Genomic DNA, 55,244 nt, shown 5'->3' on the forward strand with positions numbered 1-55,244 from the left:
TCGAGCTGGTCCGGGGTGAAGCCGAGCTGGCCGCCGACCATCTTCGCGATCTCGATGTCGAAGCCCTCGGGGACATCGGACCCGGCCTTGACGTTGCCGAGGCCCGGCTGGTCGAACTTGACGCCGACCTTGAGCTTGCCGGCGTCCTTCGCCGCCTGCCAGGTCTTCGAGTCCTTGACGTCGGCGCTGTCATTGACCGGGTACTCCGGGGCCGCCGCCTGGGACCCGCCGCCTTCGGCGGGAGCATCGGGGGTGCCGCCCTGGCCGCAGCCGGAGAGGGCGAGCAGCCCGACCGCGACGGCGGCGATTGAGACTCTGAGCTTCTTCATGGTTTCTCCTTGTGAGTGTCGTGCAGAACCAGGTGGTCGGATCAGTTGGTGAGGATCTTCGAGAGGAAGTCCTTGGCGCGGGAGCTCTGCGGGTTGGTGAAGAACTCGTCAGGATCGGCGACCTCGACGATCTCCCCGTCGGCCATGAAGACGACGCGGTTGCCGGCTTTGCGGGCGAAGCCCATCTCGTGGGTGACGACGACCATCGTCATCCCCTCCTTCGCGAGTTCGACCATGACGTCGAGGACTTCGTTGATCATCTCCGGGTCGAGCGCCGAGGTGGGTTCGTCGAAGAGCATGACCTTCGGCTTCATCGCCAGGGCCCGGGCGATCGCGACACGCTGCTGCTGACCGCCGGAGAGCTGGGCGGGGTACTTGTCGGCCTGGTGGGCGACGCCGACGCGTTCGAGCAGAGCCATCGCCTGCTTGTCCGCGTCGGACTTCTTCAGCTTGCGCACCTTGATCGGACCGAGCGTCACGTTCTCGAGGATCGTCTTGTGGGCGAAGAGGTTGAACGACTGGAAGACCATGCCGACGTCGGAACGCAGCTGCGCGAGCGCAGCGCCTTCGGCCGGCAGCTCCTTGCCGTCGATCGTGATCGAGCCCGAGGTGATCGTCTCGAGCCGATTGATCGTCCGGCACAGGGTCGATTTGCCCGAACCGGAGGGACCGATGACGACGACGACCTCACCCTCGTGGATGTCGAGGTTGATGTGCTTCAGCGCATGGAAGTCGCCGTAGTGCTTCTCGACGTCCGTCATCGAGACCAACGGCTGTGATTCAGCTCTCATGTGCACTGATCTTAATGAATGACCAGCTCACATGAGAAACCCTGGGTGTTCACAGGAGAACTGAGATGAACTTGTGACCTAGCTCGCGCTGACGATCCGTTCGCCCTCCTCGCGGAGTTCGACCTTGCGGATCTTGCCGGAGACGGTCATCGGGAACGACTCGCGGACCTCGACGTAGCGGGGGATCTTGAAGTGGGCGAGACGTCCCGCGGCGAACTCCTTCACCTCGGCGGCGGTGAGTGTGTCGAATCCGTCCTTGAGGATGACCCAGGCCATGAGCTCCTCACCGTACTTCTCGTCCGGGACGCCGATGACCTGGACGTCGCTGATCGCCGGATGCTGGTAGAGGAACTCCTCGATCTCACGCGGGTAGACGTTCTCCCCGCCGCGGATGACCATGTCCTTGATGCGACCGGAGATGTCGACGTAGCCGTCCTCGTCCATGATCGCCAGATCACCGGTGTGCATCCACCGGGCCGCGTCGATCGCCTCGGCGGTCTTGTCCGGCTCCTCCCAGTACCCGAGCATGACGGAGTACCCCCGGGTGCACAGTTCGCCTTTCTGCCCCCGCGGCATGGTGAGCCCTGTGACAGGGTCGACGATCTTCACCTCGACGTGCGGCATGACCCGCCCCACGGTCTGAGTGCGGGCCTCGAGCGAGTCGTCGACACGGGTCATCGTCGACACCGGTGAGGTCTCGGTCATCCCGTAGCAGATGGCGACCTCGGACATGTTCATGTCGTCGATGACCCGGCGCATGACCTCGACCGGGCACGGGGATCCGGCCATCACCCCGGTGCGCAGGGTGGAGAGGTCGTAGGCGGAGAAGTCCGGGAGTCCGAGTTCGGCGATGAACATCGTCGGCACGCCGTAGAGGGAGGTCGCCTGCTCCGCGGCGACGGCCTCGAGGCTCGCGGCCGGATCGAAGCCGGGTGAGGGCAGGATGACCGAGGCACCGTGGCTGAGCGCTGCGAGATTGCCGATGACCATGCCGAAGCAGTGGTAGTAGGGCACGGGCAGGACGACGGCGTCGGCGGGGCTGTAGCCGAGGAGTTCGCCGATGAAGAACCCGTTGTTGAGGATGTTGTGGTGGGAGAGCGTCACCCCTTTGGGGAAGCCGGTCGTCCCCGAGGTGTACTGGATGTTGATCGGTTCGTCCGCGGAGAGTTCGGCGGCGGCCTGCTCGAGGCGGACGGCGTACTTCGCTCCGTCGTCGTCGAGCAGCGCCCGCCCCTGGGCGAGGAGGCCGGAGAAGGTTTCGCGCTCCCCCAGCGCGACGTCGCCGACGAGTGCCTCGGGCACCGTGTCGAGGAAGATGAGTTGGAGACCGGGCACCGCGGCGGCGACCTCGGTGGCCAGGGCGTGGAAGTCCGAGTGGGGTGGGGCGAGGATCTGGGAGATGAGCAGGGTCATACCGGACTGCTTGACGACGTATTCGAGTTCGTGGGCGCGGTAGGCGGGATTGACGTTGACGAGGATCGCGCCGATCTTCGCCGTCGCGTACTGGACGAGGGCCCATTCCCCGACGTTCTGGGCCCAGATGCCCACCCGGTCGCCTTTGCGCACGCCGCGGTCGAGGAAGGCAGCGGCCAGCGCGTCGGTGTCGTCGTCGAACTCTCCGTACGTCCACCGCCGATCCGAGCCCCGGTCGACGAGCGCGATGTGCTCGCGGTGTTCGGCGGCGTTGCGGCGGATGTTCGCTGCGATCGTCTCCCCGCGCAGCGGTGCCTGCGAGGGTCCGGAGGAATAGGAGAGTTCGGCCACGTCGGTGTGCTCCTTCGAATCGGGGGCGATCAGCCCTGCTGTGATCTACTGCACAGTATGCCGTGGGCGTCCGTCTCGCAAAAGCTGCGGAGGAAATCCTCGGCCCCATCCGCCTCGGCGGGTGGGATCTCCGCGACGGGCGCGGTGAGGACAGCAGATCCTGCGTCGATGAGGACGAGCGTGTCGGCCAGCGCGGTGACGTCCGCGGGATCGTGCGTGATGAGGATCGCGCTGCGATCGGCCAGCACTTCGGCGAGCACCCGGCGGGTGCCGACCCTGACGTCGACGTCGAGGGCGGCGAGGGGTTCGTCGAGGAGGAGCAGCGTGGGGTCGACGACGAGAGCCCTGGCCAGGGCGATCCGGGCGGCCTGGCCCCCGGAGACGGCGTCGGGGCGACGGTGCGCGCACTCCCCCACGCCGAGGCGGTCGAGCATTGCCGCGGCCTGTGCGCGGGCGCTCTCGCGCGGGAGTCCGCGGGCGCGCAGACCGAAGGCGACGTTGTCGAGGACACTCAGGTGAGGGAAGAGGAGGGGGTGCTGACTGAGGTGGACGATGCCGCGGGCGTGGACGGGCGGCCACAGTCCCGCAGCGACGTCGAAGACGGTCCGGTCCCCGATGCGCAGGGTTCCGGACTCGGCCGGCAGCGCCCCGGTGAGGATCTCGAACATGCTCGACTTCCCGGCGCCGTTGCGGCCGATGACCGCTGTCGTCGTGCCGACCGGGATGTCGAGGTCGAGGGCGATGCCGCGTGCGGATTCGGTCGCCTGCAGGCTGATCGTGTCGGTGGCGTTTCGACCGATCGCGCTGGCGTTCGCACCCCTGTCGTGGACACGGTCGAGGACGCGTGTGGGCCCGAAACCATCGGCAGCGTCTCCGTCGTCAGTGTCTCCGGCGGCAGGGGCGACGGACCCGTCGACGGCCTCAGCGCTCCCGCGAACTGCGCGCAGCCTCGGCGCATGGGGTGAGCGGTAGGCGAGGACGATGATGAGGAGGGCGACGACGATGAGGAGGAGGGACAGCGCGATCGCCGACTGCGGGTCGGATTCGCGGACGAGGTAGATCTGCAGCGGCATCGTCCGGGTCACTCCGGACAGGGAGCCGGCGAAGGTCAGGGTCGCCCCGAACTCGCCGAGGGAGCGGGCGAAGCAGAGCACGGTGCCGGTCATGATGCCGGGGACGAGCATGGGCACGGTGACGGTGAAGAACACTCTCGTCGGGGTCGCTCCGAGCTCGGCGGCGGCAAGCTCCCAGCGCTGTCCGCGGGCGGCGACCGCGGTCTCGATCGACATGACCATGAAGGGCAGTGAGACGAAGATCTGGGCGACGACGACGGCGGCGGTCGTGTACGCGAGCCCGAGCCCCGCCTCGGTGAGCAGGCGGCCGAGGTAGGCCGAGCGCCCCCACGTGTAGAGCAGGGCGAGACCGCTGACGACCGGGGGCAGGACGAGCGGCAGGAGAATGAGGGTGCGCACGAGGCGCTGACCGCGGAAGCGGGTGGTCGCGAGCAGGTATCCCAGCGGGAAGCCGATGATGAGGCTGATGAGCGCAGCGATCGTCGCGGTGAGCAGGGACAGTCCCATCGCCAGCAGGGATTCGGGGGCGGTGATGACCTCGCCGAGGCGGCCCGGATCGATCCGCAAGAGGATCCCGATTATCGGCACGAGGAGGAACGCGGCGCCGAGCGCCGCAGGGATCCACAGCCAGGCCGGAGCCCCGGTCGGGCGGCGCAGGGGTCCTGGCATCAGCGGCTCCGGGCTGCGGCGCAGGGGTCGGCAGAGATCATCCACCCATTATGACCCGCAGATGCGGAGTTGCATGACTCCTGCATCAGCATCTGAGATGTCGTGTGCTATCCCTCGTCGACGGTGTCGATCCACACCATCGTCGCTTTGACGCCCGCGGTCGCGAGGCTGCCGGGTTCGAGTTCGAGTTGCCGGCACGCCTCGGCGGACATCAGAGAGACGACGCGGAACGGTCCGCACTGGAGGCTGACCTGGGCCATGACGCCGTCGACGACGACCTCGGTGACGAGTCCGGTGAAGCGGTTGCGGGCAGAGCTGCGCACATGTGTGGGATCGTCGAGGGCGCCTGCGCTGTCCTGGGCGAGGGCTGCGAGTTCCGCGCCGTCGACGACGGAGCGGTTCGAGGCGTCCTTGCGCTGGGTGAGCCGGCCGTCGGCGATCCACCTGCGGATCGTGTCATCGCTGACGCCCAGGTACCGGGCGGCGTCGCTGATGCGCAGCTGCGTCATTCGAGCGCCCCCACCCATTCGTCCTCGCCGTCGGAGAAGTACTGGTGCTTCCAGATCGCGACCTTGTCCTTGACCTCGTCGACGAGTGCGGCGCACGCGGCGAACGCCTCCCGCCGGTGTGCGGAGGCGACGACGGCGGCCAGGGCGACGTCGCCGATGCTCAGCTTCCCCACCCGGTGGACGACGGAGAGCCTCACCTCGGGGTGGGCTGCGGCGACGGCGGCGGCCACCTCGGCGATCTGGGTCTCGGCGAGCGGATGGGACTCGTAGACGAGGCGTTCGACGCCCCGGCCGGAGTCGTGGTCGCGGATGATGCCGGAGAACGTCACTGCTGCCCCGTGCTCAGGGGCGACGACGGCGGGTTCGAGGTCGTCGGTGCTGATCGGGGTCTCGACGATGCCGGTGCGGATGACGCTCATGGCCTGCGGGTCCAATCACCGCTGCGGCCTCCGGACTTCGCGAGGACCTTGATGTCGCCGATGACGGCCTGGTTGTCGACGGCCTTGATCATGTCGAAGATCGTCAGCGCCGCCACGGTGGCAGCGGTGAGCGCCTCCATCTCGACCCCGGTCTTCGACACGGTCTTCACGGCCGCCTCGATTCGCACGGCGGCGTCCTCGAGGGTGAAGTCGACGTCGACGCCGGTCAGCGGCAGGGGGTGGCAGAGCGGGATGAGGTCGCTCGTGCGTTTCGCGCCCATGACGGCGGCGATCCGCGCGACCGGCAGCGCGTCGCCCTTGGGCAGTCCCGCCTCGGCGATGAGGGCGATGACCTCGGGGCGCGTCGTGATGCGCGCGCTCGCCACGGCTCGTCGCTTCGTCACGTCCTTGTCGCCGACGTCGACCATGTGCGCGGCCCCGGACTCATCGATGTGCGTCAGTTGATTCTCCACGTCTTCAGCCTATCTCCCGCCCCGGGTCCGGGCCGATTCGAGTCAGTCGAATCAGCCGGGTCGGCCTGGCCGCTCGGCGGGATGAAGACGAGGTGGGTGCTCTCGGCATAGCTGTGGAGCAGATGGGACCGGGACCCGCCGACGAGATCGATGCCGTTGTGCCCGATGCGGGCCCGTCGGACCTGGAGCTTGCCCGACGGCGGGGCCTCGTCGAGATCGGTCCCGAGCCGGTGGTCGACGGCGTCCCGGGCGTCGTCCTCGGGGTCGAGGCCGAGGAGGGCCGGCCGGAGAAACATCTCGTAGCTGATCAGCGCGCTCACCGGGTTGCCGGGCAGGGCCACCCAGGGACGCCCGGCGAGGCGACCGCAGCCCTGCGGACCGCCCGGCTGCATCGCGATCGCCTCGAAGACCATGTCCGAGTCCGGGTCCGCTGCGGCGGCGAGCTTGACGACCTCGCGGGCGCCCTTCGAGATGCCGCCGGTCGAGACGACGAGGTCGATGTCGGTCGCGGCGACGGTCTCGAGGAGGATCCGGGGGTCGTCGGGCACGGTCAGGGTCGTCACCTCGGCGCCGAGGCGCAGCAGCCCGGCCGTGAGCGTGACCCCGTTCGCGTCGTGGATGCCGGCGTCGGCCTGCGAGGCGACCTCGTCGCCTGTGGAGAGGACGAGGACGCGGGGCAGGGTGGTCACGGTCAGCGCGGTGACTCCGCAGGCGGCGGCCACGCCGAGGCGGGCGGGGGTGAGCATGACGCCGGCCCGGAGCACGGTGGTTCCCGCACCGACGTCGCTGCCGCGGGGACGGACATAGGCTCCGGGTGCGAGGTCGTCGACGGTGATCGTCACCGCCTCGGCGCCGAAACGACCGGGAGTCGTCGCTTCGATGGGGACGACGGTATCGGTGCCTGCCGGCAGCGGGGCACCGGTCATGATCTCGACGAGGGAGTCGGCCGGCACCGGTGCCCCCTGCGCGCCGGCGGCGACCTGGCCGACGACCGGCAGCGGACCCACCGACCCGTCGGCGTTGCGGGCCGTGCGCAGGGTCTCATGAGCGAGCGCGTAGCCGTCCATGCTCGAGTTGTCGAAGCCGGGAACGTCGACGGCGGTGACGACGTCGGCGGCCAGTCGCCGTTCGACGGCGAGGAGCTCGGCGAGCGGGGTCGACCTGGTCCCAAGCAGCGGAGAGATCGTCTCACTCACGCGACGACGATGCATGATGGCGCTGGTCATGGGACGATGATAGCGAAAGGGACCACAAGGAGGACGACGGAATGCGGAAGACCAGTCTGCCGACCCCGGTGCTGCGGACTCCGACGCTCGATCCGGGGACGGCCTTCACCGGGCACAGCGAGGATTCGCTGCTCGACACCTTCGGTCGCCGTGCCCGCGACCTGCGCATCTCCCTGACGGACTTCTGCAATCTCCGCTGCAGCTACTGCATGCCCGCCGAGGGCGTCGAGTTCATGCCCCGGGATGCCGCGATGAGCGCCGAGGAGATCGTCCGCTTCGCCCGCATCGGAGTCGAGCGCTTCGGCGTCGACCAGATCCGCTTCACCGGCGGCGAACCGCTCACCCGCCATGACATCACCGACATCATCGCAGGCGTCGCGGCACTGCGCCCGCGTCCGAACATCGCCCTGACGACGAACGCGATCGGCCTCGACAACCGTGCCGCCAAGCTCGCGGCCGCCGGTCTCGACCGGATCAACGTCTCCCTCGACACGGTCGACCCCGACACCTTCGCCGAGATCACCCGGCGACCCTTCCTTGAGCGTGTCCTCTCGGGCATCGAGGGGGCGAAGGCCGCCGGTCTCGACCCGGTGAAGATCAATGCCGTCCTCCTGCCCGGGGTCAACGACCATCAGGCGCCCGACCTGCTGCAGTGGTGCCTGGACAACGACCTGTCCCTGCGCTTCATCGAACAGATGCCCCTCGACGCCGGTCATTCGTGGGACCGGGGGACGATGGTCACCGCCGCCGACGTCTTCGCCCTCCTCGAACCCCGGTTCGTCCTCACCCCCGATGAGGCACCCCGTGGTGGGGCACCGGCCGAGAAGTTCCGTGTCGCCTCCCGTGAGGACCCCGAGACGATCCTCGGCGACGTCGGCATCATCGCCTCGGTGACCCGCCCGTTCTGCGCCGACTGCACCCGCACCCGGCTCACCGCGGAGGGGCGGGTGCGCACGTGCCTGTTCTCCCGCACCGAGGTCGACCTGCTCGCCGCGATGCGGGCCGGGGCGAGTGACGAGGAGATCGCGAACCTGTGGAAGGGTGCGCACTGGGCGAAGCTCGCCGGCCACGGCATGGACTCGGACGACTTCACCCAGCCGCAGCGCCCGATGAGCGCCATCGGAGGATGAGTACACCAGTGACCGCAGTGACCGTCCGCTTCTTCGCGGCCGCCCGAGAGGCCTTCGGAACCCGGCAGACCACCGTGAGCGCGGCGAACCTCGACGATCTCGTCGCCGTGCTCTCAACCGATGCCTCCGCCGAGGCGGTGACCGTGCTGTCCCGGTCGTCCTTCCTCGTCAACGCTCTCGCCCGCACCGACCGCGGCGAAGCCTTCGCTGAGGGCGACACCGTCGATGTGCTGCCGCCCTTCGCCGGGGGTTAGACCGCCCGGGAGAGGTATGCGAGGTAGCCGCCGGAGACGGAGACCGCTTCGATCCCCTCACTGCGCAGCGCCGTGACCGCGCGAGCCGAACGCACTCCTGACCGGCAGTAGAGCGCGATACGCCCCTGCACCGGTATGCCCGATGCGCCGTCGTCCCGGTCGGTGAGCCGTCTCGGGTCGCCGAGCAGCTCCTCCATGGGGATGTGAAGGGCACCGGCGACGGCACCGGCGGCCACCTCGGCGTCCTCCCGGATGTCGACGAGGAGGTCACCGTCGTCGATATCGTCCCACGCGATGACGGGAACGGATGCGGCGACGCGTGCCGGATCGTCGCCGGAAGCGGTCGGGACCGCGGCGCCCTGGGTAGCGGTGGCCGTGGCGTCTGTGGCCGGGGTGTCCTCCCGGTGGGCGGCCAGACTCGTCACCGGGGCGCGCTTGGGGTCACGGCCCACGGGGATCGTCTCCCAACTGCCGTCGAGGCTGCTGTGGATCGACACGGCGTTGAGCAGCGGGGTGCCGATGCCGGTGAGGACCTTGATCGTCTCCATCGCCATGGCCGAGCCGATGCTCCCGCACAGCGCGCCGATGACCCCAGCGGTCGCGCAGTCGGGCACGGACCCGGGTTCGGGCACCACCGGGTAGAGGTCGCGCAGCGTCGCCCCACGGTGGGCGTCGAAGACGGCGATCTGGCCGTCGAAGCCGAGGATCGTCCCCCACACAAGCGGGATGCCGAGGATCTCGCAGGCGTCGTTGGCGAGGTAGCGGGTCGCGAAGTTGTCGCTGCCGTCGACGACGATGTCGGCACCGGCCAGCAGCTCCTCGGCGTTGTCGGCGGTGAGGAGGACCGGGTGGGTGACGATCTCGATCGCGGAGTTGAGTCCGCGAAGCCGCTCGGCCGCCGAATCGACCTTCCGTGAACCGACGGCGTCCTCGGAGTGGATGAACTGGCGGTGGAGGTTGCTCAGTTCGACGATGTCGGGGTCGATGATGTCGAGACGTCCGACTCCGGCCGCGGAGAGGTACGTGAGCACGGGGGCACCGAGACCCCCGGCGCCGATGACGACGGCCCGGGAGGACAGCAGCCGATCCTGCGCGTCGGGGCCGAATCCGCGGAGGCGGATCTGCCGGGTGTAGCGGGAGACGTCCATGCCCATCAGTCTAGATCTCGCCGCTCAGGCGAGGATCTCGGGCCCGGTCGGGAGGATGTCGACGATGTCACCGTCGGCGATGACGGCCGGTGCGCCCGGGACCCTGAGGATCGCATCCGCGGCGGCGAAGTCGCGAAGTCGCGCACGGGCGGCGGGGACGACGCAGCCGTCGGCGGCGACTGTCACCGGCACCAGCGACATGCCGCGACGGTGGCCTGCCAGTTCGGGTCCGGTGTAGACGGCGCGCTGCCAGCGCTCGCCCAGCGGAATGCCGGAGAGGAGGGAGCGGACGAAGAGATGGAAGGAGAGGTACGCACCCGAGGGTGTGCCGGGCAGGTGGAGCAGCGGGATGCCCGCACGCTGCCCGTACCCCTGTGGCCCGCCGGGACGCTGGTTGACGCGGAGGAACTGCGAGCTCTCCCCTTCGAGAGCGGCCCGCACGACCTCATAGGCACCGGCGCTGATTCCGCCGGTGGTGATGACGAGATCGACGTCCGGGACGATCCGGTCGAGGACGGTGAGGAACTCGGCGGGATCGTCACCGCTCGTCGCCGGCACGGCGATGTCGCCGTGGGCGGTGATCGCCGCAGCGAGCATGGGCAGGTTGGAGTTCGGGATCGTCGGCCCCGTGGCCTGTGGACCGCGGAGTTCGTCACCGGTGACGATGAGTCCGATCCTCGGCCGGCGCAGCACCTCGACATCGGTGATGCCGAACATCGCGAGCGTGCCCACGCCTGCGGCGTTGAGACGCTGTCCGCCGATCGCGACGACGTCGCCGAGCGCGGTGTCCTCCCCCACGTCCCTGATGTTCCAGCCCGAACGCAGTCCTTCAGGCAGTCCGGTGACGACGACGTCAACCGGGACGGCCCCCGTGCGGGCGGCATCGGTGAGTTCGACGGGGACGACCGCCTCGGCGGTGCCGGGAACCTGCGCACCCGTCATCACCCGCACCGCACAGCCTGCGGGGATCTCGACGGGAGGATGACCGGCGGGGATGTCCCCGGCCACGGGGATCGGCTGTCCGGTGCGGGCCAGGCTCAGTGCCTGCGCATCGAAGGCATAGCCGTCCATCGCCGAGGTGGCGAACCCGGGGATCGGGGCATCGGCGGGAACGTCGCGGGCGAGGATGCGGCCGACCGCCTCGGCGAGGGGAACGGTCTCGACGCCCACGGGCAGGTCTCGGGCGATGAGCCGGGAGTAGTCCTCGGGTTCCACACACTTCCTTTCGTCTCCGTCGATCCTAATGGGCCGGGAGCCTGCGCCGCGGGATGCCCGGGTCCCGAGTCGATCTGTCCTACAGTGGAGGACGTGGAGGCTGAGACCGAGGAGCAGAGGTGGAGCGTCGTCTCCTGGCCGGGCCTCTCCGCCGTCCTCATCGCCGTCTCCGCCGTCATCCTCTTCGGGATCGGAACGGACCTGCCCGAGGTCAAGGCATGGGGGTATGTGCCCATGCTCGCGGGCGTCGGACTCGCATGGACGACGACGGTGCGCTTCGCCAGGGATCTCAGCGTCATCGCCGGGGCGCTCGCCCTCATCTCCGCGATCTCGGTGGAGGCCGACATCTCGTGGGGCAACATCCTGCGCATGGGGATCGTGCTCAGCACCGTCGTCATCGTCCCCTTCCTCATCACCCGGTACTGGTTCAAGGAGAAGACGATCGTCTATCCGCGCCGGTACGGGGTGCCGTGGACGAAGCTCGAGTGGGCGTGGCTGGTCTTCGTCATCGTCGTCGCCTGGGCGGTCCTCCCCCAGTACTTCATCCGCACCGGCGTCTACCTCAACTGGCCCGCGGTGACCCAGTGGCACGAGATCCTGCGGCTCTTCATCGGCGTCAACGCCGTCGGACTGTGGGATGAGCTGTTCTTCATCTGCACGGTCTTCGCACTGCTGCGCCGCCACTTCGACTTCTGGACGGCGAACGTGCTCATGAGCATCATCTTCGTCTCGTTCCTGTGGGAGCTCGGCTACCGGTCGATCGGTCCCGTCCTGACGATCCCGTTCGCGCTCGTCCAGGCGGTGATCTTCACCCGGACGAAGTCTCTGCCGTACACCGTGACCGTCCATCTCCTCTTCGATGCGATCGTCTTCCTCACGATCGTCGCAGCCCACCACCCGGACGCGCTGCCGATCTTCCCCGGGGTGTGAGGGACGGCCGGTTTCGGGGGCTTGCGCCGTTGTGCGCCCACTTGCGGGTGAAGATCCGGTTGTGAGCACCCGGGAGGGTCCGCGCATTCGCCCCAAGGATTCCGCATATTCATCGTGCGCCACCCGACGGCACGCCACTCCGCAGCCGGGCCATCCGCGACAGACTGAAGCCGCCCTGCCCGGGGAACCGGGAGGGCGGCTTCACTGTCGTTGCAGTACGGAGTCCGCGCCGCAACCGGAAGTATCAGCGCACTTCCGCATCAGCGCTCAGCGGATCAGCGCACGCCTTTGAGCATCTTGAGCATCGGCTTCGTCAGCGTCAGGGCCAGCAGGCCGAGGACGACCGAGGTGCCGCCGATCGACGTCCAGTACGGAGTCTGGTTCGCCGGGTCGAAGTAGCCGCCGAGCACACCCGAGAGCGCGGTGCCCACACCGGAGGCGAGGAAGAACACCGCGATCATCTGCGACTGGAACACCTTCGGGGCGACCTTCGTCGAGAACGACAGGCCCACCGGAGAGATGAGCAGCTCACCGAAGACGAAGACGGCGAGGATGAGGCAGACCCAGAGCAGCGGCGTCGAGTTCGCCGGAGCGGTCGCATACGGCAGGAACATGAGGAAGCCGAGGCCGATGAAGATGAGGGCGAGCCCCGCCTTGACCGGCGTGGAGGGCTGCCTGTCTCCGAGCTTCATCCACAGAGTCGCGAACAGCGGCGCGAAGATGATGACGAAGGCCGCCGGAATGAGCTGGATCCAGTTGATCGGCATCTCCCAGCCGAAGATCGAGCGGTTGAGGTTCCCGTCGGAGTAGACGGTGAGCACACCGAAGATCTGCTGGTACATCGCCCAGAAGACGACGCTCGTGAGGAAGAACGGGATGAATGCCAGCACGCGGGAGCGCTCGGTGGAGTTCGTCTGCGGCGAGGTGCACATGACGATGAAGTAGCACGCTGCCGCTGCGGCGGAGATGCCGGCGATCCACCAGTCGAGGTTCTCCGGGTTGACGAGGCCGGTCATCCACAGCACGGTGGCGAGGATGACGACAGCGACGACCGCGACGATGAAGAGGTAGAGCTTCGACTTCGGCAGTGGGTTGACCGGCGTGCGTGCCTCGGCGGGAACGTTCTTACGCCCGGACGCGTAGATGATGAGTCCCAGCCCCATGCCGATGGCGGCGGCACCGAAACCGTAGTGGAAGCCGAGGTTCTGCTGGAGCAGGCCGGTGATGAGTGGTCCGAGGAGCGCGCCGATGTTGACGCCCATGTAGAAGATCGTGAAGCCCGCGTCCCGGCGGGGATCCTTCTCCTCGTAGAGATCGCCGACGAGCGCGGAGGCGTTGGCCTTGAGGCCGCCCGAGCCGAGCGCGACGAGGATGAGGCCCACGGCGACACCGCCGAAGCCCGGGATGAGTGCCAGCGCGATGTGGCCGAGCATGATGATGATCGCCGAGTAGAAGAGGACCTTCTCCGCGCCGACGATCCGGTCGGCCACCCAGGCGCCGAGGATGGTGGCGAGGAAGACGGCGCCGCCGTAGGCGCCGACGATGCCGACCGCTGTGGCCTGCGGCAGGCCGAGTCCGCCGTCGGTGACCTGGAAGTACAGGTAGAGGGCGAGGATTCCGTTCATCCCGTAGTAGGAGAAGCGCTCCCACAGTTCGAGGCTGAAGAGCTGCATGAGCGGAAGCGGGTGTCCGAAGAACCGCGTATCGCTCTTGACGACCTCGGTCGTCGAGGTGCTAGAAGACATATCGTGCTTTCCGTTGTGTCGTGCCATCACGCGGATTGAGGCGTGATTCACTCTGAACAAGTCGTGATCCTACTCCCACGACATGGCTCAGAGCACACTTTCACCCGACTGGGACGACTCGTCCCACAACGCGGAATTCGAGTGTGAACCAGGTCTCTGATCAGGTGTGAACCACGTCTCGTTTCCGCCTCCGCAGGCGCACGATGAGGTTGAGCAGACCGGCGACGAGGACGACGAGGGCGGCAGCCACGGGCACGGCGATCGCGGTGGAGGTGCCGGCCTCCTCGGCGAGGAATCCGCCGAGCGCCGAGGCGAGCGACTGGCCGACGATGATCGCCGACCCCGCCATCGACATCACGGTCGCCGACCGACCGCGCTGACTGCGTTCGGCGGCGAGGCTGAAGAGGGTGACAAGCGTGGGGCCGATGGCCGTGCCCATGAGCAGGAGGCCGATGACGACGGCGGCCATGGAGTCGGAGAGCGCGAGGACGATCGTGCCGATGAGCAGCAGCGGGGCGAAGCTCAGCCACCGGGCCCACAGGGAGAAGCGCGGGGAGAAGAGCGCGACGGAGATCGCGAGGATCGCCGATCCGATGCCGAGGACACCATAGATGAGGCCGGCCTGCTCGGGATGGCCGAGGTCGTTCATCAGCGAGGTGAGCGAGGTCAGTGTCGACCCGAAGACGAGGCCGATGCCGAAGACGCCGGCGATGACGACGAAGATGCCGAACGTGAACAGCTCACGGACCGGACCTCTGGCAGCGGACTGGCCCGCCCCCTCGGCAGCGAGACGCCCGCTGGGGTGCAGCGCGAAGCCGGAGACGAAGATCAGCGTCATGACCACGGCGCCGATGATCGGGGCGACGGGGGACAGCCACGTCGCCAGCAGGCCGACGATGAAGGGGCCGAAGACGAAGACCACCTCGTCGGCGGCGGACTCGTAGGCCATGGTGCCGTTGAGGACCTTCGACTGCCTCGATCCGGGCAGGGCGCGGAGGATGATGTCGACGAGTCGGGAGCGCGACATCGGCGAGACCTGCGGGGCGGTCGCACCGATGGCGAACGAGGCGATGAGGACGACGGCGTCGGGCAGCGGGGAGAAGACGACCCAGGTGAGGAAGATCAGGGCCGCGCTGTTGAGGGTGCCGACGATGAGGAGGACCGGACGTTGGCCCCACCGGTCGGCGGCGGCACCGATGAAGGAGCCGAAGATCGCCGTGCCGAGTCCGACCATGGCCGAGTTGAGGCCGCCGAGGCTGAGCGACTCCCGACCGGCGACGACGAGGGTGAGGACGCCGACGACGACCATCGCATAGGGCAGCCGGGCGAGGAAGGCGATGGGAAAGTAGCTCAGGCCCACGGCCGCGAGGAGCGTCTGCTTCTCAACGGGCTCCTCGGCGGGCTGCGGATCGGCACCGCCGTGGAGGTCGGAGCTGCGCGGGACGGAGTCCTGGGGCTCGGTGTTCTGCGATTCCGTGTGCTGGGGTTCGTGCGGCATGGCGATCATCATTTCTGCCTCGCCCGTCGGCGAGGATCGGTGCCGCCGTGGTGGACTGCTGCACAGCACTCGGTAGTGTCCTGCGCCTTAAATTCGGTCTGTAAGTTGTAGGATTGGAGTATGGCGCGAACTGGACGACCCAAGGCCGAACTGATCCTGACGGATGAGGAGCGGGAGCAGCTTGAGCGCTGGACTCGGCGTCGTAAGTCGTCTCAGGCGCTCGCGTTGCGCTCGCGGATCGTGTTGGCGTGTGGGGATGGCATGTCGAACAAGGACGTGGCCGCGTTGGTGGGTTGCTCGGATCCCACGGTGACGAAGTGGCGCTCTCGGTTCGTGGAGGCCCGTCTGGACGGTCTCGTTGATGATCCTCGCCCGGGGCGCCCGGCGACGATCACTGCGGAGCAGGTCGAGGATGTCGTGGTCGCGACGCTGGAGTCGACGCCCGCGAACGCGACGCATTGGTCGCGGGCGAAGATGGCCGAGCGCACCGGACTGTCGAAGTCCACGATCGGACGGGTATGGAAGGCGTTCGGTTTGAGACCTCACCAGGCGGACGGATTCAAGCTCTCTAACGACCCGCTGTTCGTGGAGAAGGTCTACGACATCGTCGGCCTCTACCTCGACCCGCCCGAATCCGCCGTCGTTCTTTCGGTGGATGAAAAATCTCAAGTGCAGGCGCTGTCGCGGTCACAGCCCGCGTTCCCGATGATGCCGGGCATGCCCGAAAAGCGCACGCACGACTACTTCCGACACGGCACGACGAGCCTGTTCGCGGCGATGAATGTCGCTGACGGCACGGTGATCGCGTCCACCCATCGCCGACACCGTGCGGTGGAGTTCAAGAAGTTTCTGCAGAAAATCGATCAGAACGTGCCCGAGCATCTGGATGTGCATGTTGTCTGCGACAACTACGGCACACACAAGCACCCGGCCGTGACAGCGTGGGTCGAAAAGCACCCCCGGTTCCACATGCACTTCACGCCGACGTACTCATCGTGGATCAATCAAGTCGAGCGGCTCTTCGCCGAAGTCACCCGCGAACTCCTCCAACGCTCAGATCACCGCAGCGTGCAAGCACTGGAGAAAGACCTCCGCGGCTGGATCAAAGCATGGAACGAGAACCCGAAACCCTTCATCTGGACCAAGACCGCCGACGAGATTCTCACCTCCATCGGACGACTTCTACAACGAATCAACGGCGCGGGACAGTAGATGCACTTCGACAAAGTGGACGTCTGCTCCCAGCCTACCCGGAGGCGGCATCCTGCGGGCCTTGATCTCGGTCACGATCGCCCCCGCGGACACCTGTTTCCCACGCCCGACTCAGAAAGGACGCAGATGGGTCTGGGAGGATACCAGCATGAGCTTCCTTCTCCGAGTCGGCATCAATGCGTTCGCGATCTGGGTTGCCGCATGGATCCTTCCCGGCGTCGCCATCGAAGGCAACAGCGTCGTCGCGGAGCAGACCGGACCGATTCCCGCGACGATCATCTCCTACCTCGTCATCGGCCTGATCTTCGGCCTCGCGAACGCCTTCATCAAGCCGATCCTCGCCTTCCTCTCCGCACCGATCACGTGCCTGACGCTGGGTCTGTTCTCCATCGTCATCAACGCCGCGATGCTCGCCCTGACCGCGTGGCTGAGCGGATTCACCCCGTTCGTGTTCACGATCGACTCGTTCTTCTTCCAGGCGATCTTCGCCGCCGTCATCGTCTCCATCGTCTCCGCGCTGCTCGGCTGGCTGGTCCCCGACCGCAGCTACGAACGGGACTGAGGCCCCCGCGGTTCGCCGCGACTACGCGCGGCAATCGCGGGTGACCGGCCGTCTGCGAATGCCCCGTCAGGTTCTCTACAGCATGTAGACTGAGGGTCGATCGACCGTCACCCGTCCCACCGCTCGGAGGAGAACATGTCCAACACTGTCGCGCAGAGAAGTCAGAGCAAGGCGAACTTCGCCGACGTCGTCGTCTTCATCATCGCCTTCGCGCTCTTCATCTTCTCCATCTACCTCTTCGGCGCGGCGTTCTCCACCCCCGAGGGCACGCAGTTCTGGGTCTTCTGGGCCGGCCTGCTCACCGCGACGTTCGCGTTCATCCTGCCGATGCTCTACCACTGGATCGTCGATCGCCGGTCCTGAACCGGCGCTCGGTGCCCGACCGGCAATCGGTGCTGAACCGACACTGACCGACGCGTCCTGACCGCGCCGTGGCTCGTCCGCGGCGCGGTCAGTCGCGTTCGGCGGAGAAATCCTCGATCGCCGAGGCGGCCGCATCGGGCCGTTCGTAATGGACCAGGTGCCCCACCCCGGAGAGTTCGACGAAGCGCACGTCGGCGAGCCCGTCGACGACGGAGCGGGTGACCTCGATCGGGGCGATCGCATCCCGGTCCCCGGCGATGACGAGCAGCGGCATCGTCAGGGAACCGGCCACCTCGGTGACGGTGTGGGCGACGGAGACGTCGAAGGCCTGCGCAAGGGAGCGACGGTCGCTGAACGTCGAGAAGTACTTGGCGTGCTGGTCGTGGATGTACCGGCGCAGCCCACGATCATGCGTCGTCGCCATCACCTCGCTCATCAGTCTGACGATGAGCGGATGGCCGAGCAGGGAGCGGCCGGCCTTCTCCGGCAGACGCGCGCCGAGGGCGTAGTAGACCCTCGTCAGGCCGGTGAGCACCTTCGCGGAGCCCTCGAGGGCCGGAGAGGTGATCGGGTTGATGAGCCCGAGCTCGGGCATCGCCGCCGGATTCCTCGCCGCGAGGTGGGAGACGAGGATCGAGCCGAAGGAATGCCCGACGAGGATCGGGCGGGCACCCCACGTGCGGTCCACCTCGGCGATGAGGGCCTCGAGGTGATCGAGGTAGCCCTCAAGACTGAGACCACCGGCCAGCGGCGGGTTCTCCCCGAACCCCGGCAGGTCGGGGACGAGCACCTCGCGGTCGCGCATCGCGTGGGCGATCCGGTCGAGCCCGTGATGGTCGCCGCGGAACCCGTGGATGAGGAGGACCGGCCGACCCTCACTGCGTCCGGGATGGACCCAGACGGGTGTGGGATGGCCGGCGACGTCGAGGTCGACCCGGTGAACGGCCTCCACCCTCAGTTCTGCTCGGTCGACTGCTCGGTCGAGGGTTCGACCGACTCAGCTGACGGCTGGGTCGCGCTGCTGTAGGGGCGGCGCGGGATGACGACGACAGGAACCGGCAGGACGCGCAGCAGTCGACGGGCTCGGGCGCCGATGAAGACGCGGCCGTGGCCGAGGCGGCTCGAGCCGATGAAGGCGAGTTCGCCGGAGATCCATTCGACGTTCTCGGCGGCCTCTTCGATGTCGGCGCCGGCCTCCGCAACGACGGTGGCGCGGCCTGAGGCGAAGAGGTCAGCGGCACGGTTCGCGAGCACGGCGCCGCCGTACTGCTCGGCGAACTCGGTCACCTCCGCGACTTCGTCCTCGGCCATGCCGTCGTTCTCGATGAGGGCGACAAGGCGCAGGTCGACATCGAAGGCCGTGGCCGCTTCGATCGCGGAACCGATGAGCGCGGCAGCACCGGGACGGGCGCCGAAGAGTGTGGTGATCCGGGAGACCGGACCGATGTCGGAGCGGCCGGCCGGGGCGAGGACGACCGGCACCTCGGAGGAGTGGAGCAGCGAGGTGGCGACGGTGCCGATCCGGAACTGGCGCATGAGCGTCGTCGCCCTGGCGCCGATGACGATGGCCACAGCGTCCTCGTCCGAGGCGACCTCCATGAGGCCCTTCGACTCGTTCGAAGCGGTGTGGATGACTCCGCGGGCGGAGATGTCGTCGGGGATGAGCGCCAGCGCCTCCTCGAGCCAGTCGTCGAGCTGCTGGGCGACGATGCCCGAGCCGTCCTTGGGGATCGATCCGGCCGCGTGGAACGTCGACGTCTCGGGCCGGATGATCGTGACGACGAGTTCGACCTCGACGGAGCGGGCGATGGAGATCGCGAGCGAGATGGCGTCCCGACCGCGGTCGGTGGCGATGTATCCGACGACCAGGCGCGGAACGGATGCAGCTGTCTCTGTCATGGACTTCTCCCGGATCGTAGCGACTTCACTTGCGATTCTACGTGGTCGGAGCGCGCGTGTGCCGGGACCGGGCGTGGGACTGCCCACAGTCGCGCATGCCCGTGGTGCGCGATGCTCGGATGCCGGCGTCGCACGGTGCTTGAGCGTCGGCACCGCTCGGCGCTCGGACACAGGCGGTGGAGAGCGACCGTGAGCAGGCTCCGGAAATCGATGGTGGGCAGGGCGGCGAATGAGCGGTCTGCGCAACGCAAAAGCCCGAACCGGAGAATAAAGTTCAGAAATTCTGAACGAAAGTCACACAGGAGTTACAGAGTGTGATAACTTCGTGAGTGCAATTACGGATTCGCACCCACACACAATTGCACAGTTCCCACATGAGCACTGACGCCGCTCATTGTCGATCCACGACCACGAAAGGAGTGCAGCCGAGATGAATATCTTCGACATCGCCTTCCCGGAGCGCTGCTCCGGAGCAATCGCATTCGCTGCCTGCTCGGTCGGCGGACTGGGACTCGCAGGCTGACTTCAGCCGCCTGACGCGTCGTCTTCCGTCGGCACCCTGATCGCCGGCAACTCCACTGCACCGCCTCGCTCATACGCGCCGTTCTCGTGAGAATGCGCGCGACAGCGTGAACGAACGCGCGCGACAGCGTGAGCCCGGTGACGCAGCGGTAATCGGCTCAGCGAGCACATTCATCATCACCGCGATGCATTGACGCATCCGACGGTCGATGATTTCACTTCACTCTTCTTTGGGGATTTCCCCTGCCCGAAAACAATGAGGAACATATCGTGTCCACTACTTTTGCATTCACATTTCCCAGACGTATCGCACTCTCCGCTGGTCTGCGTCTCGTCCGCTGGGCTCGGCGGCCCGAGTCGGCAGCATCAGCTCAGGCTCGCACCGCGCTCAACCGTCGGGTCGCCGAGGTGAGAAGGCTGGCTCGCCGCGAAGAGTTCGCTGATCGCCGAGAACGGGATGTCGACCGCTTCCTGTCCCAGGTGCGGCCGATCCTGTGAGCGCGTCCGGGGAGCCGGTCGGCGGCGAACCCCGGACGCGCTGCCGACCGTCTCCCCGGGCTCGCCGAAGATCGTCTCCCCAGACTGGTTGCCGACCGTCTCCCCCACCACGGCACCCTCACCTGCGCCGCCGTCGACCACTGTGCCGAGCGTCACTCCACACGGATTTGGCGCGACGGGCTTGTCTGAGTAATATTGATCAGGCAAGCGGGGGTATGGCGCAGTTGGTAGCGCGTCTCCATGGCATGGAGAAGGTCAGGGGTTCGAATCCCCTTACCTCCACCGCAGGGCGAAGGCCCCGGACTTCACGGTCCGGGGCCTTCGTCGTTCCCCCGCCCGTCGGCAGCCTGGAACCTTTGCGCCGTTCGTCCGGGCACATTCCGCCGGTCGCACCGGGCCAATTCCTTGGGTCGCCCAGGTCGCTACGCGCCGTCCGCCCGGACCGATTTCGCCTTGCGCGGCGCTCGAGCTCACCTCAGTCTCCAGAGCACAGTTCGCGAACTGAGCTCTCGAGACTCAGGTGAGCCCAAGTCCGGGCAGAGCCTGATCCCAGATGGCGCGGGGTGGGGCTGGTGCCTGAACCCAACCAGCGAGTGCACCCGGTCGGTGCCTGCACCCGGCCAGCGCTTGCTCTCGGCCGATCCCCGCTTCCGGTGGGCGCCTGCTCCGGGTCCCGTTGCGCCGGCACCCTCGAAGCCGGAGGCTCAGGCGCCGGTGCCCTCGAGGTCGAGGAGGGTGCGCTTGCGGTCCTCACCCCACGCGTACCCGGTCAGGGAGCCATTGGCCCCGATGACCCGATGGCAGGGAACGATGATGCTGATCGGGTTCTTCCCGTTCGCCGCCCCCACGGCCCGCGCGGCCGAGGGACGGTCGATCCACTCGGCGAGTTCGCCGTAGCCGGCGGTGGCACCGAAGGGAATCGTCGTCAGCGCCTCCCACACCTGCAGTTGGAAGTCCGTGCCCGAGGGGGCGAGCGGCAGATCGAAGGTCCTCCGCTCCCCCGCGAAGTACTCCGCGAGCTGTGTGCGGGCGCGAGCGAGCACCTCGAGGTCGGGGTCCTCGACCGCTTCGGCACCCGTGCGCAGAGACAGCCTTTCGAGCACGGCGTCGAAGCCGTCGAGGTAGGCTCCGGTGAGATGCTCGCCGTCAGCGGTGAGGAGGATCTCCCCGACGGGCGAGTCGATGATCGCATAGACGAGGACATTCGGGTTCGCTTTTGTGAAGTGCATGGTCGGTCCTTTCGTGGTCATGGCTGAGGGTGGTTCTAACTGGAAGCGGTCACGGCTGAGAGTGGTCATGGCTGAGACTGGTCATGACTGAGGTGGGTTCAAGTGCGCTGCCCTGGCGTGGGCTGCCCACAGCAGGTGCGTCAGGTATGACCGCCACGGTCGGGCCGCCTCGAGCTGAGCGTTTGTGATCGTACTGCCTGAGTCGGTGAGAGCGTCGAGGGCCTTCTTCACGCCGAGGTCGGAGGCGAGGAGGACGTCCGGATCACCGAGTGCTCTCATCCGGATGTAGCCCACACTCCACGGGCCGACCCCGGGAAGCTCGAGCAGCCGAGCGGCCGATTCGTCCCGATCGCATCCAGGCCCGAGGTCGATCTCTGAGGTGGCGAGGGCAACGGCCAGCGCGCGGAGAGTCTCGATCCGGCGCCGAGGCAGTGCCCAGGAACCGTCGGGCCGTTCCGCGATCGCCTCGGCCGTGGGAAAGAGCCGATCGACGCCGCCGCCGGCCATGTCCTCGGGCAGCGGTTCACCGGCATCGTCGACGAGGCGGGTGAGATGGGTCCGGGCGGCGCCGATCGAGATCTGCTGGCCGAGGACGGTGCGGATGGAGAGCTCGACGGGATCGCTGTGGCCCGGGGAACGGATTCCTGGGACGAGGGCGACGAGATCACCGAAACCGGCGCCGGTGAGCGTCGCGTGAACGGCAGTCGGATCGGCGTCGAGGTCGAGGATCCGCCTGGCGCGCGCGACGGCCGCGCCGATGTCGCGGGTGTCGGCGAGCCGGAGCCGGCAGGTGACGAAGTTGCCGCGTCCGGCCGTCAGGGAGATGACGCCCGGCCCGTGCGCGAGACGCAGCGACCGGGTGTACCTGCCGTCGCCGACGTCTTCGATCCCGGGTACGGCCCGGTACCGGAGATAGTTCAGCTGATGGTCGAAGTCGAAGGGAGGGCGGAACGCAAGACGCACGGCGATGTCCTCGGACTGCACACTCGCCGATCCGGTGCGCAGCTGCCCCGGGGCCACCCCGTACGTGTCCTTGAAGGTCTCGTTGAACTGGCGGATGCTCGCAAAGCCCGAGGCGAAGGCGATCTCGCTCATCGTCATCGCCGTCGATTCGACGAGGGTGCGGGCCGTGCGCACGCGTTCGCTGCGGGCCAGCGCCAGAGGTCCTGCCCCGAGTTCGGCGTGGAGGACGCGGCCGAGCTGCCGGGTGCTGTAGCCGAGCGCTGCGGCGAGACCGTCGACTCCCGACCGGTCGACGAGTCCATCGCGGATGAGGCGCATCGCACGGGCGCTGACGTCGGCGCGGACATCCCAGTCGGGTGAGCCGGGACTGACATCGGGGCGGCACCGCTTGCATGCCCGGTACCCTGCTTCGACGGCGGCAGCCGCGGTCGGATAGAAGTCGACGTTCGTCCGCTTCGGGGTGCGCGCCGGGCACGATGGGCGGCAGAAGATCCGGGTCGTCGACACGGCGGTGAAGAACATGCCGTCGAAGCGCGTGTCGCGTCCGGTGACCGCCTGATAGCACTGATCCGAGGTGAGCATGTCTCCATTCTGCTCCGCCCGCAGCTGTGCGGCTAGCGGTTTTCGGACATCGCAGTGTCGGGGACCAGGCGGGGCACGATCCGGACGAGGGCGACCATGACGAGCAGCTCGACGAGCGTCTGGGTGACGACGGCGGCCGACCCGAGGCCGTCGCCGTCGACGGCCCAGACGAGGGGCAGCATGACGAGCGAATTGCGGGTCACGCCGGTGAAGATGAGCGCTCGCCGCTCCCCCACCTCGGCGAGGGACCAGGCACCGAGACCCCAGCCGAGGATCGTCATGACGACGGCGAAGAGGACGCAGACGACGGCGACGATGCCGAGAGCGGGCAGGTGGGGGACGACGGATCGGACCTCGGCGGCCGCGACGGCGAAGAGGGTGAGGAGCATGAGCGGCATCATCGCCGTCGATGCCGCACCCCGGACACCGCGGACGATGCGTGAGCGTGCGGACCCGAGCTGGACGAGGAGGGCGGCGGCGAGCGGCAGGACGATGAAGAGCGTGAGCGCGGTGAGGAACGGACCCGGGGTGACGAGCATGGAAGCGGAGTCTCCGGCGATGACACCGAGCCACACCGGCAGGAGGAGGATCTGGACGATCATGAGCACCGGGGTCAGCGCCAAGAGCTTCCCGCTCGCACCGCCGGCCAACCCGGTGAAGACGATGACGTAGTCGATGCACGGGGTGAGGAGGACGATGAGGACGGGGACGGCGACCGTGGCGGGCAGCGACACGATCGTGTGGAGAGCCCAGACGAGCAGCGGGACGATGAGGAAGTTCGCCATGAGGACGACCGCGGCGAATCGGAGGTTCGCCGTTGCCGGCCCGAGGGTGCGCAGCGGAATGTCGATGAAGGTCGTGAACAGCAGGAGCACGAGGAGCGGGGTGACAAGGCTCGAGGCGACCAAGGCGGCCGATGGAAGGAGTGCCCCCGCCAGCACACCGAGGGCGACCGCGCCGAGGCAGGCCGCCGTCTGGTGCGCGGTGAGCCGGTCGATTGTGCGAAGGAGGCCCTGCCCTCTGCTCATGCGACGATCCGGGTCCGGTCCCCGGGCAGCGGTTCGGGCATCCGCTGAGCGTCCTCCCATGCGGCCGCGAGACGCGGGGCGACCTGGGCCAGATCCGCCTCGGCGACGGTGTAGGGCACGCGCACCCAGCGGTCGAGTCCCCCGACCGGGGCGAAGTTCGGACCCGAGGCGAGCGTGAGGCCGTGCGCGAGGGCGGCGGTGACGAGTGCCCCGGAGCGCTCCTCGGGCAGGCGCACCCACAGCGCCATGCCTCCGGCAGGGACGGTGATGTGCCAGCTCGGCAGGGCCTGCCGGATATCGCGCACGAGGCGATCGCGGGCGGCGGTCAGACGTGTGCGCATCTGGTCGAGGATCGCGTCCTGGTCGTCCATCAGTTCGATCGCCACGAGCTGTTCGAGCACGGGTGCGCCGAGGTCGAGGGTGAGTCTGACCCCGGCCGCCTCGTCCATCCGGCGCCCGGGCACGCGCATCCAGCCGATGCGCAGTCCGCCCCAGAAGATCTTGCTCGTGCTGCCGACCGTGATCGCATCGGGGACGAACGCGCCGAGCGGAGTCTGCGGCTCGGTGCCGTCGAGTCCGAGTTCGACGAGGGATTCGTCGATGACGGGCACGACCTGGGACCGGGCGAGCTCTTCGGCGAGTTCGGCCCGCTGCGCATCGGGCATGAGTGCGCCCGTGGGGTTGTGGAAGTCGGGGATGAGGTAGGCCGCGCGCACTCGTCCGTCGCGCATCGACTGGCCCATCGCCGGAACATCCCAGTGGTGCCCGGCTTCGGTGACTTCGAGCGGGTAGGGGACGATGCGGGCGCCTGCGGCGGCGATCGTCGCGATCGCGTTGGGGTAGCTCGGGCTCTCGACGAGGACTCCCCCGGAGCCGCCGAGCAGAGCCCGGATGCCGATGGCCGCACCGCCCAGGGCACCCGAGGTGATGAGGATCTCGTCCGGATGCGTGCGCAGTCCGCGGCGGGTGTACCTCTCGGCGATGATCTCGCGCAGCTGCGGGATCCCCGACGGGTAGTAGCCGGTGCCGGGCAGATACGCGTGGAGCTTCGACAGGGCCCGGTCGTAGGCGTCGAGCACGCCGAACGGGGCGAGCGTCGCCGTGCACGTGAGGTCGATGCCGCCGGGCTGCGGTCCGGCCGGTGCGAGGAGGTGGTCGATCCGGCCCCCGGGGACCTGCGGGAGTTCGACGAGGCTGCCGGAGCCGCGTCGGGTGCGCACATAGCCGAGCTCCCGGAGCCGGGAGTAGGCGCGCGTCGAGGTGGTGCGGGAGAGGCCGAGCGCTGCGGCGAGTTCACGCTCGCTCGGCAGTCGGACGCCGACGGGGATGCGGCCGTCGGTGATCGCCCGGGCGATCGTCGCGGCCAGCGACTCGTAGGCAGGCGGCTGCCACGGTCCGGTGCCGATGAGGGCGGCGAGCCGCCTCGCACTCATCGCAGTCGTCATGGGGCCCCTTTCGTCATGGAACCACTTTCCTGCAATTGGCTCTTTTCCGCAATGCCAATCTGCGCGACGATGGGGTGGACAGCCCGACCACGATGCCCAAGGACCACTCGATGTCATCCTCGCCCGCGCCTCGGCGCGAACTCGCCAACGTCGGCCCGCTCCAGCAGCTCGCCGGCGGCCGTCTCGTCAGGCGCCTCGCCCAGCTCATGCTCGGCCTCTACCTCTACGGCGCCTCGATGGCCCTCGTCGTCGTCTCCGGGCTCGGGATGATCCCGTGGGATGTCCTCCACTCGGGCATTCTCCGCCACGTCCCGCTGACCTTCGGCACGATCATCACGATCACCTCGGTGCTCGTCCTCCTCGCCTGGATCCCGCTCAAGCAGCAGCCGGGACTCGGCACCCTGCTCAACGCCCTGACGATCGGCCCGGCGCTCGACCTCACCCTGCTCTTCCTCCCCCGCACCGAGGTGCTCGCCTGGAACATCGTGTTCCTCGTCGCAGGCGTCGTGCTCAACGGCGTCGCCTCGGCGATGTACATCGGCTCCCAGTTCGGACCTGGGCCCAGGGACGGCCTCATGACCGGGCTCTCCCGTGTCACCGGACGGTCGATCCGACTCGTGCGCACCCTCATCGAGGTCACCGTCGTAGCCATGGGCTGGGCGCTCGGCGGGGTCGTCGGCATCGGCACCGCCCTCTACGCGGTGAGCATCGGACCGATCACACAGGCCCTCCTGCCGTTCTTCACCGTCGAGCTGCGGCCACGGGAGCAGGGCGAGCAGGACGGATGAATGCCGCCCGACCGGCTGTCCGCAAAGGACAGCCGGTCGGGCGGCGTCGTCACAGGACGAGGGAGTGTCACTCCATGGTGAGGGAGTGTCACTCCATGGTGTCGAGGATGTCGATGAGATCCTCGTACGTCGTCAGTGGGTTGACGATCGCGAAGCGGGCGTTCGGCTGACCCTTGTGCGAGCTGGGGACGACGAAGGCGCGCTGCTCTTCGAGGAGCTTGTCCGACCACGCATCGTAGTCCTCCCGGCTCCAGCCGACACGTTCGAAGACGACGACGGAGAGCTCGGGGTCGCGGACGAGACGGAGATTCGGACGCTTCTTGATCTCCGTGCCGATCTGACGCGCGAGGTCGATCGAGTGGCTGATCGCGGCCCGGTAGGTCTCGGCGCCGTAGCTGGCCAGGGAGAACCACAGGGGAAGCCCGCGGGGGCGACGGGTGAGCTGGATCGCGTAGTCCGAGGGGCTCCACTCATCGGATTCGGTGAGCGTGTCGAGGTACTCTGCGTGCTGGGTGTGGGCGCGGCGCCCGTTGCGCGGGTCCCGGTAGATGAGCGCGCAGGCGTCGAACGGGGCGAACAGCCACTTGTGCGGGTCGACGATGACGGAGTCGGCGTCCTCGACGCCTGTGAACTTGTGCTTGGCCAGCGGGGAGAGCATGGCCGCGAGCCCGTAGGCGCCGTCGATGTGGAGCCAGAAGTCGAACTCCTTCTTCAGCTTCGCGATCCCGGCGATGTCGTCGATCGTGCCGAAGTTCGTCGTCCCCGAGGTGGCGACGACGGCGATGACGGCGTCGCCGTGCTCCTCGAGGGCCTCGCGCACGCCTTCGGGGCGGAGGATGCCGTCCTCGCCGGTGGCCACGGGGGCGACGTCGACGTCCATGACGGCCGCGGCCGAGGCGACGGAGGAATGCGCCTCGGCGCTGCAGACGATGACCCACCGGCCCGGCCGCTTGTCGCCGAGTTTCGCCTTCTGCGCCTCACGCGCGGCGACGAGGGCGGAGAGGTTGCCGATCGTTCCGCCCTGGACGAAGACGCCGCCGGCGGTCTTCGGCAGCCCGAACTCGGAGGCCAGCCAGCTGAGGACCTCGTTCTCCGCGTGGACGACACCGGCGCCTTCGAGCCACGACCCGCCGTAGAGGGCACTCGCGGAGACGACGAGGTCGAAGGCGACCGCGGCCTTCGTCGGGGCGCTGGGGATGAAGGAGAGGTACTTCGGGTGGTCGGTGGTGATGCAGGCGGGGGCGAAGATGTGCTCGAAGATCGCCAGCGCCCGGGACGATCCGACGCCTTCCTCGCTGATCGTCGGCCCGGCGAGGCGGGTGAGCTCGGAGTCCTTCATCGGATGGTCGAGCGGGGTGTCGACGGACAGGGTCCGACGGCGGGAGTAGTCGAGCACGAGGTTGACGAGGTTGCGGGTCTCATCGGAGACGACGTGCATGCGGGAATGGAGTTCGGGGTTCATGGGTGCCTCCGAGGGCGAGTGCGTGGTGTTCATCCGTTCGAGGATATCCGCTGCGCGCCCGAAACCCGACCCGAGCACGGGCAGCTTCTCAACCGCACGGCGAATCTCCGCCGCCGAAATCGCAAGTTCTGACTTATCATCACAAATGCTTGCGATAGTCGCAGGCGCTGGGGTAGGTTCGGGGCATGGCCACCACGATCGCCGCACGGGCGCGGGAATCCGTCGCCGGCAGCGGCCTGTCGCAGCGCCGCCTGGCTGAGGCCATCGGCATCGACGAGACGAAGCTGTCGAAGTCCCTCTCAGGCCGGCGCAAGTTCACCGCCGAGGAGCTCCTCGGCCTCGCGACCGCGACCGGAGTGACCGTGCGGTGGCTGCTCGGCGATGAGTCGACCGTCTCCGCCGTGCCCACCGGGCTGCGGTCCCCCGGGCCGGTCACTGACGCCGACGAAAGCTCTCCGCGCAGGCTCATCGTCGAGACCGCTTGGGACCTCTTCGCCCGTCGCGGGTACGACGCCGTGCGCATCGCCGACATCGCCGAGGCGGCCGGAGTCTCGAGTGCCGCCGTGCACTATCACTTCGCCGGGAAGTCCGAGCTCTTCGACGCGACTCTGGAGTTCTCCGTCAAACTCGCCTTCGACCGGCAGGTCGCGTGGCTCGACGAGATCGTCTCCCCGCGCAGACGGCTCGAACGCCTCCTCGAACTCCAGTCCCCCATCGGCCCCCGTGCCCGCGCGGAATGGTCGATCTGGATCCAGACGTGGAGCCGCCTCGCCCTCGAGGACCCGGGCGAGTCGGCCTATCCGGCAGGCTACGACCGCTGGTCGCGGACGGTGCGGGCGACGATCGTCGACGGGCAGGACCGCGGGGTCTTCCGCCTCGGCGATCCTGAGCTCATCACCGACGAGCTCACCTCTGTCCTCGACGGCCTCGGCATCAAGGTCGTCACCGGGATCATGGACGTGCCCACCTTCCGGGACCGCCTCGATGCCTATCTGCACCGTGCCGTCTTCACCGCCGACGGACCGCCTGCCAACCAACCGACAACAGCCCACCCATCGACTGACGAGGAGTCATCATGAATCGCAAGGTCATTCTCACGTGCGCCGTCACCGGCGCCGGCGACACGACGAGCAAGAGCGAGCACGTGCCCGTCACCCCCGAGGAGATCGCTGCCGACGCGATCGCCGCCGCCCGGGCCGGGGCCTCGGTCGTCCACATCCACGTCCGCGATCTCGAGACGAAGCAGGGTTCACGCGAGGTCGCCTACTATCGGGAGGTCGTCCGACTCATCCGCGCCTCCGACGTCGACCCGGTCATCAACCTCACCGCCGGCATGGGCGGGGACCTCGTCATCGACCCGCAGGACCCGACGACGCACATGCCCGGCACCGACCTCGTCAATGCCCTCGAACGCCTCCCCCACGTCGAGGAGCTGCTGCCGGAGATCTGCACCCTCGACTGCGGATCGCTCAACTTCGGCGAGGGATCGAACATCTACGTCTCGACCCCGGACATGCTCCGGGAGGGGTCGAAGAAGATCCAGACGCTGGGGGTGCGTCCCGAGCTCGAGATCTTCGACACCGGCAACCTCTGGTTCGCCAACGTCCTCGTCGAGGAGGGGCTCATCGATCCCCCTCCGCTCTACCAGCTGTGCATGGGCATCCCCTACGGCGCGCCCGTCGATGCGGGCCTCCTCCAGGCGATGGTCCATCTGCTGCCGAAGGGTGCGCAGTTCACGTCGTTCGCGATCGGCCGTGACCAGCTGCCGTGGGTGGCTCAGTCCGTGCTCGCCGGGGGTCACGCCCGCGTCGGACTCGAGGACAACCTCTACCTGTCCAAGGGCGTCAAGGCGACGAATGCCGCCCTGACCGACCGCGCCGTTTCGATCATCGAGGACCTCGGCGCCGAGGTCGCCACCCCCGCCGAGGCGCGCGAGATCCTCGATCTGCGCGTGCAGACCCCGACCGCGATGGGAGCCGATCTGTGACCGACTTCCCTTCCTTCCCCGCTCCCGAATCCGTCCGGACGATCACGTGCATCGGGGCGGGCACGATCGGCGGCGGCTGGGTCGCGTACTTCCTCGCCCGCGGCTTCACCGTCAAAGTGTGGGATCCCGATCCCAACGCCGGGGACAAGCTCTCCCGCCTCATCGACGCCGCATGGCCTGCCCTGGCCGCCCTCGACATGGTCGACGGTGCCGATCGGACCGCGTGGACGATCCACACCGACCTCGCCGAGGCGCTCGCGGGCACCGAGTTCGTCCAGGAGTCGGCGCCGGAGAACCTCGACCTCAAACGGCAGCTCTTCGCCGACATCGACGCCCTCACCCCCGCCTCGGTGATCATCGGATCATCGACCTCGGGGTACGGAATGACGGAGATGGCCACCGAGGTGGCGCGTCCCGAGCGCTTCGTCGTCGGGCACCCGTTCAACCCGCCCTATCTCATCCCCCTCGTCGAGGTCGTCGGCGGTGAGGGCACGTCTGCCGAAGCCGTCGACTGGGCGGCGGAGTTCTACGACCTCATCGGCAAGTCGGTCATCCGCATGGACCGCGAGGTTCCCGGCTTCATCGCCAACCGCCTCCAGGAGGCGCAGTGGCGCGAGGCGTTGCACATGGTCGCAGCCGGTGAGGCGACGGTCGAGCAGATCGACCGGTCGATCACGGACGGACCCGGCTTGCGCTGGCCCTTCCAGGGGCCGATGCTCACCTTCCACCTCGCCGGTGGTCCGGGCGGGATGGGGCACATGCTCGACCAATTCGGGCCCTCGCTGAAGTCCCCGTGGACGAGGCTCGAAGCCCCCGAGCTGACGACCAGGCTGCGCGATGACGTCGTCGCCGGGTGCGAGGACGAGAGTGGGACGCGTTCGATCGCCGACCTCGTCGCCGAACGCGATGCCGGGATCGTCGCACTGCGGAAGCTCATCGCCGGCGGGTCGACCCCCGCCGCACCAGATGCTCCGGCGGCTCCGGAGTCGGCCGCCGCCTCGGCGACGGCGAATGCTCAGGGCCGCGAGCTCGCCGACTATTCGACACCGGTGCGTGAGGAGTGGATCGACTACAACGGGCACCTGTCCGAGGCGTTCTACGTCCTCGTCTTCGGGTTCGCGACCGATCAGGTCATGGACGAGCTCGGGCTCGATGCCGCCTACCGTGAGGCGAGCGGCTGCTCCCTCTACACCGTCGAATCGCATGTCCGCTACCTCGACGAGGTGTCCCTCGGATCGACGTTGGTCGTCCGTCCGCGGCTCGTATCGGCCGGGGCGAAGAAGCTCCATCTCGCCTATGAGATGCTCGTCGAGGATCGGGTCGTCGCGACCGAGGAGATCCTCGCCTTCCACGTCGACCAGAAGGCGGATCGGGCCGTCGAGTTTCCGCCCGCGATCGCTGCCCGTATCGCCGAGGTGGCGACGTCCACCCCGGAATGGAGCGGTCGCAGCGTAGGCTGAGCGTGGCCGGACCGACCGAACAGGACCCTGACCGACGGCAACGGATCCGGATCGGACCCGCTTCATCGCGGCGTCAGCGGATCGTCGTCCACCCGGCCGCCCCGGCCCGGAAGTCGGTGGGGCTGAGGGTTCCACAGTGATCGGGCAGCGCACCGATGAGCGGACCGAGTTCGCCGAGGCGACGACGGTTGTCGATGTCGACCGGGCTCGGGTGTCTCGGCCAGGTGCCGAGGACGATGCCGCTCACCGACAGCCCCCGACGGTGCAGCGCCTCGCAGGTGAGCGCCGTATGGTTGAGGGTGCCGAGACCGGGTCGGGCGACGACGATGACCTCGACCTCGACGCCGGGGTCGACGGCGAGGGTGGTTGCGGCGATGTCAGCGATCGTCGCTCCATGACCGAAGTCGACGAGGAGTCCACCGGCGCCCTCGACCAGGATGATCGTGTCGCCTGCGGCGTCCTCATCATCGGGCGCCGGGGTGAGCAGACCGAGGATCGCCTCGGCGTGTTCCCGGGGAGACGGCAGCTCGGTGCCTGACGCGGACGCCGCGGCGGTCGGCGTCATCGGCAGAGTGAGGCACACACCGGTCGAGTACTCCACTCCGGCCAGGTTCCCGGCGATCTGCGCATCACTTCGGGTGACGACGTCGGAATAGGCGGATTCGAGAGCCGGACGGCGCGGATCGTCGGCATCGATGCATCCGGTCTGGACGGGTTTGCGGATGTGCACCCGATTTCCGCGGCCGCGCAGGCGGGCCGCAAGCGCCGCCGTGACCATGGTCTTGCCCACCCCGGTGTCGGTGCCGGTGACGACGATGACGCGACTGCTCATCGGCTCATTCCGGTGGTCTCACCGATGGCGGCGGCCGCTTCGAGGACCTCTTCCGTGCTCAGGTCGCCGCGGCATGTGACGCGCAGTCGGGACACCCCATCGGGAACGGAGGGCGGACGGAAGCAGCCGACGGTGAACCCGTTCACTGCGAGGGTGTCGCGGGCGGTGACGGCCGCCTCCGCCGAGGGCATGGGCACTGAGACCACGGCGCCTGCCGGTTCGGCGATGCCGAGCGCGTCCGTGAGACTGCGCCGGTTGTCTGCGATCCGACTCACCGGCGCCTCCCCGGCGGCGATGAGGTCGACCGACGCGTTGGCCGCCGCAGCCGCGGCCGGGGCCAGACCCGTGTCGAAGATGAACGTGCGGGCAGTGTTGACGAGCGCCTCACGCACGGCGGGCGAACCGAGCACTGCGCCGCCCTGGGAGCCGAGCGCCTTCGACAGCGTCGCGGTGACGACCACACGGTCGGAATGCTCGGTGAGGGCGGCCGCGGCTCCGCGTCCGTGGCCGACGACGCCGAGACCGTGGGCTTCGTCGATGATGAGCAGGGCGTCGTAGGCGACGCACAGGTCGAGCAGTGCCGGGAGGTCCGCGGCGTCGCCGAGCACGGAGTAGACGGATTCGACGAGGACGATCGCCTCGGCGTGGGAGCTGCCCGCCAGTGCCTGCTCGATCGCCTCCAGGCTGAGGTGAGGTGTGCGGTGGACGGCGGCCCGGGAGAGTCGGCACGCATCGATGAGGGAGGCATGGTTGTGGGCGTCGGAGACGATGAGGCAGTCGGGCCCGGAGAGTGCGGTGACGGCGGCGAGGTTCGCCGTGTAGCCCGAGGAGAACACCAGACCCGACTCTCGCCCGGTCAGGTGGGCCAACGCGGCTTCGACGTCACGGTGGGCGGGAGTCGTTCCGGTGACGAGCCGCGACGCCCGTGCCGAGGTGCCGTAGCGCTCGATCGCCTGCACTGCAGCCGCGCGCACCCGGGGATGTCCGGCCAGGCCCAGATAGTCGTTCGAGGCGAGGTCGAGACCGCGGGCGCCGGCGTCGGTACGGCGAAGTCCGTCGGTGAGTCGCTGTGCCGCCTGCTCGCCGAGGCGGTCGAGGATCCGATTGCGGGTCGACACGTGAGTGGTCATGGCTGTCCTCCGGCCGCTGCGGCCATGGCGGTGGCGATGCGCTCGATGTCGTCGTCGGCGGCGATGTAGGGCGGCATCGTGTAGATATTGGTGCCGAACGGGCGCAGCCACACCCCGTGCTGGGCCGCTGTGGCGGTGACGGCTCCGATGTCGACGCGCTCACGCATCTCGATGACCCCGATGCCGCCGACGACGCGCACATCGGCCACGCCGGGCAGCGTGGCGGCGGGAGCGAGGTGGGTCCGCAGCCCGCGGCTGAGCCGAGTGATGCTGCGGGCCCATGCAGGCTGCCCGTCACTGGTGTCGAAGAGGAGATCGAGGGATGCGCAGGCCGCGGCACAGGCCAGGGGGTTGGCCATGAAGGTGGGACCGTGCATGAGGGCGCGGTGACTCGAATCGGAGATGACCTGCGCGATCTCTGCGGTGCAGAGCACGGCGGCGAGGGTCATGTATCCGCCGGTCAGCGCCTTGCCCACGCACATGATGTCCGGAGTGATGCCGGCACGTTCGCTGGCGAACGCCGAACCGGTGCGTCCGAATCCCGTGGCGATCTCGTCGGCGATGAGCACCGCCCCGAGTTCGCCGGCCCGGGTTCGCAGGTGCTGGAGGGCGCGGACATGGTAGGGCCGCATCCCGCCGGCCCCTTGGAACAGGGGTTCGACGATGATTCCGGCGAGTTCGTGGCCGTGCCGGTCGCACAAGGCGTCGACGGCGGCACACCATTCGTGAAGCTCGGCGTCGCTGGCGTGGGGTCCCGGCGGCAGCGGGGCGAAGACCTGCGGGGTGAGGACGGCGTTGAAGTCCGCGTGCATGCTGGTGACGGGGTCGCATACGCTCATCGCCCCGGTGGTGTCCCCGTGGTACGCGCCGCGCAGGGCGAGGAAACGCCCGCGAGTCCGGCCCAGTGCCCGCTGGTGCTGGACGGCGAGCTTGAGAGCGACCTCGACCGAGACCGAGCCGGAGTCGGCGAGGAAGACATGATCGAGCCCGGCTGGAGTGACAGCGACGAGTCGTTCGGCGAGTCCGACGGCAGGGGCATGCGTGAGTCCGCCGAACATGACGTGGGAGAACGACTCGAGCTGCCGTGCGACCGCCTCGTCGATGTCCGGGTGACGATAGCCGTGGACGACCGACCACCACGAGCTCATCGCGTCGAGGGCGGTGAGACGGCGTCCTTCGCGGTCGACGAGGTCGACCCGCGGCCCGGAGGCCCCGGAGACGGCGAAGTGCGAACCGTCGGAGAGTGCCCCGTAGGGGTGCCAGAGCAGTCCGCGTTCCCTCTCATGAAGAGAGGTGGTGTCAGCGGTTCCCTCATCCCGCCGGGACTGTGTCTCACGCATTGGGCGAGACCGTGGTGCCGGCGCCGCGGCGCCGGATCGTCGGCACGAGGACGTTGTCGCTCTCGACCGAGACTCCGGTCGGTGCCGACTTCCCGCACGGCAGGGTCGAGCCTGCGGCAGACTCGGTGTGCTCGGGCCCGTCGACCGGGCTGAACGCAGCCGTGTGCGCGGCCTTCGCAGCCCGCACCTGCTCGCGCAGCACCTCGGCGCTGTCGTGGCCGATGATGGAGAAGCCGCCGTCGACGATCATGTCGAGGTCCGCCTCGGCGTCCTGACCTTCACTCGTGAGGTAGTCGCCGAGGAAGAGTGAGTTCGCGACATGGAGGGCCAGCGGCTGGAGGGTGCGCAGGTGCATCTCCCTCCCGCCGGCGATCCGCAGTTCACTGTCCGGGCACATGAGCCGCACGGCGCAGAGGATGCGCAGGCACTTCTGCGGGGTGAGCTCATAGGTGCCCGCGAGCGGTGTGCCTTCGAAGGGGATGAGGAAGTTGACAGGGATGGAGTCGGATTCGAGTGCGCGCAGGGCCTCGATCGCCTCGACGATCTGCTCGTCGCTCTCCCCCATGCCCACGATGAGTCCCGAGCACGGGGACAGACCGGCGGTACGTGCCCGGTCGACCGTGTCGACGCGGTCGGCGAAGGTGTGGGTCGAGCAGATCTCCGCGTAGTTCGATTCGGCGGTGTTGAGGTTGTGGTTGTAGGCATCGACCCCGGCTGTGCGCAGGCGTTCGGCCTGGCCGTCCTTGAGGAAGCCGAGGCATGCGCAGACCTCGACGCCGGGGTTGTTCGCCTTGATGTCCTCGGTCATCGAGGCCACCCGATCGACGTCGCGATTCGAGGGCCCGCGGCCGCTGGCGACGAGGCACACCCGGGACGCTCCCCCGGCCAGTCCGAACTCCGCCTGCCGGCGTGCTTCGTCTCCAGGCAGCCACGAGTATTTGAGGATCTCCGTGTCCGAACCCAGACGTTGGGAGCAGTAGCCGCAGTCCTCGGGGCACAGCCCCGACTTGAGGTTGACGAGGTAGTTGACCTTGACCGAGTCGCCGAAGTGGTGGCGTCGGACCCGGCCGACGACGGCGACGAGGTTGAGGAGGTCGTCGTCTGAGGAGCGGAGGATCTCAAGGGCGTCGGCGGCGCTCGCCGCGGTGCCGGCGCAGGCGCGATCGGCCATCAGGGTGAAATTCGGCATGAGCCGATCATTGAACAGTGTTCAGGAGATGTCAACAACGACTCGCGGGGACCGTTGCGTCCCCGCGGGGACGCAACGGTCGGACGGATATCCTCTGAGGCATTCGTGTCAGGAATCGAGAAGCGGACACCGAGGCGGCGAAGCTATCCTGGAATCCACGGCCCACGAGCCTGCCGACCGTTCCCGATTGAGGAGAGCCATGACCACGACGACGCAGACGGCGATCGACTTCGACGCCGAGGTGACCACTCGCGGTGACCGCACGATCGTCCTCCTGCCCGCTGAGTCCAGTGCGCAGCTGCCCTCCCGCGGTCAGGTGGCCGCCGAGGCGGTCGTCGCCGGTACCGAGTTCCCCACCGTCATCGAACCTGACGGGATGCGCGGGCACTGGCTCAACCTCGATGACCTCAAGGGGCTGCGCGACGGGGAGACCGTGACGGTGTCCTTGACTCCGACAAAGGCATGGCCTGAAGTCGTCGTGCCCGACGATCTGCAGGCGGCACTCGATGAGGCCGGAGATCTCGACGACACATGGGCGAGCCTCACCCCGATGGCTCGCTGGGAGTGGGTGCGGTGGATCAAGGCGACGAAGAACCCTGCGACTCGGGAGAAGCGCGTCGGTGTGGCCATCGACAAACTCGAGAACGGCAAGCGGCGCCCGTGCTGTTTCGATCTGTCCTCGTGCACGGATCCGGAGCTGGCGAAGAGCGGGAAGCTCATCGGATTGAGCTGAGGCGGCACCGTCGGCGAGTTCGTGGTCCTAGCCGGATTCTGCCCGCCGACCCGGCGCCTGGGTCGCAACAGCGATGATTCCGAGCGTCAAGACCGCCGCGACAGCGATCATCGAGACATACGGGACGGGATCGAGCACAGCCAACGGCGTTCCCAGCTTCGCGATCGCGAACGGAACCACGGCGATCGCTGCCACCACGGTGGCGCAGACGGCACTGGCGAGGACGGCGACGGCCCCCTCCGTGAGCACAGTCCCACGCACCTGAGTCGTCGTCGCTCCAACGAGCCGCATGTCCGTGAGCTCCTGCTGTCGCGCATTGATCGCGGAGACGAGGTTATTGGCCAATGCGATGGCCATGAACGCGGCAATGAGGACCACGACGAGGTAGTTGATCGACGCCATCACCGCGCCGATTCCGCCGGAGTCAGCATTGGCCTCGTTCTCGATGGCCTGCATCGACAGGGTCCCCGCGGAGACACCGATGAAGAGGACGAGAAAGGTGACAAGCGGCCTCGTGCGTTGGGGCACCGCGCGCAGGTTGATGCGGGCGAGGTGGCCTACGGCCGAACCGCGATCGGGAACGACGCCGAGCACGCGGTTGGTCAGCGCGAGGATCTCCCCGGCAAGCAATGCCGTGCCGACTGAGACGAGGACGACTCCCGGTCCGGTGGCAGCGGTGGCGTAGACGCTCGCGGCGTCCATCGTCAATGACGTCGCCGAGGCTGTCAACCCCGCAGCGATGAGCATGACGGCGGCACCCCTGCGGATCCCTGGACTTTGTCGTCGTGCTCTTCCGATGTCGATGGCCCCGACCGGGCTGCGGTGCGCCGCGGCCCGTGCCCCGAGGTAACCGCCGAGGACGCCGGACACGACGACGAACAGTCCCGCCGCTGCGGGGAGGACGACCCCCGGGGCAAAACCAGAAGCCGGACTGATCAGACCCAACGCCACGACCCGTGAGACGATGACACCGCCGAGCAGATAGCCCAGGAGCGCACCCGGCACCGCGGCGACGACCGAAATCGCCGCAGTCTCGACAGCCGTCATGTGCCTGACCTGTTCAGGCGTTGCCCCGATGAGCCGCAGGCCGATGATCTCCTCAGTACGGTTATCGAGGGCGACTGCCACGGTCGAGACGACGGCGAAGATGACGATCGCAAGGATCCACGTCCCCATGATGAGAGGGAACTGCGTAAGGAATGGCCGGTCGGCGCCCACAGTCCCCGCGTCGAGTCCGGTGGCGAGGATCCCTGCCATCGCAGTGACGAGGGTCGTTCCGACAAGGATGACGAGACCGGTGGCGAGGAAGCTGCGACGATGGTGGGCAGCTGACTGGAGCGCGATGCGGATCATCGCTCCACCTCGGTGTCGGACTTATCCTGCTCTGCCGATTCGACGAGAACGGCCATTCTGGCGGCCACCGCGCCCGCGGTGGGTTCGTTGAGGCGGTCGACGATGCGTCCGTCGGCAAGGAAGAGCACATGGTCCGAATAGGCGGCTGCGGTGGGATCGTGGGTGACCATGACGATCGTCTGCCCACTGTCGGCGAGTTCTCGGAGCAGGGAGAGAACGTCTCTTGCGCTGCGCAGATCGAGCGCTCCAGTGGGTTCATCGGCGAAGACGATGGCGGGCTGTGACACGAGTGCACGGGCCACTGCCACGCGCTGGCGCTGTCCGCCGGACAGCTGGTTCGGACGGTGATGGGCGCGCTGGCCCAGCCCCACCCGGGTGAGGATCCGATCCGTTTCTTCACGATCGACCGGCTGCCCATCGAGGCGCAATGGCAGCTCGACGTTCTCAGCTGCGGTGAGAGCGGCAAGGAGGTTGAACGATTGGAACACGAAGCCGAGCTCACGCCGGCGCAGGTGGGCCAGCTCAGTCTCATCCATGCCGCCCAGTTCATGGCCTCCCAGCTCCGCTGTCCCGCCGGTGGGCACCTGGAGCCCGGCCGCACAGTGCAGCAGCGTGGTCTTCCCCGAGCCCGACGGTCCCATGATCGCTGTGAAGGTGCCCTTCGGGATGGTGAGGTCGATTCCTCGGAGCGCGTGAACGGGACCACCGTCTCCCGGGTACGTGCACGAGAGGCCTGTGAGTCTCAGTGCAGGCGAGGCAGTGGACTGCTGCATGGTCCCGTGTGGTGACGAGGCACGTGTTCGGTTGTCAAAGCTCATGATTCTCCCCTCTGCGAGGCGCGGCGCCCCGCATGAAACAATCGTATGAAACGTATGTTTTAAACACAAGTGTTAAGATGCTTTCATGAACCACGGCACGCCCGACGCGACGAAGAGCCGTCTTCTCACAGCGGCCCGAACATGCCTGCTCGACAAGGGATATGCCGACACCACCGTGCGTGACCTCATCGGCGAGAGCGGCACGAATCTGGCCTCGATCAACTACCACTTCGGCTCGAAGGAAGCACTGCTCAACCAGGCGCTCTACGACCTCAACGGCGAGTGGGGTGAGCTGCTCTTCGGAGCGGTCGCGGCACCGGACCTATCAGCCGCCGAGCGGTGGCAACGTGTCATCGACTCGATCGACGACAATCGCGCGATGTGGTTCGTCAACTTCGAAGCGATCAGCATGGCTCAGCACAATGACACCATCCGCGCAGGCCTCGCAGAACGCGGCGAAGCTGCACGGAACGTGCTCGCACACGCATTCGGTGGTGACGACGAGGGGTCCGGTTCGCGCCACTACGCGATGCTCATCGGAGTTGCCGCTCAATGGCTGCTCGACCCGGAATCAGCTCCGAGCGCAACGGAGATCACCTCTGCGGCGCCCGAGGACTAAGCTCCCTTCGCGACCAGTCCTCCACCCGACGCAGTTCCAGTCATTGACCCGTTCCATGTGGTCCGTCTCGCCGACGACGCGCTCGACCACTGCCAGTAACGAGGTCGCGCTGGCGACCCGCTCGATAGGTCGTGGCGTATGCTGCACGCCGGCTCTACGGTCGGTCGGTGGAGTGAGGATTCCCGGGCGCTGATTCGACGGTAGGGGCCGAGGTCCCCGAGGAGCAGAAGCGTCAGCTCTCTGATCAACCACCGAGGTCCTCGACGTCCTTCACCCCACTCAGGGGTGCGCTGACCCGCCTGTTCGCAGCTTGTTTCGCAACCGCTCACGCTATGTCACCGACTGTCGACTCTGAGGACTCAGCGCCGCGAGTCTGCTTCCCGTGCGATCGCCCACGACATCTGGACGAGCGGAATCTGCAGCGGCAGCCTGGCCAGGGCGATAGCGCGACCTTTCGGTGACTTCCAGTGCTTGGCCACGGTGTAGATGTTCGCGGGATAGACGGCGACCATGAGCGCTGCGGTCGCCGCGCCGCCGAGGCGCCGGGTTGCGGGAACGGCGAGGAGTGCCGCGCACCCGAGTTCGGCGACACCGCTCGCGTAGGTCCACGCACGGCGATTGCCGAGGCTGGGCGGAACGATCGAATCGAAAGGCGTGGGCCGAAGGAAGTGCATGGCCCCGGCGAACCCGAGAAGACCGGCCATGAAGACAGTGCGAGCATGAGTCGAGGTGGCGCGCGATCGGCCTCCGAGTGTTTTGGTCATGCACATGATTGTGCCCGAGATCCGCCGATGAAGTGCATTCATTCCGGCGAGATGCCTTGCCGACATTGACATCGCACGCCGCGCCCTAGACGCGTCAGACTCGGCGCAGAGACTTCCGCCGTCCTACGATGAACTCACAGGAGACCAGTGCACGACGGCGAGCACGGGCAACGGTGCGCGTGGTCGAGGCGGAAGGCGGGACGACATGACTCAGCGTTGGCGTATCGGAGCTGTTCTCTGGGCGGCCAGTGCAATGCTGCTGCCGATCCAGGTTCTCGTCGCCCTGCAGTGGCCGCAGGGGTATTCGGTGACGGCGAATGCGATCAGCGACCTCGGGGTCACCGTCTGCGGGCCTTTCACCGAAGGCGGCCAGCAACGGGAGGTGTGCTCGCCCTGGTTCGCCGTGTTCAACATCGGCATGGTCCTCTCCGGAGCGCTCACCGCACTCGGCGCAGTGCTGCTCCACGGACGATGGAGCGGCCGATCGGGCAGAGTCGGGACGATCCTCATGGCTCTCGTCGGGATCTGCGTCGTCATCGTCGGATTCTCTCCGTGGAATCTTCAGCCGGCCCTCCATGACAGTGCTGCCTTGGTCCAGGCGCTGGCACAGTGGGTGGCGATGATCCTCCTCGCCGTCGCGGCCGGCCGCGGGCTCTTCCGGGGGCTGACCATCGCCGCCGTCATCGTCTCCGTGATTGGTTTCGCAGCGTTCCTCTTCGCGCTCGACGGTGCCGCGGTTCCCGGACTGAGCTTCGGAATGGCCGAGCGCCTCTCCTTCGACACGCTCACCGTGTGGACCGCGGCCGTGGGCATCGCCCTTCTCGTCGGCCGCGGCCACCTCGGCGATCCCAGAGAGATCGGCCGGCCCGATTGAATGGAGGGAAGCTTGCGGGCACAAGCCTCGGCGTTACGGAGAATGCGAAAGGCGCCGCGATCACGCGACGCCTCCGACAGGGTGGAGCTAAGGGGAATTGAACCCCTGACCTCTTCATTGCGAACGAAGCGCTCTACCAACTGAGCTATAGCCCCTGACTGGATCCAACTCTAGACCCGAGGACCCGGGTTGCACAAAATCACGACACGACCGCCTCGGCGAAAGTCCCGAAACGAAGCCGGGCGAGCACGACACAGGATGCCGGATGCCCACGACAACCCACCATGTCTCACGACTGTTTGACTCTCACCCCACGGCAGTACAGGCTGTGATTGACACCACTGATGAGAAGGAGCGGCAATGGCACAGGAATTCGGAATCGTCGTCATCGGAGCAGGCATCGGCGGAGGTCAGGTCGTCGAAGCACTGCGCAACGACGGATTCGCCGGGACGATCGCCCTCGTCGGCGCCGATCCCCTTCCCCCGTACTACCGTCCGGACCTGTCGAAGAAGGTCATGCTCGAAGACACCGACCCCGCCGATTCCGCCCTGCGCGGCCCAGAATGGTATCCCGCCCACGACGTCACGACCTACTTCGGCGACGTCGCCACGCAGCTCGACACCGATGCGCGCACCGTCACCCTCGCCTCCGGTGAGGAGCTCTCCTACGGCCAGGTGATCCTCTCCACCGGCTCGACGCCGCGCACCCTCCAGGTGCCCGGCGAGGACCTCGCCAACGTCCACACGCTGCGCAGCGCCGGCGATGCGGTGGCCATCCGCTCCCAGTTCGGCGAGGGCCGCAAGGTCGTCATCGACGGCGGCGGCTGGATCGGACTCGAAGTCGCCGCTGCCGCCCGCTCCCACGGCTCCGACGTCACCGTCGTCGTCCGCGACGCCCCACCCCTGAAGAAGGTCCTCGGCGAGGAGATGGGCCAGTACTTCGAAGACCTCCACACCGCTCATGGGGTGACCTTCCTCGACAACGCCGAGATCACAGGATTCACCGGCGAGGAAGCGGTGACCGCGGTGCAGACGACCCAGGGCGAGATCCCCGCCGACCTCGTCGTCATCGGCATCGGCGCAGAACCGACGATCGAACTCGCCGAGGCGACCGACATCGAGATCGACAACGGCATCCCCGTCGACGAACGCATGCGCACGAGCACCGGCAACGTGCTCGCGATCGGCGACATCGCCAACGCCTTCAACACCCGCCTGGACTCGCGCATCCGCGTCGAGCACTGGGACAACGCGGTCCGTCAGGCCGACGTCGCCGCCTCCACGCTCACCGGCGGCGACAAGGTCTACGACTGGGAGCCGTACTTCTACACCGACCAGTACGACCTCGGCATGGAGTACGTCGGCCACGGCTCCGGTGACGACGACGTCGTCATCCGCGGCGACAAGGACTCCGGTGAGTTCATCGTCTTCTGGCTCAAGGACGGCACCCTCACCGCGGCGATGAACGTCAACATCTGGGACGTCAGCGACGAGCTGCGCGCCCTCATCGGCCGGGACATCGCCCCCGAGCGCCTCGCCGACGAATCGGTGCCGCTGACCGAACTGTGACGCCCAGCGCTCACTGACATGGACGCCCTCTTCGCCGACGACGCCTTCGATCGCGCCCCACGGGTCATCGCCCCGGGCGCGGTCTGGCTGCCCGGTTTCCTCGACGAGGCAGGGCAGTCGTGGATCATCCGCCAGTACGCCCAGTGGCGATCGGGCCCGGTTCCCGCGCATGCGACGACGATCCGCGGGCATCCCATGAGCGTGACGACGATCGGGCTCGGCTGGCACTGGCGCCCTGGCCGCTATGACCGCGAGGCCAGGGACGTCAACAACGAACGGGTCCTCCCGTTCCCCGACTGGATGACTCGGCTGGGTCGCCAGGTCATCGATGCCGCCGCCGAGGCGGTCGCCGCCGACCCCGATTCCCCCGCTTCCGCGCCCGCCGCCTGGGGACTCGATCCGGGTGCGTACGAGCCCGACGTCGCGCTCGTCAACTACTACGACGAGTCAGCGAAGATGGGCATGCACCAGGACAAGGACGAACACGATCCGGCTCCGGTCGTCTCACTCTCCCTCGGCGACACGTGCACGTTCCGCTTCGGCAACACGGAGACGAAGAACCGCCCGTACGAGGACATCCGCCTCGCCTCGGGCGACGCCTTCGTCTTCGGCGGTCCCGCCCGCTTCGCGTTCCACGGAGTGACGAGGATCCACCCGGACACGGCACCGTCCTACGCCAGGCTGGACGACCTCGGCGGGGGCAGGATCAACATCACGATGCGCGCCACGGGACGGGACTGAACCCAGCGCCTGCGCGATCCCAGCGCACGCGAACCGATGCCCCCCCGCGCACCCGGCTCACCCGAACAGGGTCTGCCCGATCCAGCCGCCCTCGGACACCCCCGGCGGGATCGCGAAGAGACCCGAACCGGTGTGGAGGAGGTATTCGCTCAGCGCATCCTGCGAGGCCAGGCGATTCTGCATGGGCACGTAGTCCGTGGCCGGGTCGGCGACGAAGGCGATGAAGAACAGGCCCGCATCGAGGTTGCCCTGCGCGTCCGCGCCGTCGGCGTAGTTGTACCCGCGACGCAGGATCTGCGTCCCGCCGTTCTGCTTGGGATGGGCCAGGTGGACATGTGAGGTCACGGGGATGATCGGCTGATTGCCGGCACCGGCCATCGCGAAATCCGGTTCCGTGAACTCCTCACCCCCGGACAGAGGCGCCCCGGTCATCTTCGTGCGCCCGAAGATCCGCTCCTGCCCATCGAGGCTCTCCCGATCCCACGTCTCGATGTGCATCCGAATCCGCCGGGCCACGAGGTAGCTGCCGCCGTCGAGCCACGACCCGTCGCGCACCCACACATGCTCATTCAGCGCTGTGTCCTCATCCGAGCGGATGTTGGCTGTCCCGTCCTTGAACCCGAAGAGGTTCCGTGGGGTCTCCTGCTCCGGCGAGGTCGACGCCGTGCGCCCGAAGCCCAGCTGCATCCACCGCGTCGAGACGATCCCGAAGCCCATCCGGATGAGATTGCGCACCGCATGGACGGCGACCTGCGGATCATCCGCGCATGCCTGGATGCACAGGTCTCCCCCGACCCTCGCCTCGTCGAGGTTGTCGCCGGGAAAGTGCGGCAGGTCGATGAGCCCGGCCGGCAACCGGTCGCCGAGGCCGAAACGGTCCTTGCCGTCTGCTCCGACGAAGAGGCTGCGCCCGAACCCGATGGTCACCGTGAGGTGCCCCGCGCTCAGTCCCTGCGCCTCCCCCGTGTCCTCGGGCGGAGCGTAGCGCGAGCCGCCGGCCACGCCGTCGGGGACGACGGGCAGCCCCTGACTGAGGTTCGCCGCCGCAGACGTCCACGTCTTGAGCAGGTCGATGAGCTCGGTGCGATCCTCGGTGAGGACGTTGACCGCGGCGAAGCACATCCGATCCTGCGCCTCGGTGACGATCCCGGCCTGATGCTTCCCGTAGAAGTCGACGACGTCGCTCTCGGCTCCGACCGCCTCGGTGATCGGATCATGGGCGAAGAAGCCCGCGGCGGCACCCGCCGCGAGCGTACCCGCACCCACCCCGAACATCGCCCGTCGGGAGACTCCAGGCCGGTCGTTCATCAGCCCACCACTTTGTCGGTGAGCTGTGACAGCGGCTCCGAGAGCGCATTGACGGAGTCGGAGAGCTTCTTCACCTCGTCCTTGCTCAGCTCGGTGTAGAGGACGAACCCGTCGCCCTTGCGATGCGAGTCGAGCAGCGTCTGCAGGTCGGCGAACCGGGTCTTGAGCGTCTCATCGAGGTCCTTGTCCCGGGTGGCCAGGAGCGGCTGGAGGTCCTCATAGGCGACCCGTGCGCCGTCGACGTTGGCCTGGAAGTCCCAGAGGTCGGTGTGCGACCACGTCTCCTCCTCGCCGGTGACCTTGCCCGTGGCGACCTCGTCGAGGAGTTCCTTCGCACCGTTGGAGAGCTGATCGGGGGTGAACGTCATCGACCGGGTGCGGTCGTAGAGGACCTTCGTGTCGGCGACGAGGAGGTCGGCGTACTTGACCCGATCCGCCTGGCTCATCGCGGTGTAGCCGTCCTTCGGCGGCCACAGGTCCTTCTCGATCCGGTGCCAGCCCGTCCACTCCTGGCCCTCTTCGAGGTCGGCCTCTCGGAGGTCGAGCTTCGGGTCGAGATCCCCGAAGGACTCCGCGACCGGTTCGATGCGCTCCCAGTTCGTCCGCGTCTTCGGGTAGAGCTCGCGGGCCTTGTCGTCGTCGCCGTCCTTGTACGCCTTCGCGAACTCCTCGGTGCCGGTGAGGAGCTGCTCCGTCTGATCCTTGACGTAGGCCGCGTACTGCGTCGTCGCCTGCTCCGCCAGCTGCGAATCCTCGGCGCTGACCTGCTCGCCGCCCTTGCCCTTGGTCACCGTGAAGTCCCCGCGCAGACCCTCACCGACCATGCCCGGCTTGCACGCGGTGAAGTACTTGCCCTCGGGCGCGGTGACCGTCAGCGACCGTTCGAGACCCGGGGCGATGTTCTCGACCTCGCCGATGATGCGCAGACCGTCCTCGCCGAGGAGGTAGAACTCCGTGACCTTCGAGCCTTCGTTCGTGACGTCGAACTTCAGGGTGCCGGCCGGTGCTTCGGTGGCCGCGACATCGCACTTGTCGTCGGTGCTCGTCACCGCGATCGCACCGTTCGACTGGTCGTTGGGTTCGCAGCCGCTGAGCACGATCGAGGCGCCGAGGGCGATGACGACGGCGGTGCCGGGGTTGAGTGCTTTCATTTCCGTCCTTGGGTGTGGTCTCCGCAGGGGTCCGCGGAGGCGGGGTATGGGTGGTGATGTGGTCCGCGCAGTCGGCGGTGGTGCAGGGTATCTCAGGCCGCGGCGACTCCGCCGGGAGCCTTCGCCGGTGCCGGTTTCGGCGAGGAGCGCAGGCTGCGGACGAAGAAGGCGCCGACGACGATGACGTAGAGCCACCACACGGTGAACTCGACCCACGTCGTGGCCGGGGAGAAGTTGAAGATGCCCTTGAGGAGGACGCCGTACCAGCTCGTCGGCGGAATCGTCTCGGAGACGTCGAAGGCGAGCGAGTTCAGCCCCGGGATGACCCCGGCTTCCTGCAGGTCGTGGAAGCCGTAGGCGAGGACGCCGGCGGCGATGATGATGAGGAACGCCCCCGACCAGCGGAAGAACGCCGAGAGGTTGAGGCGCAGCAGGCCCTTGGCGATGAGCCAGGCCAGGAGGATCGCGATGACGATGCCGGCGACCGCTGCCAGAGTGAGCCCGAGGGCCGAGGTGCCCGCCGAGGTGTTCGCGCGGGTCGCCGCCCACAGGAAGAGCGCGGTCTCGAGGCCCTCACGGCCCACGGAGAAGGCGCCGAGGATGACGAGGCCGATGAGCGGACCGTCGAGGGCCTTGTCCGCCGCCGCCCGCAGCTCACCGCCGAGACTCTTCGCCGTCCGCGCCATCCAGAAGATCATCCACGTGACGAAGCCGACGGCGATGATCGACAGGGTGCCGCCGATGAACTCCTGGGCTTCGAACGTCAGGGTCGAGGGACCGAAGGTGAGGAGGGCGCCGAAGGCCAGGGAGACGAGGATCGCCGCGGCGATCCCCCACCACATCGCGCGGATCTCGCGGGTCCGGCCGATCTTGCCGAGGTAGCCGATGAGGATGCTCACGATGAGAGCGGCCTCGAGGCCCTCGCGCAGGCCGATGAGAAACGTCTGGAACATTGCTGGCTTTCTGCTGAGATTTCGCGCCGTGTCTGCGGCTCGCTCATCCTAGCATAGGACAGCCTTACTTAAACCTCGGTTCGACCGTGGAAAAGGACGCCGACCACGGCCCCTCGAGTGTGCTCACGCCCGGTCGCCGGAGGGGCTCAGCCCTCCGGGGCCTCACTCGCCCGATTTCGGCGCGGCAGTGGGATCCGGGTCCTCGATCCCCTCGGGCGGCTGCGCGAGTCGGTTCGGTGAGGTCTTGCGGTAGATCGGCTGCCCGGAGAGCACGCTGGCGCGCGAGAGCGTGTTCGACGCGACCGAGGAGACGATGACGAGGCAGAGGATCGTGACGATGAGGATGATCAGCGAGGTCACGCTGAAGCCTTCGACGTAGACGTCGCTGACATAGGCGGCCAGAGCGATGAGCGGCATGCCCAGGCCGGTGGCCGGCGAGAAGACGTTGATCCGGGAGAGGGCGTCGCGGACCCGGAACATCGCCAGCGCCGAGGCGAGGACGATGAGGGAGCCGGAGATCCCGAAGACGCCGACGAGGATCGTGGCGGTGAGTTCGTTCATCAGCGGTGCCCCCTGGTGAGGATGCGGGACAGGGCGATGGTCGCGAGGATGCCGACCATCGAGGCGAGGAAGATGATGTCGAGGATGATCGAGGACGAGACGTGGATCCCGATCATCGTGAGCATCCCGATCGCCGAGAAGTACACGAGGTCGCTGACCACGGCGCGGGAGCCGAGGTCCTTCGCGGTGACGACCCGGATGAGTCCGACGACGATGGCTGCGGCGAGGATGATCTCGCAGATGATCGCGATGACGGTCATGGCGTTGTCCTCTCCTCATCGGGATCGACGAAGGCGGCTTCGACGTCGGCGACGGCCGAGGCCGCACTCTGCGGGGCCCGTCCCCGCGTCATGGCCAGCAGCCTCGACTCCATGTCGTAGAGGCCCTCGAGCGCGGCTTCCTCGGAGTCCTCGAAGAGCGCGTGGACGAAGAGCACGGGCGGGGTGTTCGCCGTGCCTGCGGCGATCGCGGTGACCAGCGTGCCCGGGGTGATCGTGATCGACGACGAGAACAGGGTGACCTCGAGGTCGGTGCGGCACCGCAGCGGCACCTCGACGATCATCGGCTCCGCGTACGGCCTGCGCACCCGGAAGAGATGCCCGATGACCTTGCCGGTGCCGACGATGATCGCCCAGAGGATGTAGAAGACGTAGGACACGCCGTTGACGAAGCGCCTCATGGTGACGTCACCGCCTCGATGTAGTTCGTGTGGTCGAGCAGTCCCTCGGCGACGCGCGCAGTGATATCGAGCAGCGGTTCGGGCCAGACGAATATCGCCACCGACAGCGCGATCATGATCGTGCCGGGCACGAGCAGGCGGGCGGGGATGCGCAGCGAATCGGGGATCTCCTCCGTCGGGGCGCGTCCCGTCTCCGCGGAGTCGGGCCGGTAGCTCTGCATGGGCGGACCCCAGAACGTGTTGCGCCACGTCCGCTGGAGGGCGAGCATCGAGATGAGCGCCCCGAGGACGATCGCCGTGACGATCCACCATCCGGCCGCACTCCGAACGGCTGTCGACGCGGTGATCAGGCCGATCTTCCCCCACATGCCCGAGGTCGGCGGCAGACCGATGAGGGAGAAGAGCCCGAGGACCATGAGCACGCTCGCCCACTTCTCCCGACCGGCCAGGCCGGAGAGCTTCTTGAACGAGCCGGTGCCGTAGGTCTGTTCGACCGCCCCCATGACGAGGAGGAGGCCGGCCATCGTGATCATGCTGTGGACCATGTAGAACGAGCCCGCGGCCAGGGAGGCGGCCGTGATGAGGGCGACGCCGACGAGCGTGTGGCCCACACTGGCCGTCATCTGGAAGGCGAGCACATTGCGCACGCGGTTCTGGCCGAAGCCCGAGAGCGACCCGATGATGATGCTCGCGATGACGATGACGACGATGACGTTCGCCCACGCCGGAGGTTCCCCGTAGACGGTCGTGCACACCCGGTAGATCGCGTAGAGTGCGACCTTCGAATGGAGACCGGAGAAGAGCGCCATCATCCCCGCCGAGGTGTTCGGGTAGCTGCGGGCCAGCCAGCCGTGGAACGGCGCGCCGCCGGCCTTGACGAGGAGAGCGAAGAGGACGACGCCGAGCGCCAGCTGCCCCTGCCCGGTGGGCGTGCCGAGGCCGGCGAGGACGGCGAGGTTGACCGTGCCGGTGGCGCCGTAGACGAAGCCGACGCCGATGAGCAGGATCGTCGAGGTGAGCAGGTTGACCATGACGAACATGCGGCCCACGCCGAGGCGGCGCCACGTTCCCGTGACCGCGATGAGCGCGTAGGCGGGCAGGACCATGACCTCGACGAAGACGAAGAAGTTGAACAGGTCGCCGGTGAGCAGGGCCCCGTAGACGCCGGTGAGCATCATCATGATCAGGGCCGGGACGAACCGGTACTGGTCCTCCCCGGTCGCGATGAGGAAGAGGCAGCTGACCAGCGCCGTCAGCGAGGTGAGCACGAGCATGAGGGCCGTGAACGAGTCGGAGACGAACGGGATCGCCAGACCCGGGATGTAGCCGCCGACGTCGTGGGCGATGACCGGGATCCGCTGGTGGAGGACGAGGAGCCCGATGCCGGCGAGCCCGACGAACGAGGGCACCGCGAGCATGAGGACCCGGTCGAGGGTGCGGGAGGTGATGAGCACGCTCAGCGCCGAGGCGAGCAGCGGGATGCCGACGAGGAGGAGCAGGAGGGCGGGGTTCACGATTCGCGCACCTCCCCCGTCTCGGGCGCGCGCTTCTGGTCGTCGTCGTGGCCGAGCACGGCGAGGGCGAGCATGAAGATCGTCACCGCCAGGGTGATGACGATGGCGGTGAGCACGAATGCCTGCGGCAGCGGGTCGGCGGCGAGGCTCTGGTCCCCGCGTCCGGCCAGCGGTTCGACGCGCCAGGCGCCGACGCCGGCGGAGAGCAGGATGAAGTTCGCGGCGTGCGAGAGCAGGGTGAGCCCGAAGACGCCGCGCACCATGGAGCGCTGCATCATGAGGTAGACGCCGCCGGCGGTGAGGACGCCGATCGTTATGGCCAGGATCATCGGTCCCCCTCGGCTGTGGTCGGGGCTTCGCCGCGGTCGAGCGGGGCGTTGCCGTGGAGTATGTGGGTCGTCGAGGCTCTCACCTTCCGGTCGGAGCCGCGTCCGACGATGCGGTCGCCGCGACGTGGGCGCTCACCCCTGATCGACTCCATCGGACCCTTGAGCTCCCCGTAGAGGAGTTCGTCGGCGCGCTCGCGGGTGCGTTCGACGTCGCGGCGGATGATGCCGTCGGTGAGCACATCGTCACCGGCCGGGGTGGCAGCGGAATCGGAGACGCCGAGGAGGTTGAAGGAGAGCAGGATGAGTCCGAGGACGGCGAGGTAGACGCCGACGTCGAAGAGCAGGGAGGACGTGTACTTCTGCCCGAAGATGTAGACCTGCATCGGTTCGAGGAACGATCCGGCGAGCACGAGCCCGAGGAGGCCGGTGAGGATCGCGATCGAGATGCCGATGCCGATGAGGTAGAGCGGGGCCCGCGGGGGTCCGATCGCTCGGTCCTTGGCCGTGGACATGTAGAGCAGGCCGATGACGGCCGAACCGATGAGGGCGGCGATGAACCCGCCGCCGGGTTCGTTGTGTCCGCGCCAGAAGATCAGCGCCGAGGTGATGACGAGGAGGGGGCCGAGGACCTTGATCGTCAGCTGCAGCGGGATGACGTTGGGCCACGCCTCGTGGACGCCGCGGTAGGCGCTCGTGCCCTTCGGTCGCACGGTCACCCACGCCCGCCTCGGCGGTTCGGGGATGTTCTCCGCCGGCGGGTCGATGTAGCGGTCCTTGACCGTCGACATCACCGCGACGATCGCGATCCCGGCCATGCCGAGGACGGTGAGCTCGCCGAGCGTGTCCAGGGCACGGAACTCGACGAGGATGGTGTTGACGATGTTGTGCCCGCCGCTGATCTCCGGGGCGTTCTCGATGTAGTACATGCCCACCGAGGAGCGTTCGCGACGGCCGTTGAGCGCAAGCGTGAGCAGGGTGACCGCGGCGCCGACGAGGATCGCGAAGACCGCGCGCGTCGACTGCAGGCGCTTCGAGTACCGCCAGAAGGAGCGGGGCAGCTTCTGCAGGACGAGCATGATGACGATGATCGTCATCGCCTCGACGAGCAGCTGGGTGAGTGTGACGTCGGGGGCCCCGAGGACGAGGATCTGCACGGTCGCGAGGATGCCGACGGCCGAGAGGGCGACGACGGTGGTCAGCCGCGAGTGCGAGGTGCACACGACGAGGACGGCGATCGTGATGAGGACGAGGAGGACGATGTCGGGTGCCCGCCACAGGTTGTCCTGCAGCGGCGGCAGGCTCGGGTAGATCGCCGGGACGGAGACGAAGGCGATGAGGGCGAGACCGCCGAGGCTCATCGCGAGATACGGTCCGGAGTTCATCGGGCGGGCGAAGATGCTCAGGCCGCGGCCGAGGCGGATGAGGCCGAGCACGATGCCGTTGATGACGTCCGCGCCGTCGAAGCCCAGCCGTGCCCGGTGGAAGAACGCGAAGACCTTCGAGCGGTTGATGATGAGGATGATGCCGATGACGATGATGAGCGCCGAGGCGTAGAGCTCAGGGGTGAACCCGTGCCAGAACTTCACGTGCACCTCTTCGGGGGTGCCCGGGATGGCGGCGGCGACGACCTCGGTGAGCGGGGTGTCGAAGACGAAGAGGACGAAGCTCAGCGGCAGCGAAGCGACGATGGGCAGGCCCGCGGCGGCGAGCATGACCGGCGAGGAGTGACCGAGTTCGGACTTCGTCACCGGTTTGCCGTCGATGAAGGCACCCCACACGGTCTTCGCGCAGTAGGCGAAGGTGAGCACGGAGGCCGCCACGGCGCTGGCGAAGAGGATCCACCCGGAGGCGGGGACCTCGAAGAGCGCGGTGAACAGCGATTCCTTCGACACGAAGCCGAGCAGCGGCGGGATGCCCGCCATCGAGGCGCAGCCGAGCACCATGACGGTGAAGGCGACCGGGGCGGGTCCGATGAGACGGGGGATGCGGGTGAGTTCGCGGGTGCCGGCGAGGTGGTCGACGACGCCGACCATCATGAACAGACCGGACTTGAAGAGTGCGTGGGCGATGACGTGGAGGGCGGCTGCGGCGATCGCGGCTTCGGTGCCGACGCCGATGACGGCGGTGATGAGGCCGAGCTGGGAGACCGTCGAGTACGCCATGAGCTTCTTGACGTCGTGCTGGTTGAGGGCGAACCACCCGCCGATGAACGCCGTGATGAGGCCGGCACTGATGAGGATGACGTTCCAGGCCGGCGTCGCATGGAAGGCGGGCGAGAAGCGCATCATGAGGAAGATGCCGGCCTTGACCACGGCAGCGGCATGGAGGTACGCGGAGACCGGGGTGGCCGCGGCCATCGCATCGGGCAGCCATGAGTGGAACGGGAACTGCGCGGACTTCGTCATCGCCGCGATCGCCACCAGGACGGCCACGAGCGTCGTCACGGCCGGCTGATTCGCCCAGACATCGGAGACGAGGGCCTCATGGAGGTTCGTCGTCCCGGTCACCGCGATCGTCACCCCCACCGCGACGAGCAGGGTGAGGCCGCCGATGAAGGTGATGAACAGGGTCCGCAGGGACGGCGCCTGACCGGGTGAGCCGGAGCGGGCGATGAGGAAGAACGAGGCGAGGGAGGTCAGCTCCCAGCAGATGAAGAGGACGATGAGGTCGTTGCTGAGCACGAGCGCGACCATCGAGAACGTGAAGACGACCATGAGCCAGTAGAAGCTCAGGGTGCCGGGGCCCTGCGGCAGGTAGGCCGTCGAGTAGACGAAGACGATCGCACCGATGATCAGGGCGATGTAGGTGAAGATCACGCCGATGCCGTCGGCGCGCAGGGCCATGTCCACACCGAGACTCGGCGCCCACGGCAGCGTCACCTCGGGGGTGGTCCCGGTCATCACCTCGGCGGCGGTGGGCGTGAAGAGCGCGGCCACACCGAAGTATGCCGCAGCCAGCGGCCATCCGGTGGCCCGACCCATGAGGCGGGTGAGGAACGGGGTGAGGACGACGAGGGCGGCGAGTGCGATAATCGTTAGGATCATGACCGGAGCCTCAGGGCTTCGGACGCAGGTGCTGGTTCCTTCACTCACTGGCCCTTCGTCGCGGCGAACGCTCACTTTCGAATGTTCAGACTATCGACTCGGAGTTCCATGAGCAAAAACTCAGACGCCCCCCAGACCCCTGGACCCATTCGGGTCTTCTTCGATGCCCGGTTCACCAGGACCACCCATCATGACGGCATCTCCCGCTACGGTTCGTGCCTGCTCACCGCACTGCTCGAGGCCACCGCGGGCACGGACATCGAGGTCACGGCGATCATCAGCGACGAAGCCCAGCTGGGGCTGCTGCCCGAGTGCACCTGGGTGAAGCTCAACTCCCCCACCTCCCCCGCCGAGGTGGGGATCGCGAAGTCGCTCAACGACTTAGGGGCCGACGTGGTGTTCTCGACGATGCAGGTCATGGGCTCGATGGGCCGCCGCTACGGGCTCATCCTCACCGTCCACGACCTCATCTACTACTCCCATCCCCTGCCGCCGGCCGACCTGCCCGCCCCCGTGCGTCTGCTGTGGCGCCTCTACCACCTCAGCTACGCCCCGCAGCGTCTCCTGCTCGACCGGGCCGATGCCGTGGCAGCGGTGAGTGAGACGACGAAGGCACTCCTGGCCGACGAGAGGCTGACGAAGCGGCCGGTGCGCGTGGTGTCGAACGCCGCCGAGGTGACGGCGGCCGAGAAGCGCACCGTCAATCGTGCGCATGCGAAGTCCCTGGTCTACATGGGTTCGTTCATGCCGTACAAGAACGTCGAGACGCTCATCCGGGCGCTGCAGCACCTGCCGGGCTGGACCCTGCACATCGCGAGCCGGATCGAGGGTCGTCGCGAGGCACAGCTGCGAGCACTCATCCCCGACCGAGCCCGGGTCGTCTTCCACCGCGGGGTCAGCGACGAGACCTACGCCGAGCTGCTCGAGTCCGCGACCGCGCTCGTCACCGCCTCCCGAGCAGAGGGGTTCGGGTTGCCGGTCATCGAGGCGATGGCCAAGGGCGTGCCGGTCGCGGTCTCCGACATCCCGATCTTCCACGAGATCGCCGGACGGGCCGGCGTGTACTTCGACCAGGACGATCCCGCGTCGATCGCCGCTGCGGTGACGACGCTGACGGATCCGCAGGAGTGGGCGGAGAAGGCCGCCGCCGGGCAGGAGCAGTCGCAGCGGTTCGCGTGGAGCGATTCAGCCGAGGCCCTCGTCGACCTCATCCGTGAGGTGCATGCGGGACGGGCGTGAGCCTCAGAGCGGGGGCGTCCCCCAGTGGCGGAGCACCCAACGGTCTCCGGTGAAGCCGAACTCCCCGTGCCCGCAGTTGCCGAGCACGGCCAGCCGACCGGTGCCGGTCATCTCGAGCAGCTCTTCGGCCGCACCGCGCAGCACCGCGCCGTGGGCGACGATGACGATGACGTCGGCGTCGGAGCCGGTGACGATGTCGGTGATGGCGGCGGCGACCCGGCGGGCGGATTCGGTGCGGGTCTCTCCCCCGGGCGGTCGAGTGTCGGCGCCCGAGAGCCACATGTGGAGCTCATCGGGCCACGACTGGGTGATCTCATCGCGAGTCAGCCTCTCCCAGTCCCCAAATGAGGTCTCCCGCAGGCGGGCATCGCGTCCCACGCTCAGTCCCACTCGGGAGGCGAGGGCATCAGCGGTCGCTGCCGCCCGGACGAGGTCGGAGGAGACGATGAGGTCCGGTCCGAGTTCGGCCAGGTCGGCCGCGGCGCGAGCGGCCTGATCTTCCCCGACCGCGTTGAGCGGGATGTCGGACTGGCCCTGGAAACGCCCGGCGAGGTTGTAGTCGGTCTGACCGTGACGCCAGAACACGACGGTCCGCGTCATCAGGCGTCGGTCTCGCCGTCACCGGCCGAGTCGGCCTCGGCGGGAGCCGCCTCGGCGTCGAGGGCGACGTCGATGACGGGAACGTCCTTCCACAGGCGCTCGAGCGCATAGTACTCACGCTGTTCCGAGGAGAAGACGTGGACGACGATGTCGCCGTAGTCGAGCAGCACCCAGTCGCCGGAACCGCGACCCTCACGGCGCAGCGGCTTGCGGCCGCATTCCTTGAGCAGTGCCTCTTCGACGGCGTCGACGATCGCGGAGACCTGTCGTTCGTTCTCCGCGGAGACAATGAGGAAGGCATCGGTGATGTAGAGGGTCGAGCTGACATCGAGGGCGACGATGTCGGTGCCGAGCTTGTCGTCGGCGGCCTTCGCGGCCGTCCGGAGGAGTTCAGTCGTGGTGTCCACGCGGTCCTTTCAGGGAGGTCACAGCAGCATGACGAGTGCGATGACGATGAGGGCGATGGCGAAGAGTGCGGCGATGCCCAGCACGACAAAGGATACTTTGGACGGCTCTTCGCCGACAAGGATCTGCCCGTCGTAGCCGGTCACCGCACTGGCCTTGATCCGCGTGCCGGGAGGGTTCTCGGTCTCTTCGTCTTCGTAATCGGGGTTCGGCAGCGCCCAGGCTTCGGGCACGGCGTCCATGGGCCGGGTCTCGGGATTCGCGGCCAGCGCACGGGCGGCTTCATCGGCCGTCTGCGCGGAGTCGGCGGCGTCGCTCGCCCGATC

At 67.9% G+C, this 55,244-nt stretch carries 55 protein-coding genes, 2 tRNA genes and 1 pseudogene (2 of these 58 running past the window's edge); 18 read left to right on the forward strand and 40 right to left on the reverse strand.

Translation table 11 applies throughout. From position 1 onward, the window contains the following. From AACX88_RS03690 to AACX88_RS03725, 8 genes are all read right to left on the reverse strand, one after another. On the reverse strand, window positions 1–329 hold the 5' end (the start) of the coding sequence (locus tag AACX88_RS03690) for a transporter substrate-binding domain-containing protein (protein ID WP_339391750.1). It extends 571 nt beyond the left edge of the window; the window shows 329 of its 900 coding nt (coding positions 1–329); its start codon is at window positions 327–329; the stop codon falls past the left edge of the window. 41 nt (window positions 330–370) lie between these two features. Further along, the gene (locus AACX88_RS03695) at window positions 371–1,099 is read right to left on the reverse strand and encodes an amino acid ABC transporter ATP-binding protein (protein WP_339391978.1); all 729 of its coding nucleotides are present in this window, start codon (window positions 1,097–1,099) and stop codon (window positions 371–373) included. Between the two features lie 99 nt (window positions 1,100–1,198). Continuing rightward, window positions 1,199–2,884: an AMP-binding protein gene (locus AACX88_RS03700; RefSeq protein ID WP_339391751.1), complete on the reverse strand. Its 1,686-nt coding sequence runs from the start codon at window positions 2,882–2,884 to the stop codon at window positions 1,199–1,201. Window positions 2,885–2,913: 29 nt separating this feature from the next. After that, on the reverse strand, window positions 2,914–4,626 hold the full coding sequence (locus AACX88_RS03705; RefSeq protein ID WP_339391752.1) for an ABC transporter permease: 1,713 nt from the start codon (window positions 4,624–4,626) through the stop codon (window positions 2,914–2,916). A gap of 107 nt (window positions 4,627–4,733) precedes the next feature. Further along, window positions 4,734–5,135, reverse strand: a complete 402-nt coding sequence (locus tag AACX88_RS03710) for a TOBE domain-containing protein (protein ID WP_339391753.1) — start codon at window positions 5,133–5,135, stop codon at window positions 4,734–4,736. After that, complete coding sequence (locus AACX88_RS03715) at window positions 5,132–5,554, reverse strand: molybdenum cofactor biosynthesis protein MoaE (protein ID WP_339391754.1); 423 nt, start codon at window positions 5,552–5,554, stop codon at window positions 5,132–5,134. The genes AACX88_RS03710 and AACX88_RS03715 overlap by 4 nt, the downstream gene beginning before the upstream one ends. Beyond that, complete coding sequence (gene moaC, locus AACX88_RS03720; protein WP_339391979.1) at window positions 5,551–5,982, reverse strand: cyclic pyranopterin monophosphate synthase MoaC; 432 nt, start codon at window positions 5,980–5,982, stop codon at window positions 5,551–5,553. Before moaC ends, AACX88_RS03715 begins: the two co-directional genes overlap by 4 nt. 29 nt (window positions 5,983–6,011) lie before the next feature. Beyond that, complete coding sequence (locus AACX88_RS03725; RefSeq protein ID WP_339391756.1) at window positions 6,012–7,253, reverse strand: molybdopterin molybdotransferase MoeA; 1,242 nt, start codon at window positions 7,251–7,253, stop codon at window positions 6,012–6,014. A 41-nt stretch (window positions 7,254–7,294) separates the two neighbouring features. Between AACX88_RS03725 and moaA the strand changes: the two genes are divergently transcribed. Together moaA and AACX88_RS03735 are read left to right on the forward strand one after the other, a co-directional pair. After that, on the forward strand, window positions 7,295–8,383 hold the full coding sequence (gene moaA, locus AACX88_RS03730) for a GTP 3',8-cyclase MoaA (protein WP_339391757.1): 1,089 nt from the start codon (window positions 7,295–7,297) through the stop codon (window positions 8,381–8,383). Window positions 8,384–8,391: 8 nt separating this feature from the next. After that, a complete protein-coding gene (locus AACX88_RS03735) occupies window positions 8,392–8,637 on the forward strand; it encodes a MoaD/ThiS family protein (RefSeq protein WP_339391758.1) in 246 nt (81 codons plus the stop codon). On the opposite strand, the gene AACX88_RS03740 is transcribed toward AACX88_RS03735, so the two are convergent. Together AACX88_RS03740 and AACX88_RS03745 are read right to left on the reverse strand one after the other, a co-directional pair. Continuing rightward, window positions 8,634–9,785 carry a ThiF family adenylyltransferase gene (locus tag AACX88_RS03740; RefSeq protein ID WP_339391759.1) on the reverse strand — a complete coding sequence of 384 codons (1,152 nt, stop codon included), beginning with the start codon at window positions 9,783–9,785 and terminating at the stop codon, window positions 8,634–8,636. The two genes, AACX88_RS03735 and AACX88_RS03740, sit on opposite strands and share 4 nt — an antisense overlap. A 24-nt stretch (window positions 9,786–9,809) precedes the next feature. Next, a complete protein-coding gene (locus AACX88_RS03745; RefSeq protein WP_339391760.1) occupies window positions 9,810–11,000 on the reverse strand; it encodes a molybdopterin molybdotransferase MoeA in 1,191 nt (396 codons plus the stop codon). A 93-nt stretch (window positions 11,001–11,093) separates the two neighbouring features. Here AACX88_RS03745 and AACX88_RS03750 point away from each other — a divergent pair, with 93 nt between their 5' ends. Next, entirely contained in the window at window positions 11,094–11,930 is an 837-nt protein-coding gene (locus tag AACX88_RS03750; RefSeq protein ID WP_339391761.1) for a CPBP family intramembrane glutamic endopeptidase, read from the forward strand. Window positions 11,931–12,205: 275 nt separating this feature from the next. Here the strand turns inward: AACX88_RS03750 and AACX88_RS03755 are convergent, their stop codons facing one another. After that, window positions 12,206–13,675 (reverse strand): peptide MFS transporter, encoded by a 1,470-nt coding sequence (locus AACX88_RS03755; protein ID WP_339391762.1) that lies wholly within the window; start codon window positions 13,673–13,675, stop codon window positions 12,206–12,208. 160 nt (window positions 13,676–13,835) lie between these two features. After that, the gene (locus AACX88_RS03760) at window positions 13,836–15,173 is read right to left on the reverse strand and encodes an MFS transporter (protein WP_339391763.1); all 1,338 of its coding nucleotides are present in this window, start codon (window positions 15,171–15,173) and stop codon (window positions 13,836–13,838) included. A 120-nt stretch (window positions 15,174–15,293) separates the two neighbouring features. Here AACX88_RS03760 and AACX88_RS03765 point away from each other — a divergent pair, with 120 nt between their 5' ends. The 3 genes from AACX88_RS03765 to AACX88_RS03775 all read left to right on the forward strand — a co-directional run bounded on the left by AACX88_RS03765 (window position 15,294) and on the right by AACX88_RS03775 (window position 17,310). Next, complete coding sequence (locus AACX88_RS03765) at window positions 15,294–16,385, forward strand: IS630 family transposase (protein ID WP_339391764.1); 1,092 nt, start codon at window positions 15,294–15,296, stop codon at window positions 16,383–16,385. A gap of 148 nt (window positions 16,386–16,533) precedes the next feature. Further along, window positions 16,534–16,947: a phage holin family protein gene (locus AACX88_RS03770; RefSeq protein ID WP_339391765.1), complete on the forward strand. Its 414-nt coding sequence runs from the start codon at window positions 16,534–16,536 to the stop codon at window positions 16,945–16,947. A 135-nt stretch (window positions 16,948–17,082) separates the two neighbouring features. Next, window positions 17,083–17,310, forward strand: coding sequence for a hypothetical protein (locus AACX88_RS03775; RefSeq protein ID WP_339391766.1), 228 nt, complete (start codon window positions 17,083–17,085; stop codon window positions 17,308–17,310). An 88-nt stretch (window positions 17,311–17,398) separates the two neighbouring features. On the opposite strand, the gene AACX88_RS03780 is transcribed toward AACX88_RS03775, so the two are convergent. The 3 genes from AACX88_RS03780 to AACX88_RS03790 form a co-directional block, all read right to left on the reverse strand. Further along, window positions 17,399–18,262, reverse strand: coding sequence for an alpha/beta fold hydrolase (locus tag AACX88_RS03780; RefSeq protein ID WP_339391767.1), 864 nt, complete (start codon window positions 18,260–18,262; stop codon window positions 17,399–17,401). Window positions 18,263–18,264: 2 nt separating this feature from the next. After that, entirely contained in the window at window positions 18,265–19,209 is a 945-nt protein-coding gene (locus AACX88_RS03785) for a universal stress protein (RefSeq protein ID WP_339391768.1), read from the reverse strand. Between the two features lie 888 nt (window positions 19,210–20,097). Further along, window positions 20,098–20,385 carry a hypothetical protein gene (locus AACX88_RS03790; protein ID WP_339391769.1) on the reverse strand — a complete coding sequence of 96 codons (288 nt, stop codon included), beginning with the start codon at window positions 20,383–20,385 and terminating at the stop codon, window positions 20,098–20,100. A gap of 53 nt (window positions 20,386–20,438) precedes the next feature. Here AACX88_RS03790 and AACX88_RS03795 point away from each other — a divergent pair. Then, window positions 20,439–20,511, forward strand: a tRNA-Ala gene (locus AACX88_RS03795). A gap of 422 nt (window positions 20,512–20,933) precedes the next feature. Here AACX88_RS03795 and AACX88_RS03800 read toward each other — a convergent pair. The 4 genes from AACX88_RS03800 to yczR all read right to left on the reverse strand — a co-directional run bounded on the left by AACX88_RS03800 (window position 20,934) and on the right by yczR (window position 25,476). Then, the gene (locus tag AACX88_RS03800) at window positions 20,934–21,458 is read right to left on the reverse strand and encodes a methylated-DNA--[protein]-cysteine S-methyltransferase (protein WP_339391770.1); all 525 of its coding nucleotides are present in this window, start codon (window positions 21,456–21,458) and stop codon (window positions 20,934–20,936) included. An 81-nt stretch (window positions 21,459–21,539) separates the two neighbouring features. Next, window positions 21,540–23,003 carry an Ada metal-binding domain-containing protein gene (locus tag AACX88_RS03805; protein WP_339391771.1) on the reverse strand — a complete coding sequence of 488 codons (1,464 nt, stop codon included), beginning with the start codon at window positions 23,001–23,003 and terminating at the stop codon, window positions 21,540–21,542. Between the two features lie 32 nt (window positions 23,004–23,035). Beyond that, on the reverse strand, window positions 23,036–24,031 hold the full coding sequence (locus AACX88_RS03810) for an arsenic resistance protein (protein WP_339391772.1): 996 nt from the start codon (window positions 24,029–24,031) through the stop codon (window positions 23,036–23,038). After that, window positions 24,028–25,476 carry a MocR-like transcription factor YczR gene (yczR, locus tag AACX88_RS03815; RefSeq protein WP_339391773.1) on the reverse strand — a complete coding sequence of 483 codons (1,449 nt, stop codon included), beginning with the start codon at window positions 25,474–25,476 and terminating at the stop codon, window positions 24,028–24,030. Before yczR ends, AACX88_RS03810 begins: the two co-directional genes overlap by 4 nt. 110 nt (window positions 25,477–25,586) lie before the next feature. Between yczR and yczE the strand changes: the two genes are divergently transcribed. Beyond that, window positions 25,587–26,264 carry a membrane protein YczE gene (gene yczE / locus AACX88_RS03820; protein ID WP_339391774.1) on the forward strand — a complete coding sequence of 226 codons (678 nt, stop codon included), beginning with the start codon at window positions 25,587–25,589 and terminating at the stop codon, window positions 26,262–26,264. 88 nt (window positions 26,265–26,352) lie between these two features. On the opposite strand, the gene AACX88_RS03825 is transcribed toward yczE, so the two are convergent. Beyond that, window positions 26,353–27,726, reverse strand: a complete 1,374-nt coding sequence (locus AACX88_RS03825) for a pyridoxal phosphate-dependent decarboxylase family protein (RefSeq protein WP_339391980.1) — start codon at window positions 27,724–27,726, stop codon at window positions 26,353–26,355. A 185-nt stretch (window positions 27,727–27,911) separates the two neighbouring features. On the opposite strand from AACX88_RS03825, the gene AACX88_RS03830 reads away from it, so the two are divergent. From AACX88_RS03830 to AACX88_RS03840, 3 genes are read left to right on the forward strand one after another with little or no spacing between them, the layout of a single operon-like run. Next, the gene (locus AACX88_RS03830) at window positions 27,912–28,805 is read left to right on the forward strand and encodes a TetR family transcriptional regulator (protein ID WP_339391775.1); all 894 of its coding nucleotides are present in this window, start codon (window positions 27,912–27,914) and stop codon (window positions 28,803–28,805) included. Next, window positions 28,802–29,713 (forward strand): beta-keto acid cleavage family enzyme, encoded by a 912-nt coding sequence (locus AACX88_RS03835; RefSeq protein ID WP_339391776.1) that lies wholly within the window; start codon window positions 28,802–28,804, stop codon window positions 29,711–29,713. Before AACX88_RS03830 ends, AACX88_RS03835 begins: the two co-directional genes overlap by 4 nt. Continuing rightward, window positions 29,710–31,173: a 3-hydroxyacyl-CoA dehydrogenase NAD-binding domain-containing protein gene (locus tag AACX88_RS03840; RefSeq protein WP_339391777.1), complete on the forward strand. Its 1,464-nt coding sequence runs from the start codon at window positions 29,710–29,712 to the stop codon at window positions 31,171–31,173. Before AACX88_RS03835 ends, AACX88_RS03840 begins: the two co-directional genes overlap by 4 nt. 73 nt (window positions 31,174–31,246) lie before the next feature. On the opposite strand, the gene bioD is transcribed toward AACX88_RS03840, so the two are convergent. The 4 genes from bioD to bioB are packed head-to-tail and all read right to left on the reverse strand — an operon-like array spanning window position 31,247 to window position 35,664. After that, a complete protein-coding gene (gene bioD, locus AACX88_RS03845) occupies window positions 31,247–32,005 on the reverse strand; it encodes a dethiobiotin synthase (protein ID WP_339391778.1) in 759 nt (252 codons plus the stop codon). Then, on the reverse strand, window positions 32,002–33,135 hold the full coding sequence (locus AACX88_RS03850; protein WP_339391779.1) for an 8-amino-7-oxononanoate synthase: 1,134 nt from the start codon (window positions 33,133–33,135) through the stop codon (window positions 32,002–32,004). The genes bioD and AACX88_RS03850 overlap by 4 nt, the downstream gene beginning before the upstream one ends. Further along, the gene (locus tag AACX88_RS03855; RefSeq protein WP_339391780.1) at window positions 33,132–34,475 is read right to left on the reverse strand and encodes an adenosylmethionine--8-amino-7-oxononanoate transaminase; all 1,344 of its coding nucleotides are present in this window, start codon (window positions 34,473–34,475) and stop codon (window positions 33,132–33,134) included. Before AACX88_RS03855 ends, AACX88_RS03850 begins: the two co-directional genes overlap by 4 nt. Continuing rightward, window positions 34,468–35,664, reverse strand: coding sequence for a biotin synthase BioB (gene bioB / locus AACX88_RS03860; RefSeq protein ID WP_339391781.1), 1,197 nt, complete (start codon window positions 35,662–35,664; stop codon window positions 34,468–34,470). The genes AACX88_RS03855 and bioB overlap by 8 nt, the downstream gene beginning before the upstream one ends. A gap of 199 nt (window positions 35,665–35,863) precedes the next feature. Between bioB and AACX88_RS03865 the strand changes: the two genes are divergently transcribed. After that, on the forward strand, window positions 35,864–36,397 hold the full coding sequence (locus tag AACX88_RS03865; protein ID WP_339391782.1) for a YdeI/OmpD-associated family protein: 534 nt from the start codon (window positions 35,864–35,866) through the stop codon (window positions 36,395–36,397). Window positions 36,398–36,424: 27 nt separating this feature from the next. Here the strand turns inward: AACX88_RS03865 and AACX88_RS03870 are convergent, their stop codons facing one another. Then, complete coding sequence (locus tag AACX88_RS03870; protein WP_339391783.1) at window positions 36,425–37,750, reverse strand: FtsX-like permease family protein; 1,326 nt, start codon at window positions 37,748–37,750, stop codon at window positions 36,425–36,427. Next, a complete protein-coding gene (locus AACX88_RS03875; protein WP_339391784.1) occupies window positions 37,747–38,568 on the reverse strand; it encodes an ABC transporter ATP-binding protein in 822 nt (273 codons plus the stop codon). The genes AACX88_RS03870 and AACX88_RS03875 overlap by 4 nt, the downstream gene beginning before the upstream one ends. 85 nt (window positions 38,569–38,653) lie before the next feature. Between AACX88_RS03875 and AACX88_RS03880 the strand changes: the two genes are divergently transcribed. Continuing rightward, window positions 38,654–39,187, forward strand: a complete 534-nt coding sequence (locus tag AACX88_RS03880; RefSeq protein ID WP_339391785.1) for a TetR/AcrR family transcriptional regulator — start codon at window positions 38,654–38,656, stop codon at window positions 39,185–39,187. Between the two features lie 24 nt (window positions 39,188–39,211). After that, window positions 39,212–39,346, forward strand: a pseudogene (locus tag AACX88_RS03885) (ISL3 family transposase); the annotation flags it as partial. Window positions 39,347–39,546: 200 nt separating this feature from the next. On the opposite strand, the gene AACX88_RS03890 reads toward AACX88_RS03885, so the two are convergent. Then, window positions 39,547–39,891 carry a DoxX family protein gene (locus AACX88_RS03890; RefSeq protein WP_339391786.1) on the reverse strand — a complete coding sequence of 115 codons (345 nt, stop codon included), beginning with the start codon at window positions 39,889–39,891 and terminating at the stop codon, window positions 39,547–39,549. Window positions 39,892–40,156: 265 nt separating this feature from the next. On the opposite strand from AACX88_RS03890, the gene AACX88_RS03895 reads away from it, so the two are divergent. Then, complete coding sequence (locus AACX88_RS03895) at window positions 40,157–40,825, forward strand: DUF998 domain-containing protein (RefSeq protein ID WP_339391787.1); 669 nt, start codon at window positions 40,157–40,159, stop codon at window positions 40,823–40,825. A gap of 82 nt (window positions 40,826–40,907) precedes the next feature. Here AACX88_RS03895 and AACX88_RS03900 read toward each other — a convergent pair. Further along, a tRNA-Ala gene (locus AACX88_RS03900) sits at window positions 40,908–40,980 on the reverse strand. A gap of 205 nt (window positions 40,981–41,185) precedes the next feature. Here AACX88_RS03900 and AACX88_RS03905 point away from each other — a divergent pair. Together AACX88_RS03905 and AACX88_RS03910 are read left to right on the forward strand one after the other, a co-directional pair. Then, window positions 41,186–42,394: an NAD(P)/FAD-dependent oxidoreductase gene (locus AACX88_RS03905; protein WP_339391789.1), complete on the forward strand. Its 1,209-nt coding sequence runs from the start codon at window positions 41,186–41,188 to the stop codon at window positions 42,392–42,394. Between the two features lie 18 nt (window positions 42,395–42,412). Beyond that, window positions 42,413–43,135, forward strand: coding sequence for an alpha-ketoglutarate-dependent dioxygenase AlkB (locus AACX88_RS03910; RefSeq protein WP_339391790.1), 723 nt, complete (start codon window positions 42,413–42,415; stop codon window positions 43,133–43,135). Between the two features lie 57 nt (window positions 43,136–43,192). Here the strand turns inward: AACX88_RS03910 and efeB are convergent, their stop codons facing one another. The 9 genes from efeB to AACX88_RS03955 form a co-directional block, all read right to left on the reverse strand. After that, the gene (gene efeB, locus AACX88_RS03915; RefSeq protein WP_339391791.1) at window positions 43,193–44,443 is read right to left on the reverse strand and encodes an iron uptake transporter deferrochelatase/peroxidase subunit; all 1,251 of its coding nucleotides are present in this window, start codon (window positions 44,441–44,443) and stop codon (window positions 43,193–43,195) included. Continuing rightward, complete coding sequence (gene efeO, locus AACX88_RS03920; protein WP_339391792.1) at window positions 44,443–45,594, reverse strand: iron uptake system protein EfeO; 1,152 nt, start codon at window positions 45,592–45,594, stop codon at window positions 44,443–44,445. The genes efeB and efeO overlap by 1 nt, the downstream gene beginning before the upstream one ends. A 92-nt stretch (window positions 45,595–45,686) precedes the next feature. After that, complete coding sequence (gene efeU / locus AACX88_RS03925; RefSeq protein ID WP_339391793.1) at window positions 45,687–46,547, reverse strand: iron uptake transporter permease EfeU; 861 nt, start codon at window positions 46,545–46,547, stop codon at window positions 45,687–45,689. A 162-nt stretch (window positions 46,548–46,709) separates the two neighbouring features. Then, window positions 46,710–47,108: a cation:proton antiporter gene (locus tag AACX88_RS03930; RefSeq protein WP_339391794.1), complete on the reverse strand. Its 399-nt coding sequence runs from the start codon at window positions 47,106–47,108 to the stop codon at window positions 46,710–46,712. Then, window positions 47,108–47,368 (reverse strand): MrpF/PhaF family protein, encoded by a 261-nt coding sequence (locus AACX88_RS03935; protein WP_339391795.1) that lies wholly within the window; start codon window positions 47,366–47,368, stop codon window positions 47,108–47,110. The genes AACX88_RS03930 and AACX88_RS03935 overlap by 1 nt, the downstream gene beginning before the upstream one ends. Then, window positions 47,365–47,787 carry a Na+/H+ antiporter subunit E gene (locus AACX88_RS03940; RefSeq protein WP_339391796.1) on the reverse strand — a complete coding sequence of 141 codons (423 nt, stop codon included), beginning with the start codon at window positions 47,785–47,787 and terminating at the stop codon, window positions 47,365–47,367. The genes AACX88_RS03935 and AACX88_RS03940 overlap by 4 nt, the downstream gene beginning before the upstream one ends. Continuing rightward, the gene (locus AACX88_RS03945; RefSeq protein ID WP_339391797.1) at window positions 47,784–49,301 is read right to left on the reverse strand and encodes a monovalent cation/H+ antiporter subunit D family protein; all 1,518 of its coding nucleotides are present in this window, start codon (window positions 49,299–49,301) and stop codon (window positions 47,784–47,786) included. The genes AACX88_RS03940 and AACX88_RS03945 overlap by 4 nt, the downstream gene beginning before the upstream one ends. Further along, window positions 49,298–49,630 (reverse strand): sodium:proton antiporter, encoded by a 333-nt coding sequence (locus tag AACX88_RS03950; RefSeq protein WP_339391798.1) that lies wholly within the window; start codon window positions 49,628–49,630, stop codon window positions 49,298–49,300. The genes AACX88_RS03945 and AACX88_RS03950 overlap by 4 nt, the downstream gene beginning before the upstream one ends. Then, window positions 49,627–52,674 carry a DUF4040 family protein gene (locus tag AACX88_RS03955; RefSeq protein WP_339391799.1) on the reverse strand — a complete coding sequence of 1,016 codons (3,048 nt, stop codon included), beginning with the start codon at window positions 52,672–52,674 and terminating at the stop codon, window positions 49,627–49,629. The genes AACX88_RS03950 and AACX88_RS03955 overlap by 4 nt, the downstream gene beginning before the upstream one ends. A gap of 108 nt (window positions 52,675–52,782) precedes the next feature. On the opposite strand from AACX88_RS03955, the gene AACX88_RS03960 reads away from it, so the two are divergent. Beyond that, window positions 52,783–53,913 carry a glycosyltransferase family 4 protein gene (locus tag AACX88_RS03960; protein WP_339391800.1) on the forward strand — a complete coding sequence of 377 codons (1,131 nt, stop codon included), beginning with the start codon at window positions 52,783–52,785 and terminating at the stop codon, window positions 53,911–53,913. A gap of 3 nt (window positions 53,914–53,916) precedes the next feature. Here the strand turns inward: AACX88_RS03960 and AACX88_RS03965 are convergent, their stop codons facing one another. The 3 genes in view from AACX88_RS03965 to AACX88_RS03975 are tightly spaced (at most 18 nt apart) and all read right to left on the reverse strand, a layout consistent with a single transcriptional unit that may run on beyond the window. Continuing rightward, window positions 53,917–54,513: a histidine phosphatase family protein gene (locus tag AACX88_RS03965; protein WP_339391801.1), complete on the reverse strand. Its 597-nt coding sequence runs from the start codon at window positions 54,511–54,513 to the stop codon at window positions 53,917–53,919. Continuing rightward, window positions 54,513–54,920 (reverse strand): ribosome silencing factor, encoded by a 408-nt coding sequence (gene rsfS, locus AACX88_RS03970; protein WP_339391802.1) that lies wholly within the window; start codon window positions 54,918–54,920, stop codon window positions 54,513–54,515. The genes AACX88_RS03965 and rsfS overlap by 1 nt, the downstream gene beginning before the upstream one ends. Window positions 54,921–54,938: 18 nt before the next feature. Next, window positions 54,939–55,244, reverse strand: partial view of a hypothetical protein gene (locus AACX88_RS03975; protein ID WP_339391803.1) — the 3' end only. 1,140 nt of this gene lie beyond the right edge of the window; only the last 306 of its 1,446 coding nucleotides appear in the window; its start codon lies off the right edge, out of view; the stop codon is at window positions 54,939–54,941.

This window comes from Brevibacterium metallidurans, from assembly GCF_037101285.1.
Classification (GTDB): Bacteria; Actinomycetota; Actinomycetes; order Actinomycetales; family Brevibacteriaceae; genus Brevibacterium; species Brevibacterium metallidurans.

Coding starts and splice junctions, on each gene's coding strand:
- AACX88_RS03705 (WP_339391752.1), bottom strand. CDS start 4,626: ATGCCAGGACCCCTGCGCCGCCCGACCGGGGCTCCGGCCTGGCTGTGG.
- AACX88_RS03710 (WP_339391753.1), bottom strand. CDS start 5,135: ATGACGCAGCTGCGCATCAGCGACGCCGCCCGGTACCTGGGCGTCAGC.
- AACX88_RS03715 (WP_339391754.1), bottom strand. CDS start 5,554: ATGAGCGTCATCCGCACCGGCATCGTCGAGACCCCGATCAGCACCGAC.
- moaC (WP_339391979.1), bottom strand. CDS start 5,982: ATGGTCGACGTCGGCGACAAGGACGTGACGAAGCGACGAGCCGTGGCG.
- AACX88_RS03725 (WP_339391756.1), bottom strand. CDS start 7,253: ATGACCAGCGCCATCATGCATCGTCGTCGCGTGAGTGAGACGATCTCT.
- moaA (WP_339391757.1), top strand. CDS start 7,295: ATGCGGAAGACCAGTCTGCCGACCCCGGTGCTGCGGACTCCGACGCTC.
- AACX88_RS03740 (WP_339391759.1), bottom strand. CDS start 9,785: ATGGACGTCTCCCGCTACACCCGGCAGATCCGCCTCCGCGGATTCGGC.
- AACX88_RS03755 (WP_339391762.1), bottom strand. CDS start 13,675: ATGTCTTCTAGCACCTCGACGACCGAGGTCGTCAAGAGCGATACGCGG.
- AACX88_RS03760 (WP_339391763.1), bottom strand. CDS start 15,173: ATGCCGCACGAACCCCAGCACACGGAATCGCAGAACACCGAGCCCCAG.
- AACX88_RS03765 (WP_339391764.1), top strand. CDS start 15,294: ATGGCGCGAACTGGACGACCCAAGGCCGAACTGATCCTGACGGATGAG.
- AACX88_RS03770 (WP_339391765.1), top strand. CDS start 16,534: ATGAGCTTCCTTCTCCGAGTCGGCATCAATGCGTTCGCGATCTGGGTT.
- AACX88_RS03775 (WP_339391766.1), top strand. CDS start 17,083: ATGTCCAACACTGTCGCGCAGAGAAGTCAGAGCAAGGCGAACTTCGCC.
- AACX88_RS03785 (WP_339391768.1), bottom strand. CDS start 19,209: ATGACAGAGACAGCTGCATCCGTTCCGCGCCTGGTCGTCGGATACATC.
- AACX88_RS03800 (WP_339391770.1), bottom strand. CDS start 21,458: ATGCACTTCACAAAAGCGAACCCGAATGTCCTCGTCTATGCGATCATC.
- AACX88_RS03805 (WP_339391771.1), bottom strand. CDS start 23,003: ATGCTCACCTCGGATCAGTGCTATCAGGCGGTCACCGGACGCGACACG.
- AACX88_RS03810 (WP_339391772.1), bottom strand. CDS start 24,031: ATGAGCAGAGGGCAGGGCCTCCTTCGCACAATCGACCGGCTCACCGCG.
- yczR (WP_339391773.1), bottom strand. CDS start 25,476: ATGACGACTGCGATGAGTGCGAGGCGGCTCGCCGCCCTCATCGGCACC.
- yczE (WP_339391774.1), top strand. CDS start 25,587: ATGTCATCCTCGCCCGCGCCTCGGCGCGAACTCGCCAACGTCGGCCCG.
- AACX88_RS03825 (WP_339391980.1), bottom strand. CDS start 27,726: ATGAACCCCGAACTCCATTCCCGCATGCACGTCGTCTCCGATGAGACC.
- AACX88_RS03830 (WP_339391775.1), top strand. CDS start 27,912: ATGGCCACCACGATCGCCGCACGGGCGCGGGAATCCGTCGCCGGCAGC.
- AACX88_RS03835 (WP_339391776.1), top strand. CDS start 28,802: ATGAATCGCAAGGTCATTCTCACGTGCGCCGTCACCGGCGCCGGCGAC.
- bioD (WP_339391778.1), bottom strand. CDS start 32,005: ATGAGCAGTCGCGTCATCGTCGTCACCGGCACCGACACCGGGGTGGGC.
- AACX88_RS03850 (WP_339391779.1), bottom strand. CDS start 33,135: ATGACCACTCACGTGTCGACCCGCAATCGGATCCTCGACCGCCTCGGC.
- AACX88_RS03855 (WP_339391780.1), bottom strand. CDS start 34,475: ATGCGTGAGACACAGTCCCGGCGGGATGAGGGAACCGCTGACACCACC.
- bioB (WP_339391781.1), bottom strand. CDS start 35,664: ATGCCGAATTTCACCCTGATGGCCGATCGCGCCTGCGCCGGCACCGCG.
- AACX88_RS03865 (WP_339391782.1), top strand. CDS start 35,864: ATGACCACGACGACGCAGACGGCGATCGACTTCGACGCCGAGGTGACC.
- AACX88_RS03870 (WP_339391783.1), bottom strand. CDS start 37,750: ATGATCCGCATCGCGCTCCAGTCAGCTGCCCACCATCGTCGCAGCTTC.
- AACX88_RS03875 (WP_339391784.1), bottom strand. CDS start 38,568: ATGAGCTTTGACAACCGAACACGTGCCTCGTCACCACACGGGACCATG.
- AACX88_RS03880 (WP_339391785.1), top strand. CDS start 38,654: ATGAACCACGGCACGCCCGACGCGACGAAGAGCCGTCTTCTCACAGCG.
- AACX88_RS03890 (WP_339391786.1), bottom strand. CDS start 39,891: ATGGCCGGTCTTCTCGGGTTCGCCGGGGCCATGCACTTCCTTCGGCCC.
- AACX88_RS03895 (WP_339391787.1), top strand. CDS start 40,157: ATGACTCAGCGTTGGCGTATCGGAGCTGTTCTCTGGGCGGCCAGTGCA.
- AACX88_RS03905 (WP_339391789.1), top strand. CDS start 41,186: ATGGCACAGGAATTCGGAATCGTCGTCATCGGAGCAGGCATCGGCGGA.
- AACX88_RS03910 (WP_339391790.1), top strand. CDS start 42,413: ATGGACGCCCTCTTCGCCGACGACGCCTTCGATCGCGCCCCACGGGTC.
- efeB (WP_339391791.1), bottom strand. CDS start 44,443: ATGAACGACCGGCCTGGAGTCTCCCGACGGGCGATGTTCGGGGTGGGT.
- efeO (WP_339391792.1), bottom strand. CDS start 45,594: ATGAAAGCACTCAACCCCGGCACCGCCGTCGTCATCGCCCTCGGCGCC.
- efeU (WP_339391793.1), bottom strand. CDS start 46,547: ATGTTCCAGACGTTTCTCATCGGCCTGCGCGAGGGCCTCGAGGCCGCT.
- AACX88_RS03930 (WP_339391794.1), bottom strand. CDS start 47,108: ATGAACGAACTCACCGCCACGATCCTCGTCGGCGTCTTCGGGATCTCC.
- AACX88_RS03935 (WP_339391795.1), bottom strand. CDS start 47,368: ATGACCGTCATCGCGATCATCTGCGAGATCATCCTCGCCGCAGCCATC.
- AACX88_RS03940 (WP_339391796.1), bottom strand. CDS start 47,787: ATGAGGCGCTTCGTCAACGGCGTGTCCTACGTCTTCTACATCCTCTGG.
- AACX88_RS03950 (WP_339391798.1), bottom strand. CDS start 49,630: ATGATCCTGGCCATAACGATCGGCGTCCTCACCGCCGGCGGCGTCTAC.
- AACX88_RS03955 (WP_339391799.1), bottom strand. CDS start 52,674: ATGATCCTAACGATTATCGCACTCGCCGCCCTCGTCGTCCTCACCCCG.
- AACX88_RS03960 (WP_339391800.1), top strand. CDS start 52,783: ATGAGCAAAAACTCAGACGCCCCCCAGACCCCTGGACCCATTCGGGTC.
- AACX88_RS03965 (WP_339391801.1), bottom strand. CDS start 54,513: ATGACGCGGACCGTCGTGTTCTGGCGTCACGGTCAGACCGACTACAAC.